A 57,671-nucleotide genomic window follows, 5' to 3' on the forward strand; every position below is an offset into this window, starting at 1 on the left:
CGCGCGTCTCGATGCGCCCGCGCTGCAAGGCCTGGATCTGCTGGTGATCTGCGGGGGCTTTCGCACCGAACTCAAGGCTGACGATCCCTTTATCCAGCTGCTGCGCACGGCCGCCGAGCAGGGTGTGAGCCTCGCGGGGTTGTGGAACGGTGCATGGTTCCTCGGCCGTGCCGGCCTGTTGCAGGGCTACCGCTGCGCCATTCACCCCGAACACCGCCCGGCCCTGGCGGAAGTGTCCAAGGCCACCCACGTTACCAGCGAGCCCTACGTGATCGACCGCGACCGCCTCACCGCGTCGAGCCCCTCCGGCGCTTTCCACATGGCCTTGGACTGGATCAAAAGCTTGCACGACAAAGCCCTGGTCGAAGGTATCGAGGACATCCTGGCCTTCGAAGAATCGCGTTACCGGCGGATCAAACCCACCGAAAACGTCAGCGTCAGTGCGCCCCTGCGCGAAGTGGTCAAGCTGATGGACGCCAACCTCGAAGAACCGCTGGAACTCGACCAACTTGCCGTCTACGCCGGCCGCTCGCGCCGCCAACTGGAGCGCCTGTTCAAGGAACAACTGGGCACCACGCCGCAGCGCTACTACATGGAACTGCGTGTCACCGAAGCACGCCGGCTGTTGCAGCACACCGAACTGTCACAGGTGGAGGTGCTGGTGGCGTGCGGGTTTGTCTCGCCGAGCCATTTCAGCAAATGCTACAGCTCGTATTTCGGATATCGCCCCTCCAAGGAGAAGCGGTTGGTCAAGTAAGGTGACTGTCGCTCTATGCGCGCCGGCATGATTTTTCAAGGAGGACCCATGTCTCTTACACGTTTGGATCGTTATCGCGGCAGTTTGCTGGGCTTGGCCTGTGGCGATGCAGTCGGGACCACGGTGGAGTTCATGCCCCGTGGCACATTTACTCCGCTCACCGATATGGTGGGAGGAGGGCCGTTCAACCTCAAGCCCGGCCAGTGGACCGACGATACTTCAATGGCGCTGTGCCTGGCCGAAAGTCTGTTGCGCAAAGAGGGGTTTGACGCGGCGGATCAGATGGGTCGCTATCTGAATTGGTGGAAATGGGGCTATTTGAGCTCCACCGGCGACTGTTTCGATATTGGCCTGACCGTGAGTAAGGCGCTAACGGCGTATCAAGACAGCGCAAACCCCTTTTCAGGCTCTACGGATCCGTATTCCGCCGGAAATGGTTCGATGATGCGCCTTGCACCGGTGGTGTTGTTTTACTTTCCGGACCTTCAACGTATCCGCTATTACGCCGCCGAAAGCTCGCGCACCACCCACGCTGCTCAGGAAGCAATCGAGTGCTGCCTGGTGCTGGCCCAGGCAATCAGCAATGCGCTTGAGGGTGTTTCAAAGGATCAGGTATTGCAGTTGGCGCATATGGACCTCGCGGCGGCCAACGTCGCCGCACTTGCGCAGGGCAATTACCTGGAGAAGTCCCGTGATGACATCGTCGGCACCGGCTACGCCGTGGCGTCCCTTGAGGCCGCACTCTGGTGCTTCCACCATACCGACAGCTTTGCGGCGGCAGTGCTGATGGCGGCCAATCTGGGCGATGACGCAGACACTACCGCAGCCATCGTTGGCCAACTGGCCGGTGCATATTATGGCGCCCAAGCGATTCCTGGCGACTGGTTGGAAAAGCTGTGGATGCGCGAAGAAATCCAAGGCATGGCGGATGCCCTGTTGGCAGCTTCGACCGGTAATCTCGTGCAGTGAAGCGAGCACCGTCTGCAAAACCATGAAGATCAAATGTGGGAGTTGTCGAGCTCAATTGTGGTGAGCGGGCTTGTCGAATCGTCGCACCGCCCGCGCTGGGCTGCGCAGCAGCCCCAAAACCAGGCGCAGAGGAGTGCCTGAGACTCGGCATTCGTCTTGATCAGGGGCGCTTCGCCCCCCACGCGGGGCAAGCCCGCTCACCACATGAAATAGCGTGTGCAAGTTGCTGTGCTTGGAGGTGGCGGTTCTTCTCAAAACCGCCCCAGTCGATACGGCCCTAGCGCCGGCAACCCCGAAAACGCAGGCGCCCCCGACGCCAATTGCCCCACCATCTCCGCCGTCACCGCCGCCTGGGTCAGCCCCAAATGCTGATGCCCGAACGCAAGCAGCACCTTCCCGTCACACACCCGATCAATAATCGGCAGCGAATCCGGCAGCGACGGTCTGAAGCCCATCCACGGCGTCGCGTCCTCTGCACTCAGATCCTCACGAAACAACCCCTGGCTCAACCGATGCAACTGCCACGCCCGCGCCATGTTCGGCGGGCGGTCGAGGCCGGCGAATTCCACGGTGCCGGCCAGGCGCAGGCCGCCTGTCATGGGCGTCATGATGAACTTGCGCTCCAGGGACGTGACGGCAAACGGCAGGCGCTGCTGTTCATGGGGCAGCATCAGGTGATAGCCCCGTTCGGTGTCCAGCGGGACTTTTTTGCCGGTCAGAGCGGCGGTGAGTCTGGCCGAGTGGGCGCCACAGGCGATCAGCACCTGGCGGGCGGCAAAGGTGCCTTGATCGGTGCTCACGGTGATGCCATCGCCTTCAATCCGCGCATCCAGCACCTGGCGTTGGAGGAACTGCACGCCACTGGCCTTGGCCGCCTCCACCAATTCGCAGACCAATCGGTAAGGGTCGAGGAAGTGCCCTGTTCGCGGGAAAAACAGGCCGCCCTGGATCTGCGCGGCCAATTGCGGGGCAATCTCATGTATGGCATCCCCCGACCAGAACTCCACCGGCACGTTTTGCGCCTGCATGCGCCGTTGCAAGCCATCGATGGCCGCGCGGGAGTCTGAACGTTCGAACACCAGCAGCGAGCCATCTTCGCGCAACAGCTCCGGGCGCTGAATACTGGCCAGCAACCGTTGCCAGGCGCCGAGGCTCGCTTCATTGAGCGCGCGCAGACCCTTCACCGTGCCCTGGTAACTCGCCGGGCGCAGGTTCAGCAGCAGGCGGATGAACCAGGGCAGGGCGCGTGGCAGGTATTTCCAGTCCAGGCGCAGCGGGCCCATGGGGTCCATGAGCATGGCGGGCAAGCGCTTGAGGATCGACAGGTCGGCGATCGGGAACACTTGCTCGGTCGCCAGGTGCCCGGCGTTGCCGTAGGAGGCGCCCATGCCGGGCGCCAGCTGGTCGATCACCCGCACTTTCCGCCCCTGGCGCGCCAGCTGCAGGGCGCAGGCAACGCCAATGATGCCGGCTCCGATTACGGCGATATCCGCAGGGTCAGGGTCGTGCATCCGCTACGCCTCTCTCGACCAGTTGGCATACCACTGGCGAAACAGCGCGTACTGGGTTTCGGCGTAACGCCGCTGGGCATCGCTGAGCACGTCGGTCTCGTTGAAGTGCAGGGCGTAGCCCGTGTCGCCGTTAAGCACCATCAGATGCTTGTAATACAGCACCAGGTCGCAGCCTTCATCGAAGGACGACAACACCGCCAATGCCGCTTCCAGCTCCCGCGCCAGGCGCCGGGCCTTGGCATCACCCTTGGCGGCTTGCTTGCTCAGGGCCACCAGGTGCAGCACTTCGCGGGGCAAGGCATTGCCGACGCCGGTGATCGCGCCCGTGGCGTTGCAGTTGACGAAACCGTGCACCACCTGGGTATCGACGCCCACCATCAGGGTCACGCTGTCGTCCTGGGAGGTGATGTGCTCGGCGGCATAGCGCAGGTCGGCAGCGCCACCGAACTCCTTGAAGCCGATCAGGTTCGGGTGTTCGCGGCGCAGCTCGAAGAACAACTCCGCGCGGGTGGCAAAGCCGTAGTAAGGGCTGTTGTAGATCACCGCCGGCAGGTTGGGCGCGGCCTTGAGGATTGCCGAAAAGTGCGCCTTTTGCGCGGTGGCGGACGCACCTCGGGACAGCACGCGCGGAATCACCATCAAGCCCTGGGCGCCGACCTTGGCTGCGTGGGCGGCGTGGGCCACCGCCTCGCGGCTGTTCACCGCACCGGTACCGACAATGGTCGGCACGCCGGCCGCCACCAGGCGCGCCACGCCTTCCTGGCGCTCGGCTTCGGTGAGCAACGGCCAGTCGCCCATGGACCCGCAATACACCACGGCGCTCATGCCGATATCGATCAACTCGCGGCCCTTGGCGACCAGCGCGTCGAAGTCCGGCTTGCGCGCGGCGGTGCATGGGGTCATCAGCGCGGGGACGCAACCGGTGAAGATGTTGTCGCTCATTGTCCTGGCTCCTTGCAGCGTTCAATCAAAGGGGGTGGGCTCAGATGCCCCAGGCAAACGGGTCTTGCTCGTCGATCAGCAAGGTGCTGTCGGCGGTCATGTAGGCGCGGCCGGTGATGAAGGGGATGACACGTGTGCCGTCCCATTCATATCGGCCTTCGAAGCGGCTGCCGGTGATGCTGGCTTGTACCCAGGTTTCACCGGGGTTGAGTTTCCCATCGGCGGCCAGGCACGCCAGCTTGGCGCTGGTGCCGGTGCCGCAGGGGGAGCGGTCGTAGGCTTTGCCAGGGCACATGACGAAGTTGCGGCTGTCGGCGTGGGCGTCGTCGGCGAACAGTTCGATATGGTCGATCAGGGCGCCGTCTGCGCCGTGGATGCCCTGGGCCTCGAGGGCCTTGAGCATCGCCCAGGTGTAGTCGGTGAGGGCGTCGACGTTGCTCATCTCCAACGCCATGCCATGCTCGCAGACCAGGAAGAACCAGTTGCCGCCCCAGGCAATATCGCCCTGGACTGCGCCATGGCCCGGTACATCCACCGTCACCTGCTGGCGATAGCGATAGGCAGGCACGTTGCGCAGGGTCACGGCGCCGTCGTCGTGCAAGGTCGCGGCCACCGGCCCCACCGGGGTGTCGAGGGTGTGCACGCCCGGCTGGATACGCCCCAAGTGGTGCAGGGACGCCACCAGGCCGATGGTGCCGTGGCCGCACATGCCCAGGTAACCGGCGTTGTTGAAGAAGATCACCCCGCAGGTGGCGCCCGGGGTGACGGGCGCGCAGTACAGCGCGCCCACCAGTACGTCATTGCCACGGGGTTCCAGCAGGCAGGCGCGGCGCCATGGGTCGTGCTCCGTGCGCAGGTTCTCCAACTGGTCGGCGATGCTCGCGCCCTTGAGCGCGGGGAAGCCGGTCATTACCAGGCGCGTGGGTTCGCCGCCGGTGTGGGAGTCGATCACATGCAGTCGCTTCATAACGCGCTCCATCAATAAGAGCTGTGGGCTGCCTTCTTGTGAGTGTAGGGATAGGCATGCAGTGGCCCTATCGTGAACGCGCAGGCTGGGCGGCGATTGATGTTTTTTGCCGACATCGATGACGAAATCAGCACAGTTCGCCCTGCTCGACAGCACCCCGGGCATGGGGCAATCTGCTTGCCATCAAGGTGACAGCCGGGGAGAGACACTCATGCTTCAACGCGCGTTTGCGAGCCTTTGCCAAGGAGCAAGTCCTCCCCACAGCATCGAGCAACTATTGGCCGGCGTAGCGCAATTGCTGCCGATGCTGGACGTGATCCCCAATGCCGCCATCTTCATCAAGGACCTGGAGGCCCGTTACGTCCTCGCCAACCGCACCCTGGTGCAGCGCTGCGGCCTCAAGCAGCTGCAACCGTTGCTGGGCAAGACCAGCGCCGACGTCTTTCCCGCACCATTGGGGCCGGGCTATACCGAGCAGGACCGGCGCGTGCTGCAGCAGGGTTTTGTGCTGGAAGACCAACTCGAACTGCACCTCTACGGCAGCCGCGAACCCGGTTGGTGCCTGACCCACAAATGGCCGCTGTACAACCACGAAGGCCGCATCATCGGCCTGGCCGGGATATCGGTCGACCTGCAATCGGCCAGCCAGACCCACCCGGCCTACCAACGCCTGGCCGCTGTGGACGAGCACATCCGCACGCACTTCAACCGCCGCGTCACCCTCGGCGAACTAACGCGCATCGCCGGGATTTCCGTGGCGCAACTGGAGCGCTACTGCAAGCGCGTGTTCCACCTGACACCCCGGCAGATGATCCAGAAAGTACGCTTGGAACACGCCCATCGGTTGCTGCACAGCGACATGCAGATCACCGAAGTCGCGCTGCAGTGCGGCTATACCGACCACAGCGCGTTCACCCGGCAGTTCAAGGCATCGACGGGGTTTACGCCGAGGCAGTATCGGGAAACCTGCTGAGCGCCCGAGCCCCCGTTCAGGCACGCCACATTGCAATGCAACGAATGGCCCACCGAGCCCTCATATGTTCACGAGTAATGTTTAACCACGACAGGTACCAAGCTTATGACCGCGGCTGAAAACAACCATGTGAACTGGCTGGTGGAACAATCGATGCTGCACGCGGCACGCCAGCGCGCCAAGCTCTATTCGGGCCAGGGCCGGTTGTGGCAGCAGCCGTACGCGCAGACCCGGCCCCGTGATGCCTCGGCCTTGTCGTCGGTGTGGTTTACCGCCTACCCGGCGTCGATTGTGACGCGTGAGGGCGGTACGGTGCTGGAGGCGCTGGGGGATGAGACGCTGTGGCATGCGCTGTCGAAGATCGGCATCCAGGGCATCCATAACGGCCCGCTGAAGAAATCCGGTGGCCTGACCGGCACCCGGCACACGCCGACCATCGACGGCAATTTCGACCGCATCAGCTTCGAGATCGACCCGCAGTTGGGCACCGAGGCGCAGTTGCAGGCGTTGACGCGCATGGCGGCGGCGCACAATGCGGTGATCATCGACGACGTGATTCCGTCCCACACCGGCAAGGGCGCGGACTTTCGCCTGGCGGAGATGGCCTACGAGGATTACCCCGGCCTTTACCATATGGTGGAAATCCGCGAGGAAGACTGGCCGTTGCTGCCCGAGGTAGCCGAGGGCCGCGACGCGCAGAACCTCAGCCCGGCCCAGGTGGACGCCCTGCGCGACAAGCACTATATCGTCGGCCAGTTACAGCGGGTGATCTTCTTCGAGCCCGGCGTCAAGGAAACCGACTGGAGCACCACGCCGGTGGTCATTGGCGTGGATGGCAAGCCGCGTCGCTGGGTGTACCTGCATTACTTCAAGGAAGGCCAGCCGTCGCTGAACTGGCTCGACCCGACCTTCGCCGCGCAGCAGATGATCATCGGCGACGCCTTGCACGCCATCGACGTGATGGGCGCGAAAATCCTGCGCCTGGACGCCAATGGTTTCCTCGGCGTGGAACGCACCCTCGATGGCACGGCCTGGTCCGAGAGCCATCCGCTGTCGATCACCGGCAACCAGTTGCTGGGCGGGGCGATTCGCAAGGCCGGCGGTTTCAGCTTCCAGGAGTTGAACCTCACGGTGGATGACATTGCGTCGATGTCCCATGGCGGCGCCGACCTGTCCTATGACTTCATCACCCGCCCGGCGTACCAGCACGCGCTGTTGATGGGCGATGCCGAATTCCTGCGCCTGATGCTGCGTGAAATGCACCGCCAGGGCATCGACCCCGGCTCGCTGATCCACGCGTTGCAGAACCACGATGAGCTGACCCTGGAGCTGGTGCACTTCTGGACCCTGCATGCCCACGACACCTTCCTTTACCAGGGGCAGACATTCCCCGGCAATATCCTGCGCGAGCACATCCGCGAGCAGATGTACGAACGCCTGGCCGGCGAGCATGCGCCGTATAACCTCAAGTTCGTGACCAATGGCGTGTCCTGCACCACCGCCAGCATCATCACGGCGGCGCTGGGCATTCGCGACCTGGAGGCAATCAGTGCTGCCGACATTCAACAGATTCGCCAGATCCATTTACTGCTGGTGATGTACAACGCCATGCAGCCCGGGGTGTTCGCCTTGTCCGGCTGGGACCTGGTAGGCGCGCTGCCGTTGGCCGCCGAGGAAGTCGCGCACTTGATGCAGGATGGCGATACCCGCTGGATTCATCGCGGCGCGTACGACCTGGTGGATCTGAACCCTGACGCAGCATTGTCGGCCGGCCAGATGCCACGCTCGAAAAGCCTCTACGGCAGCCTCAACAGCCAGTTGCAGGACCCGGACTCGTTCGCCTCGCAACTGCAAAAGATCCTCGCCGTGCGCCGCGCCTACGACATCGCCGCCAGCCGCCAGATACTGGTGCCCGACGTGCAGAACCCCGGCCTGTTGATCATGGTCCACGAATTGCCGGCCGGCAGAGGCACGCAAATCACCGCGCTGAACTTCGGCGCCACGCCGATCACCGAAACCCTGAACCTGCCGGATATCGCGGCGGGGATGGTGGTGGACATCATCAACGAACGGGTGGAGGGCGACCTGACGGCGGAGGGCGAGTTCACCATTACCCTGGATGCGTACGAGGGGTTGGCGCTGCGGGTTATCAGCAGCACGCCGATGTAACCTCAATCTTCCAAGCACCGAAGAACCCAATGTGGGAAGGGGTGTTGTCAGGCCTGTGGCTGCTTTTCAGCCAACTGAAACCGATACCCCACCCCATACAACGACTCAATCGGGGTTTCCCCCGGGCATACCTGTTCCAGCTTGCGCCGCAGGTTGCGGATATGGCTGTCCACCGTGCGGTCGGTGACCACCCGGTGGTCGGAGTAGAGGTGATCCAGCAACTGGTCGCGGGAAAACACGCGGCCGGCGGCGCGGGCGAAGGTGTTGAGCAGGCGCAGTTCCAGGGGCGTGAGGTCCAGCGCGATGCCGTCCAGCGAGGCCTGGTAGCGGGCTTCGTCGATCAGCAGGCGCGGCGCGCCGGTGCCGAGCAGCTGCGGGCTGCGGCGCAGGATGGCCTTGACCCGGGCCACCACTTCACGGGGGCTGAAGGGTTTGCAGATGTAGTCGTCGGCGCCCAGTTCCAGGCCGAGCAGGCGGTCCACTTCTTCGACGCGGGCGGTGATCATGATGATCGGCACCGCGCTGAAACCGCGCAGGTCCTGGCACAGCTGCATGCCGTCACGGCCGGGCAGCATCAGGTCGAGCAGGATCAACCTGGGCTCGTGGGCACGCACGGCGGGCACCACGTGCAGGCCATTGTCCAGGCACCGGGTGGTATAGCCGGCGGCCTCCAGGTAGTCGCGCATCAGGGCGGCGAGCTTGGGTTCGTCTTCGACGATCAGGATCGGCGGTTCATCGTGCATGGTTCACAGGCTCCGGGGCAGGCGCAGGGTCAGCCACAGGCCGCCGTAGGGCGAGTGGTCGGCAACCAGGCTGCCATCGTGGGCGTTGGCGATGCTGCGGCAGATTGCCAGGCCCAGGCCGGCGCCGCCATGCTCGCGGTTGCGCGATGACTCGCCGCGGTAGAACCGCTCGAACAAGCGTGGCAACTGGCTTGCGGACACGCCCGGCCCGGAGTCGAGAAAGTCGATACGCACCGTGTCGCGGTCGACCCCCACACTGAGGCGCAACCTGCCGTTGACGTCGGTGTAGCGCAGCGAATTTTCCAGCAGGTTGGAAAACAATTGCTGCAGGCGACTGGCATCCGCCAGCAGCTCCACGGGCTCGCGCGGCAGCTCCAGGTCGAGCTGCAACTGGCGGGCAGCGAAGCGTTCCCGGTACATCGCCAGGCTGTTTTCGAGCACGTCGTTGAGCATGCATGGGGCCTTGCGGTAGGTCAGCGCACCGATATCCGCCAGGGACAACTCATACAGGTCATCCACCAGCTTGCTGAGCATGCCGACTTCGCCGAGCAGGGATTTCATCGTATTCGGGTCCAGGCTGCGCACACCGTCCTCGATCGCCTCCAGCTCGCCGCGCAGCACCGACAGCGGCGTGCGCAGTTCGTGGGAGACATCAGCCATGAACTCCCGGCGCATTTTTTCGTTGCGCTCCAGGGTATAGGCCAACTGGTTGAAGTCGCGGGCCAGTTGGCCGACTTCGTCGTTGGAGGCCACGGCCACGCGGCTGCTGTAGTCGCCGCTGGCCAGGCGGTGGGTGGCGGCGGCCACGCGCTTGACCGGCTCCAGTAGCGTGCGTGCGATCCACCAGGCAATCAGCATCGCCAGCAGCAGCGAGAACACGCCCATCACCAGGCTGGTGCGCAGCTGGTATTGCTGGAAGCGTTCGCCACCGGCTTCGGTCACGCTCTGGAACGGGGTCACGGCCAGCCAGCCCACGGTTTCGCCCGCGACCACAATGGGGCTCACCAGCGCATCCTCACCAATCGCGGTGTAGCCGGTGACGCGCTTGCGGTCCTTGTCGAGCAGGGCGATGCGAAACAGCGCACCGGTCAAGTCCGAGGCCAGCGGTGTACGTAGGTCATGGGTGACCCGTTCTTCGTCGGGGTCTGGGCGCATGATGTCGAACCAGCGATCCGGGCGGTTGCGCATGAACGCCCAATTGCCTTCGCGCGCATAAGCACTGGCCAGGCGCGGCACCACCGTGGCCATGCGCTCCAGCGCCTGTTCATTGATATAGCCAAGGAACCCGCGGCCAAAACTCCAACTGGTGGCCAGGCCCATGCTGAGGATGACCAGCAGCACGCCGGCCGATACGGCGACAAACAGTTTGGTGGAGATACTCAACTTCATGAACAAGGGCCGTAAAAGAGTGGACCCGCCCATTTAGGGCCCCAGGGAGGAAAGATTCAACCCGGGCGGGCAATCTTCAATTTTCCTGCACATTTGCCCAGCAGCATGACGGTAAGGCTTGCACCACCCCGTCTTGCAGAGGCAACTATGTCGACCAAACTTTTCGCCAAATACCTGGTAACCGCCGCGGTACTCCTGTCGTTCATCATTCTGGTGCTGCTCGGCGGCTGCTCGTCTGGCGACCCCGCGCCCGCAGTCGCCACCCCCAAGGTCTCGGTGATCACTGTGCAGCCCAAGCGCCAGGTCATGACCACTGAACTGGCCGGGCGCACCCAGGCGTTTATGGTCGCCGAGATTCGCCCGCAGGTCGGCGGTATCGTGCAGCAGCGCCTGTTTGTCGAAGGCGCCGAGGTCAAGGCCGGGCAGGCGCTGTACCAACTGGATGCGGCACCCTACAAGGCGGCATTGGCTGAGGCCCAGGCGAGCCTGGCCAAGGCGCGCGCCACCTTGAAGTCGGCACAGACCACCGCCGCGCGTAACGCCCGGTTGGTGAAGATCGACGCCATCAGCCAGCAAACCAACGAAGATTCCCAGGCCACCCTGCTGACCGCCGCCGCTGACGTCCAGGTGGCCCAGGCCGACCTCGACACTGCCCGCATCAACCTGGCCTACACCCGCATCAGCTCGCCGGTGGCCGGGCGTATCGAGACGTCCACGGTCACCCCCGGCGCACTGGTGGTGGCCAACCAGGACACCGCACTCACTACCGTGCAGCAACTCGACCCGATCTATGTGGATGTGACCCAGTCCACCACTGAATTGCTGGCCCTCAAGCGCGACCTGGCCCGTGGCGTGTTGCAGGCCAACGGCGACGGCGAGGCGCGCATCAGCCTCAAACTGGATGACGGCAGCACCTACAACCACGACGGCCGCCTCAAGTTCAGCGGGGTCAGCGTCAACCAGGGCACCGGCACCGTGACCTTGCGTGCGGTGTTCGACAACCCCGAGCATGTGCTGCTGCCCGGCATGTACGTGCGTGGGGTGTTGGAGCAGGCCCGGGATGACCAGGCGATCCTGATCCCGCAAAAAGCCGTAAGCCGCAGCGCCAGCGGCGTGACCTCGGTGTTGCTGGTGGTTGACGGCAAGGTCGAGCAACGCGTGCTCAGCGTTGACCGCGCCGTGGGCAACCAGTGGTGGGTGACGGCGGGTTTGCAGGCCGGTGACCAGGTGATCGTCGAAGGTGGCCAGAAAGTCCGCATCGGCGCCATGGTCCAGACCCAGGCCGCCGATGCCGGCGCCCTGGCGCAGGAGGGTTGAACATGGCGCGTTTCTTTATCGATCGACCGATTTTCGCCTGGGTCATCGCCATCGTGATCATGCTCGGCGGCGCGTTATCCATCAGCCAGTTGCCGCTGGAGCAGTACCCGGACATCGCGCCGCCCACCGTGCGTATTTCCGCCACCTACACCGGCGCTTCGGCCAAGACCGTCGAAGACTCGGTGACCCAGGTCATCGAGCAACAGATGAAAGGCCTGGACAACCTGACCTATATGTCGGCCTCCAGCAGTTCGGCGGGCAGCGCCAGTATCAGCCTGACCTTTGGCGCCGGCACCGACCCCGATGTAGCGCAGATGCAGGTGCAGAACAAGCTGCAACAGGCCGAGTCGCGCTTGCCGCAGTCGGTGCAGAGCGAAGGCCTGACCGTGACCAAGGGCGGCTCGGACTTCCTGATGATTGCCGCCCTGGCCTCGGACAACCCCAGCGTCACCGGCACCCAGATCGGTGACTACATCTCCAGCACCTTGCTCGACTCCATCAGCCGTATCGACGGCGTGGGCGACGTACAGACCCTCGGTTCGGGCTACGCCATGCGCATCTGGCTGGACCCGGCGCTGCTGGAAAAATACGCGCTGATGCCGTCGGATGTGAGCACCGCGCTGGAGGCGCAGAACACCGAAGTGTCAGCCGGCCAACTCGGCGCATTGCCGGCGGTGAAGGGCCAGCAACTCAATGCCACCATCAGCGCGCGCAGCAAACTGCAGACGGCCGAGGAGTTCCGCAACGTGGTGGTCAAGTCGAGCAGCGACGGCGCGGTCGTGCTACTCGGTGATGTGGCAAGCGTGGAGTTGGGCAGCGAGAGCTATGACATCAACTCGGCCCTCAACGGCAAGCCGGCCGCCGCCATGGGCGTGCAACTGGCGGCGGGCGCCAATGCGCTGGAGGTGGGCGAGGCGGTCAAGGCCAAGCTCAAGGAACTGGCGCCGTTTTACCCCACCGAAATGCAATTGAAGAACGTGATCGCCTACGACACCACGCCCTTTGTCAGCCTGTCCATCGAGGAAGTGGTCAAGTCCCTGGGCGAGGCCATCGTGCTGGTGGTGCTGATCATGTTCCTGTTCCTGCAAAACCTGCGGGCCACGCTGATCCCGGCGATCACTGTGCCGGTGGTGTTGCTGGGCACGTTTGGTGTGCTGGCGTTGTTCGGTTACTCGATCAATACCCTGACCATGTTTGCCATGGTCCTGGCCATTGGCTTGCTGGTCGACGATGCGATTGTGGTGGTGGAAAACGTCGAACGGGTGATGAGCGAGCAGGGCTTGTCGGCCCTGGCGGCCACGCGTCAATCGATGGATGAAATCACCAGTGCACTGGTCGGCATCGCCCTGGTGCTGAGCGCGGTGTTTATTCCCATGGCGTTTTTTGGCGGTTCCACCGGGATCATCTATCGGCAGTTCTCGGTGACCATCGTCTCGGCCATGGTGCTGTCGGTGGTGGTGGCGATGACCCTCACGCCGGCACTGTGCGCCACGCTGCTCAAGCCGGGGCATGCGGTTCAACGGGGCTTCTTCGGTTGGTTCAACCGTTCCTTCGAACGCTGTTCCAGCGCCTATGAAGCGTTGGTCGGCGCTGTCCTGCAACGCTCATGGCGCAGCCTGGTGGTGTATGTGCTGATCGCCGCAGCCATGGCGGCGGGTTATGCCAGCTTGCCTACTTCGTTTCTGCCGGATGAGGACCAGGGCATTCTCATGGCGCAAATCCAGCTGCCGGTGGGCGCTACCGACAGCCGCACCCAGGCGGTGTTGCAGCAGTTCGAGGCGTACATGCTCAAGCAGCCGGAAGTCGAGGCGATGATCAGCATCAGCGGCCTGGGCATGGGCGGCAACAGCCAGAACACCGCACGGGCGTTTATTCGCTTGAAGGACTGGAGTGAGCGCTCGGACGATGCCGCCACGATTGCCCAACGTGCCACGTTGGCCCTGGCAAGCATCGGCGATGCCGATGTATTCGTGATGCAACCGCCCGCCGTGCGTGGCCTGGGCCAGAGCTCGGGGTTTGATTTGCAGCTCAAGGACCTCGCCGGTCTTGGCCACGACGCATTGGTGGCGGCGCGCGAGCAGTTCATCGCGCTGGCCAGGCAAGACCCGCGCCTGCTGGGCGTGCGCAGCAATGGCCTGGACGATGCACCGCAACTCAAAATCAGCATCGATGACCGCAAGGCCGGGGCCCTGAGCCTGAGCACCAGCGACATCAACAGCACCTTGTCCACGGCGTTGGGCGGTACCTATGTGAACGACTTCCTCAACCAGGGCCGCGTGAAGAAGGTCTACGTGCAGGGCGAAGCCAGCACGCGGATGCAAGCGGCCGATCTGGACCACTGGTTCGTGCGCAACAGCAACGATGAAATGGTGCCGTTTTCGTCATTTGCCAGCAGTGCCTGGAGCTATGGCTCGCCGTTGCTGGAGCGCTACAACGGCACATCCTCCCTGGAAGTGGTCGGCGACCCGGCACCCGGTGTGAGCTCCGGCGCGGCGATGGACGCGGTGGAGGCGATTGCCCGGCAACTGCCCGATGGCATCGGCTACGAGTGGACCGGCCAGTCGTACCAGTTGCGTCTTTCCGGGTCCCAGGCGCCGTTGCTGTATGCGGTGTCCATCCTGTTTGTGTTCCTGTGCCTGGCCGCGCTGTACGAGAGCTGGTCGGTGCCGTTCTCGGTGATCCTGGTAGTGCCCCTGGGTATCGTCGGCGCGGTGTGGGCCACTCGCTTTACGGGGTTGAGCAATGACGTGTACTTCCAGGTCGGCCTGCTGACCACCGTAGGGCTGGCAGCGAAGAACGCGATCCTGATCGTCGAGTTTGCCAAGCACCTGCAGGAGCAGGGCAACAGCCTGCGCGAGGCGACGCTGATCGCCGTGCGCCAGCGCCTGCGGCCGATCCTGATGACGTCCCTGGCCTTCATGTTCGGCGTGCTGCCCCTGGCCGTGAGCAGTGGCGCAGGTTCCGCCGGGCGCCGGGCCATCGGCACCGGTGTGCTGGGCGGCATGTTCAGCGCCACGGTGCTGGGGATCTTCTTTGTACCGCTGTTTTTTGTGTTGATCCGTCGCCGCTTTGGCCGTGTCAGCACGACGCCCATTGTCGAAAAAGGTGACGCATGACCCGCTTTCTCTTCCCGTTAGTGGCCGCAGTGGTCTTGAGTGGCTGCATCAACCTGGCGCCACACTACCAGCAACCCGAGGCACCGGTGCCTGGCGAATGGCAAGCGGGTGTGCAGGGTGAGGTGCCGGCCGACATCCAGTGGCAGCAGTTCTTTACCGACCGCCGCCTGGCACACCTGCAAACCCTGGCCCTGGCCAATAACCGCGACCTGCGCCTGGCCAGCCTGAATATCGAGAAGGCCCAGGCGCAATACCGCATCCAGCGCGCAGCGGCGTTCCCGACCCTCGACGCCAGCGTCAGCGGTACCCACAGCCGCACGCCGGGCTCGCTGTCCAGCGGCGGCACGGCCGTCACCAGCCACGACTACAGCGCGCAATTGGGCCTGAGCAGCTATGAGGTCGACGTGTTCGGCCGCGTGCAGAACCTGCAGGACGAAGCGCTGGAAGACTACCTGGCGCTGACCGAAACCCGGCGCAGCACGCAAATCAGCCTGGTGGCAGAAGTGGCCACCGCCTGGCTGACCCTGGCCGCCGACAACGAGCACCTGCAACTGGCCGAAGAGACCCTGGCCAGTCAGCAGTCCACCTACGAACTGACCCAGCGCAGCCACGCCCTGGGTGGCTCCACGGCGTTGGCCGTGGCCCAGGCGCAAACCACCGTCGAATCGGCGCGGGTCGATGTGGCCGAGTATCAGAGCCAGATCCTCCAGGACCGTAACGCCCTGCGCCTGCTGGTCGGCAGCGACATCCCCGACGCCTTGCTGCCCGACGCCCACCTGCGATCGGCAGCGGCGTTGGTGCAGGTGCCGGCCGAGCTGCCGTCGAGCCTGTTGCAGCGGCGCCCCGACGTACTGGCGGCGGAGCACAGCCTCAAGTCCGCGAACATCGACATTGGCGCGGCCCGCGCGGCGTTTTTCCCCAGCATTAGCCTCACCGCGAATGCGGGCTCCGCCAGTGCGTCACTGTCCAGCCTGTTCAAGGCCGGCAGCGGCGCGTGGACCTTCGCCCCGAGCATCAGCCTGCCGATCTTCGATGCCGGCAGTAACCGCGCGACCCTGGATGCGGCCAAGGTCGAGAAAGAGATCCAGGTGCAGACCTACCAGCAAACCCTGCAAACCGCATTCAAGGAAGTCGCCGACGCCCTGGCCGTGCGCAGCACCCTGGACCAGCGTCTCACCGCCCAGCAAGCGTTGACCGAGGCGAGCCAGAAGAGCTACGACCTGTCCGACGCGCTCTACCGCGCCGGCTCGCAGAGCTACCTCGAAGCCCTGGATTCCCAACGCTCGCTGTACAGCGCCCAGCAGGACCTGATCACCCTGCGCCTGGCGGAGCAGAGTAATCGGGTGAGTTTGTATAAGGTGATGGGGGGAGGGTGGCAGTAAATATGGCGAAGTCTGTACAGCAGTTCAGCGTCGAACGGTTTTGGAAGCGCGTTATGGATTTGCTAGCGAGATGAACTTCATTGTCTTGTCACTCAGCACTGACAGATCATCAGCCGTGATGCGTATACGAAGGTTGCTGTCTACACCGCTGGAGATTTCACAACACCCAAACAACGCAATTGATGCGGGTTTGCCCTTGGATATCCAGTAATCAAACAACGCAGCGTACAGACACTCGGACAGCTCGTCGAACTCAAGCCGTTTTTTGACGAATAGGAACAATTGCTCAAGATTTCGGAGATCGTCTTTCTTGTTGTTGAAGTCTTTACAGGCGAGGGTCAAGGTGTTCGCAAAAAAGAGGTTCGTGCAACGTCCTGTTTGGCTGCCAAAGGCCGATAAATGCCGGGTAAATTTTGCAAGGCAAATTTGCTCGATAGACAGTACAGCTATACCTTCACGAATTAGCTGCAGGTTTTGGGCAAGCATCCACACCACGCCGTCATCGTCACTGAGTAGCGGGCAGAGAGTGAAAAGTTTTTCGCAGTTGCCGAGAAAACCCTCGCAGTCGCGTGCTGCCAGCGTGAGGCTGAGGCTTCGTCCCCATAGTGACAAGTGCGCCTGGCCTGCTTCATTCGAATAAGACACGTTGAATACCACTTGGATTTGACTCGCCAGGGCTAAAGCGCTTCGTAGGTCATTTTCAAGCAGTCGCGCAGTCTGCGCGTTGAATACCGCTTTGGCCTCCATGGCGATTGCGACTGCCGGGTCGCTGACCCGTGCGACGTAGCGTTCTATTTCAGGATGCAGTTCGAGTACCTTTGCTGGCGTTTTTAGTTTCGCGTATGCGTACATGATATTGACCAATGCCCAAGTTGAACTGACGTGGAAAGGTTGGTCCAGGTTTCCTTGTTCAATGCCCTGTCCCACCTGTGGTGCCAGCAAAGGAAGGCAGCGTTTGGCCAGCGGGATCAGTTGGCTACTTAGCGAGTAAGTATCGCCCAAGGGCTCACTAAGGTACTTGGCGACTTCTTTGTAAAGACGCGCCAGGAGTGTGTTCAGCTCAGAGGAAGCGCCAAAATTCGTTTGGAGGATTTGGGCAGAAACCAGCGCCTCAGCCAGCATCTCTTCATGGTGGTTTTGTATAGCTGCCATGGCAACGTTCACAATAGCGTCCCCCCAGAAGAGCTCAAACTTGTCGTCTGGATGTTCTATGACTTCGGTGACGAACTGCCTGGCTTCCAGATTGACTGCGCGCGCACGCGCTACGTCGACTTGTTTCTTGACTGGGTCAACGATCAGGTGCATAAGCGCTTTGAGCTGCCGGTACGCCACTTCTCGATCGGCGGGGAAGTGTTGTGCCAGCCTGGATAATAGCTCGCAAGTACGATTGATTTGCGCCGCAGACGGTTTTTGCGTGCCGAGTTTGATCATCGCGTTATAAAGCAGCCGTGCGAGTAGGCTCAGCGCAAACTTATGAGTTGTCGGCACCTTACAGGCGACCGCCGTCAGCATGTCGAGTAGACGCAGATATCCTGGGAGGCAGATCGTGGTTTTTTTCAACGCATCCAGGGTTTCGAGCAGGTTGTAAGGGTGGAGAGTCCATGCCGAACTCAAGATAGCCTCAAGCGAGGCGTCGGTTAGAGTCGGCAGTGCGGTAGCGGGCGCGAACTGCATTTGAGGGCGCCACAATTCATCGATAAAGAACTCGCCGATCAGGTCGGGCTGCAGGATGCCTCTCGGAGGGCAGACCTCTAAGGCTGCTTTGGTAGTCGGCGCTAACTGTGTTGCAGGAATCAGCTGCGCAAGGTCATCCCAGAGTTGTTGCTGTTGTGTGCTCAACAGTTCGAAGATGTGCTCATGCTGTCTCAAGTCTTCGACGGTGGGGATCCGATATGTCTGGGTCTTGGGGTCTTTGACCAGCAGGTAGTCCGACTCATCATCGCCGGTTCGAACAAGTACCCGGTGATCCTCCTGGAGGATATCCAGGCCGCGAATAAGAGTGGCCACTGCGAGCAACTGCACGAGCCTTGGAAACAGACCTGTGTCATTGCATCTGGTTTTCCAGCGCTGCGCCTCACGTTGCAGCACCGGCAGCAGCAACTCGCGCAAGGCGGGCACGTGAGTATCATTTGGCGCTCGGCTAAACGCCCCTGCAATCAGCGCAATCAACAAAGGACGGCCTTCGCTGACGTGCATGACCTGCGTCCAGAACGGTGAGGACGGCGGTGGCAGTTGCTCCACGACCGCTGGTGCTCCGGCTTCTAGCCAGGCCCGTAATATCTCGCCAGCCTGTGCACTCAGCGCGGTCAGTTCGCGCGGCGCCTGGTACTGATTGTTTCTAATCAATGTCGCGGTGGTGCTTTCAGTGAGGACCAGCTCTTTCCACCAGTCTGCGTTTTCATTTGCTTCTCGCTCAAGCAGTAACACACGCAACTTCGAACTCAGGCTATCGCCCAGTGCGCAGCACATTCTTAACAATGCCTTGAGCGCTTCAGAGTCCCGTGCCGCATAATCGAACACCAGCAGAGTGGGGCGTTGCAATTGTTGAAGTTGCTCGACGGTCGGTAGGTTTTTCGCGTCGGTGAAGCCGCAATACCAGTTATCTTTGTACTTGAGCTCAAGTTCATGGGCCAAGCGCGTCTTGCCAATTCCCGCGGGACCACACAGCGTCCACCAACTGAATGGCGACGGGCTTTCCATGAAGTCCGCCAGTACGTCCAAGTCACCGCCACGCCCCAGCAGCGGAATCTTACGTTCGGCGAAAAACAACCAGCGGGGAGTGAACGGCGGGATTTCCTCTTGGGAGACTTCAGTCCTGAGCAACCAAACGGGACGGTGCGCGGGGTCTTCAGCATGGCGATAACTTTTAAGTATCTTCCATACCACCAGAAGCGGTTCTGGCGTTAGCTTGGCAGCCTTTTTCAGCAGGTCGGTGTAGTCGAGAATATCCGTCTTGGCATTGAATGCCAGCCGGCTTCCCACCACTTCATCAATAGCCTTTTGAAAATAGCTTTGCTGTTTATTGGTCAGCACATAGACGATGACCCGTGTGTAGGTTTTGTCCAGGTCGTGGTTCAAGAACTTTGCCAGTGTGTTCTTTACTTTTGTCAGGGTGGTGGTGCCAGATATTTGGATGCCGATCTGTTTGACCTCATCCCCCAGGTCGATGGCTGGGTAGTCCTCTTTCTCTTCGTTGAGGTTACGCAGGTCCGGCCAGCCCATGATGGTTTGGAATAGGGGCAGAACGACTTTTTCTGAGATCCTGTGGACGTCGAACAGACCCATTGCCGTGCTGGCTTCGACATTCTTCACCAACCAGATGAATTCGTCTTTGACTTCAAGCAGCAACTTCTGGTGATCCATAGAACGCCTTCATCCTTGAAAAATAGGGTGTGTTTCGACTCTGTAAGCGAGGCGAATCTACCGTTATCACACGTTGCTCTCAAGTCGTAGGACGAAGGGGGCTGGAAAAAGCCGCCCAAGGCGGCTTTTTCCAAGAGGTTGGATACCCGCGCGTTGAACTATGGTCGCTGCTGATCCTGCGCCGCCTGTAACACCCGCAGCAAATTTCCGCTCCAGATATTGGCCACCTGCTGTTCGCTATACCCGGCATCCAGCAACCGCTGGGTAATCACCGGCAACTGGCTCACATCGTCCAGCCCGCTTACGCCACCGCCGCCGTCCCAGTCGGCGCCGATACCGACGTGGTCCGGGCCGGCCACTTCCAGCAGGTGCAACAGGTGCTTCATGAACACATCGAGGCTGGCCTTGGGTTGGGCGAAGCGCTGGTTGAGGCTGTCGCGTTCCTGATAGAGCGCCTTGACCTGTTCCGGGCTGAGGGCGGCAAGGTTGTGGAAGCGTGCGCCGAGCGCGGCCATGGCTTTGTTGCGATCCGGGTTGGGCGTGAGGGGGATCAGGTAGTCGCTGTAGGCGTTGACCTGGATTACCCCGCCCTTGGCCGCCAGTTGGCGCACGCGGTTGTCGTCGAGGTTGCGTGGGTGCGGGTTGACCGCGCGGCTGCTGGAGTGGGAGGCGATGAGCGGGGCGCTGGACAGCGCCAGCATCTGGTCGAACACCGCGTCGCTGGCGTGGGACACGTCGAGCAGGATGCCCAGGCGGTTGGCTCGTTGCACCAGGTCGCGGCCCTTGGGGCTCAGGCCTTTCCATTCCGGCAGCGCGGTGGCCGAGTCGGCCAGGTCGTTGTTCATGAAATGCACCAGGCCGAGCATGCGCAGGCCTTGGCGGTAGTAGGTGTCGAGCAACTCGGGATCGGAGCTGAGTGGATCGGCGTTTTCCATGCTGATAAACACCACGCGCTTGCCTTGGGCCGCGATACGCCGGGCGTCGGCGGCGGTCAGGGCCAGGGCGAAGCTGTCGGGGTTGCGGTCGATCACATCGCGGATGCGGGTGAGGGTGGCCAGGCCATAGGCGCTGGCGTAGGCGCGGCCTTCCTCGGTGCGTGGGCCCTGGGGGGTGTAGACGGCGAAGAACCCCCCATCCAGGCCGCCTTCGCGCATGCGCGGCAGGTCGACTTGGCTGCCGTCCTGGCGATAGTCGTGGCGCTCGAGGATGTTCCAGCCGGGGCGCGTCAGGGTCAGCGGTGTATCCAGGTGGCTGTCCAGCACCAGCAAGCGCTGGTGCAAGGCCAGGGTGGTGGGACTGACGGCGGTGTCGGCGTGGGCCAGCAGTGGCAGCAGGGCGAGCAGCAGCAGGCGCTTGTTCATGCTCAGAACTCCATGCTCAAGGTGCTTTGGAAGGTGCGCGGCGAACCCGGGCGGAACACGGCGGGGCCACTGGTGCTGGTGAGGATGTAGCCCAGGTAATCCTTGTCGAACAGGTTGTCGACATTGAACCGTAACTTCACATTCTTCAGCGGGCCGTAGTGCAGGCGCTCGCCCCCCAGATCCAGGTAGGCGTTGTACAGGGTGTAGCCGGGCACCGATTCACTGTTGGTGAAGTTGCTGTAGCGCTCGCCGATATAGCGTGCCGAAAAGTTCAGCAGTGCCCATGGCGCCAGTTCATAGGTAACCCCGGCCTGGGCAAGCCAGCGCGGGCTGTCGGGCACCTCGTTGCCTTTGATCGAAAGGCCGCCGGCGTCGTTCCGGAACGTGGAGGTGTTGTAGGTCAGGTTGCCGTTGAGCACCACCTTGTCGGCCAGGATCGGGGGTTTCCATTGCCCGCTCAGCTCGCTGCCGTAGGCCTGCACTTTGCCGACGTTCTGGTAGTAGGTTTCCACCTGGCTGCTGCCGGGCACGGCTGAGGCGAAGGCTTGCAGGCGGTTATCGAAGTCGGTGCGGTACAGCGCCCAGGCCGCGTTGAAGGTCGGCCGGTTGATGCGATAGCCCACCTCGTAGTTCTTCGCCCGCTCCGCCTCCGGTGGCGGCGCGCTGGGGCTGGCCGCGCGGAAGATGTCGTCGGCGCCACGGGGCAGGGCCATGTTTTCCGAATAGGAAGCAAATACCTGGGTGTCATCGGTGAGGTTGTAGACCAGCCCGGCCTGGGGCAGGAAGGCGTCGTTCCACTGGGTGGCCAGGCGCGGCTGGCGGTCGTTGATGTAGTCGCCGGCGTTGCGATAGCCCTCGATGCGGTACTTGAGGTGCAGGCTCTTGAAACCGAACTGCAGGCGCAGGCGGTCGTCGAGCAGGGTCCAGGTGTCCTTGAGGTGGTACTGCAACGAATTGCGCGTGGAGCTGAAATCCCCTTGCAGGTGCACCGGCTCATTGAGCAGCGGCTCGCCGGCCGGGCTGCCGTCGGTGAGGTTGTAGCGCGCCTGCTGGCGGTTGAACACATCGGTCTCGGCCCACACACCGGTGTCGATCTGGTGCTGGCCGATGTCCCATTGCAGCCCGGTGCGCCCGCCGAAGCGGTGGCCGCTGAGGGACGACAAACCGTATTGCACGCCCCGTGGGGCAAACAGGCCATCCACCGTGTTTTCGGCAGTGTGCAGCGCCAGGGAAGTTGCGTAGGCCTCGGGGGACACGCCAAAGCCCTTCTTGGCCTCGTAGTAGAGGGTGGTGTAGTTGAGCAGGTCCGGGCGGATCTCGAACTGGCCGCCCAGGCTGTACAAGGTGTCGCGGCGCTGGTTCACCGCCTGTTTGTAGAACTGGTTGTAGTTGGTGTTGCTGTAGCGCACGCCGGGCACGCTCTCGGGTAAGTCGGGCAGGCTGCCGAGGTAGGCGAAGTAACGGCCCGAGCGACCGAACGGGTCATTGGCGCTGCCGTCGTACTGGGCGCTGCTCACGTAGGGCGAGTCGTAGTCGTAGAACGCGTTGTGCACGGCGCGCAGCCACACCTCGTCACGTTCACCGAAGCGATAGCGCACCTTGGCTTCCAGGTGTTCACGGTCGATGGTGCCGGGGCCGCGCCACAGGTCGCCGTCGATTTTCGAGCGGCTGAAATACGCCGACAGGCCCTGGTATTCGCCGCTTTGCAGCTTGACGAAACTGCGCCGCAGGCTGTCGCTGCCGAGGGTGTAGGACAGGCTGGCGCCCGGCTCGAGCGTGGGGTTGCTGGTCTGGTAATCCACATACGGGCCCAGGGACGCATAGCCCGATTGCGACACGTCGCCCGCGCCGGTGGAGGCGGTGACCCGCTCGGTGTTTTCATTGTCGACGTAGCGATAGATCGGGCTGCCGCCGAACTGATCGGTACGGCCCAGGGGCACACCGTCGATGGAAAAGCCGATCTGCTGCAGGTTGAAGGCGCGCACGAACACCGAGTTGCCGAACTCATACAGGCCCAGCGCATCGTTGACCTGCACGTTGAAACCGGGCAGCGCCTCGAGCATTTTCAGCCCCGAAGTGCCGGCCGGCGCCGACAGCAACGCCTGGTGCGAGATGCTCAGGGTATTGCTGATTCTGTCTTCGCCGATGGCGGCGCTGGCTTCGGTCACGCGGGCACCGACCACCTCGACTTTGCTCAGTTGCGGTTCGGTGGAATCGGCGGCCTGCGCCGCCCAGCTTGAATCGGCGACCAGCAGGCTGGCCAGCAGGGTCTTGCGGTACTGAGCAATCATTGTCTGTCCTTGGCAAAGGTGTGGCGTTAAAGCCCGGCGTGGGCTTGGGCGAGAAACCCGGGTTGGGCCCACTCGTGCACGCTGAAGTCGTTCTGCAGGAAGCCGCGTTGCACCAGGAAGTCCTTCTTCAGCTCCAGGGCCGCCAGGTTCTGCGGCGCCAGGTTCGGTACAAAATCCAGCTCGGCGATGGCACGGCGGATAAACCCGGCGTCCGGCAGGAAGGTCACGCGGGTGAACAGCTCGGCGGCGGCATCGCGGTGCTGGTTGATCCAGCGCCCGGCGCGGATCGCGGCGCGCAGGAACGCCACGACCACCTGGGGATGCTCTTCGGCAAAGGCACGGTTGACGGTGGTCGCGTAGGGGCCGTTGTGGTTTTTCAGGGTCCAGTCCGGGTAGCGTTCCAGGTCTTCGATTACCGTGAATTCACCGCTGGCGAGCAGCGCCGGCACATGCCCGGCCGCGACATGCAGCGCATCCACACGGCCTTCGGCCAGGGCCTGCACCTCATGCCCGGGTTTGCCATGCAGCCCATGCAGTTGCGACCAGAACGCCGAAGGCCGCACGGCCGGCAGCAAGGTCTGCGGATCACCTTCATCCTCCAGCTCGATCAGGCGCACTTGCGACGGCTCCAGCCCGGCCAGTTGCAGGGCATTGAACAGGCCATGCTCGGCCAGCGCCTTGAGCACATCGACCCGCGCCGTGTTGCGGCTCACCGGCACGCCGATGCGCTTGCCGAACAGGTCGGCGACCTGGCGGATACGCCCCTCGGCACGCACCAGGATCTGCCCGGCGCGTTGGGTGGCGGTGCTGGCCACCAGCAACGTATCGGCCTGGTCGGCGCGCGCCCACAAGGCCGGCACCGCGCCGCCATCGCGAATCAAGCGGGCTTCGCCATGGGTGAAGTGCGGCAGCCAACCGAGGTTATCGGGCAGTGAGCGCAGGTAGATCGCGTCGGCGCCGACGCGTTGGTATTCCTCGTCCAGCCAACCGAGTTCAACGGCAATATTGGACGCAACCAGCAGCGGGCAAATGCTGTAGTGGGTGGGCAGTGTTTGGCTCATGGCAGACTCCTTGGTGAATGGGGGGTGGCGCTTAGGCGTTCGAGGCCTTGTTGCAGGTCGGCGAGCAGGTCCTCGACCGCTTCCAGGCCCACGTGCAGGCGCAGCAGCACGCCCGCTTCAATCTGTGCCGAAGGGTGGCGTTGCTGTTGGCGAATCAGGCTCTCGAAACCGCCCCAGCTGGCGCCCATGGCGAACAACCGCAGGCTTTCCAGGAAGGCCTTGGTGTGGGGCTCGAAGCGCGGCTTGAGGACCACGCCGAACAGCCCGGTGGAGCCGAGGAAGTCACGCTTGAACAGGTCGTGCCCGATGGCCCCCGGCAGCGCCGGGTGCAGCACCTGGGCCACTTCGGGACGCTGTTGCAGCCACTGCGCGACGGTGAGCGCCGAGCGCTGGTGCTGGCGCAGGCGTACACCCAGGGTGCGCAGGCCACGCAGGCCCAGGTAGGCGTCGTCGGCGCTGGCGATATAGCCCAGTTGGCGGACGGTCTCGCGCACCGTCGAATACAGGGTCTGGGTGGTGACGATCACGCCGAGCATGGCGTCGCTATGGCCCACCAGGTACTTGGTGGCGGCATGAATCGAGATGTCCACGCCATGGGCGAACGCCTTGAAGAACAGCGGCGTGGCCCAGGTGTTGTCGAGCATCAGCAGTGCGCCGTGGGCATGGGCGACGCGGGCCAGGGCGGGAATGTCCTGGACCTCGAAGGTGCTCGAACCGGGTGCTTCGGCGTACACCAGGCGCGTATTCGGGCGCAGCAACCCGGCGATGTCGGCACCGAGCATCGGCGCGAAGTACGTGGCCTCAATGCCATAGCGCGGCAGGATCTGGTCAAACACCTGGCGCGCATGCCAATAGCAATTGTCGGTCACCAGGATATGGTCGCCGGCCCGCGCCACCGCCAGCACCGCGCCGACAATCGCCGCCAGCCCGCTGGGCATGATCAGCCCGCGAAAGCCGCCTTCCAGCTGCGCCACGGCGTCTTCGAAGGCGGCGGTGGTGGGGTTGCCGTTACGGCCGTAGATATGCCCGCGATAGTGCGGGTCGGCGGCCTGTTGCAGGTGGTTTTCGAGGGTGCCGGTGTCGGGCCAGATAAAGGTCGAGCTGCGATACACCGGGGTGTTGACGCTGCCTTCGTGGCTGGCGGGGTCGCGTCCCAACTGGGTCAGCAGGGTATCGTCATGCATGGGGTCAGTGCTCATGTGCGCTCCAGCCGTTTGGCCAGGCGGGAGAGGGGGTAGATGTAGACAAAGAAGGCGATGAACACCAAGCCGTAGGCGGGCAGCAGCAGGTCGTTGCGCAGTTGCGTGGACAGGTGCGATTGCACGGTGGTCATCAGCTCTTCCACCCCCAGCAGGTTGGCCAGGGAGGTGGACATGGTCACCGCGCAATACAGGTTCATCCACGGCGCCACCAGGCTGGGCAGGGTCTGCGGGATGATCACGTGGCGCAGCGCCTGGCCGTGATGCATGCCCAGGGCCTGGGCGGCTTCCCACTGCCCCAGCGGCACCGCGCGTACGGCACCGCGCACGATCTCCGAGACATAGCCGACAGCGGGCAGCGCCAGGCCCAGTGCGACCTTGAGCCAATCCGGCAATTGCCACCAGCGCCCGGCCCAGTGCACTTCATAGGGCAACAGGTAGGCCACATAGAACATCACCACCAGCCACGGCAGGTTGCGCAGCAGGCGGCTCAGGTGCCCGGCACCACGACGCAGGCGCGGCCGGGCGCTGACCTGCAGGCTGCCGAGCACGACACCGGCCAGCGTGGCCACCAGCATCGCGGTGACGCCCATGAGGATATTCAGGCCGAAGCCTTGCAGCAGCGCCGGCGCCCACTGCCACAACAGTGCGGGCCAGGACGGTTCAGGCAGCATCGGGCAACTCCTGGCCTGGCAGGCGAAGGTGGTTTTCCAGGCGGCGCAGCAGCCAACTGCTGGTGCCGATCAGCAGCAACCAGACCAGCAACAGCACCTGCATCATCTCGGCGACGTTGAAGTTGTCCGACCAGATCCGATTGCTCGCATAGAGCAATTCCGGCACCGCAATCGCGTAGGCAATCGAGGTCGACTTGATGGTTTGCACCACCGTATTGCCCATGGCCGGCAGGCTGTTGCGCAGCGCCAGCGGCAGTACGATATGGCGCAGTACCGTGGTGCCCTGCATGCCGAGGGCGGCGGCCGCGTCGAGGGTGGCGCGGGGCACGGCATCGATCCCGGCGCGCAGGTTCTCGGCCTGGAACGCGCCGCTGTGCAGGGCGATCACGATGATCGCCCATTGCGTGCCGTTGAGCAGCCGCACACTGGTGTCGTCCGCCAGCGGCAGCCAGGCGCCGACGCCGAAGTAGAAAAAGAACAGCTGCACCAACAGCGGCGTGTTGCGAAACAACGCGACGTACCCCGCGCTCAACCGGCGCCACAGCGAGCGGCGCGAACCCAGGCCGGCGGCCCCCCACACACCGATCACCAGGGACAGGGCAATACTTGCCACCGACAGCAACAGTGTCAGGCCCAGGCCGAGCAGGAAGCGCTGGCGGTCCATCGGGTCCCACAGGATGCTCAGCGACAGGCCATGCTGTTCCAGCCACAGGCGCAGGTTGGCCTCACTCATGGCTGGCCCGCGCATGCTGCTGCGCTACCCAGGCATTCGGCGCCAGGCCGTAGCGCTGTTCCAGGCCGATGATCACGCCCTGGGCATGCCAGCCTTCGACGATGCTCGACACCGCCGCCAACAACGCCGGCTGGCCCTTGCGCAAAGCAATGCCCCACGGCGCCGGATCCTGGCCCGGCAGCTTGACCTCGTAGTCGGCCCATTCCGGCTGGCGCGCCAGGGCGCTGTACAACGCATCGTCACCCATCGCCCCCAGGCAACGGCTGTCGGCCACCGCCTTGCGCACTTCGGCCGTGCCGTTGAACGAGGCGAACTGCACGCCGTAGCGCGTTTCAAACGGGCGCACCCAGACACTGGTGGCGGGCGCACACAGGGTCTTGCCGCGCAGGCTTTGCCAGTCCGGCACGGCGGTGCTTTTCGGCGCAAACACGGTGGCGGCCGAGCTGTAGAAACCCGGGCTGGCAAAATCCACTTCGCGCCGCCGTGCGGGAGTGTCGAGCAGGGACGTGACCAGCACCTCGCAACGGCCCTGTTCGAGGAACAGCAAGCGGTTGAGCGGATTGACTGGCACAAGTTGCAGCTTGAGCGGCTGGCCGACCTTGGCAGACAGCTGCTGTTGCAGGTCGACGATCAGGTCCAGGATCAACCCGCCGGGCTTGCCTTGGGCATCGAAGGTCTTGAAGGGGGGGAATTCGTCGCTGGTGCAGACGTTGAGGGTGCCACGGGATTGGGCGCGTTCCAGCAGGGGTTCGGCGTGGGCGTGGAGTGCGCCGAATGCAAAAATAACCAACAGCGCCCGCTGCCAAAGTGACCTGTCGTAAGGGCCGGAGGCAAGTCGAATCGTCGCACCGCCCCTTCCACTTTTATCAGGGCGACGAGTGAGCACACTCATGTCGCACTCCAGCCCAAGCGCGACCGCTGTGCCGCGCCGCTGGGAAAGGGCTGCGGCGTACCGAGCTGCTGCGCCAGGAAGGTCAGGTAGGCCGCTTCTTCCAGGTTCACCAACAACCGTGTCGCGGCCAGCACGTCCCGTTCCGACCAGGCAAACGGCCCGTGATTGGCCAGCAACGCCGCCGGCGCACGCGGATGTTCACGTAACGCCGCCACCACCGGCTCCGGCGCATACCGCGGCCCCCATGCGGTCAGCGGCACCTCCTGATCTTCATCCAGAATCCCCAGCAACTGCGTGGCATGGGGGCGCAACGCCCGCCCGGCAATCGCGAAGGCGGTGAGATACGGCGAGTGCGTGTGAATCACCGCATTCACCAAGGGCCGCTCGCGGTAGATCGCCACGTGCAGCGCCGCCACTTCCTTGAGGTTGTCGGTGAGGCTGCCCTGGCTGTGTTGCAGGTCGAAATCGACAATCGCCGCCACGCCACTGTCGGCGCCGCTGAGCGAGGCGATCACCAGCCGTGCTTCGCCGGGAATACGCAGGCTGATATTGCCCGCCTCATTGCTCGACAACACCTGGTGCTTGATCAGCAGTTGCTTGGCCAGGGCAAAGTCGTGTTCGAACACTTGGGTAAAACGCACAGGATCAAAGCTCATGGGAACTCCTTGGTTGAGTCAGAAGCGGTAGTCGGCTTTCACGTAGTAGAAGGCGCCTTCGGCACCGGCCGGGGAGATGCTCTGGTAGGCCACGCGCCCCCCGACAAAGCGGTTGGCCACGTCGATCTTGTCCGGGTAGCTGTCGAAAATATTGTTGCCGCCCAGGGTCAGGGTGAGCGCCTGGCTGATGTCGTAGGACAGGCTGGCGTTGCTCACCCATTGCGCCGAAAAGGTCTGGTCGCGGGCTTCGCCAAGGTTGGAGTCGAGGGTGTAGGTGCCGTAGCGAATCGTGTTGACGCTCGCCTGCCAGGCGCCCTTGCGCCAGTCGGCACCGAGGATCAGCTTGCTGTTGGGCGAGGCGCTTTCCACATAGCTCAGGGCTTCGCGATTGATCAGGGTGATGCCGGTGCCGGCCAGTGGGCCGGGGTTGTCCTTGATGTCGGTGACCTGGGTCTTGCTGTAGTTGAAGGCGCCGTTGAGGGTCAGCTGGCTGGCGTCGGCCAGGTCCAGGCGATAGTGGGCGGCGAGGTCCACGCCGCTGGTCTTGGTGTCGAGTGCGTTGGTGAAAAAACTCACCCCGGAGTAGTTGCCATAGCCTTGGTTGGCGAGGATCTGGCTGACCTGGGGGCCGCTGAGGGTTTCCGACAGGGCAATGCGGTCCTTGATGCGGATGTGGTACGCATCGAGGCTGACACTTGCACGCTCGAGCGGCTGCCAGACCACGCCGAGGGACAGGCTGGTGGATTTTTCCGGCTTCAGGTCACTGGCGCCCAAGGCGCGGGCGACCGGGGTGTTCACGCTGACGGTGCCGACCTGGTAGGCGGTGGGGTCGCCGGCCTTGAACTCGGTCTGGGTCGCCGAGGTGCCGATCTGCCCCAGGGTGGGCGCGCGGTAGCCGCTGCTGAGGGTCGAGCGCAGGCCCCACTGCGGGGTGAAGTCGTAGCGCGCGGAGAACTTGCCGGTGCTGGTGGTGCCGAAATCGTCGTAGTGCTCGCTGCGCCCGGCCAGGCCCAGTTGCAGTTTGTCGGTGACTTGCTGCTCCAGGCCCAGGTAGCCGCCGAACACGTGGCGGGCATAACGGCCTTCGTCGCTGTCCTGGGTGCCGGGGAAGCCCTGGGCGCCGCCGGCACGGGCGGGCAGGGCGCTGCCGTGGGTCCAGGAGGCGAGGTCACCGGCGATCACTTCATAGGCTTCATTGCGCCACGCCAGGCCGCTGGAGAACACCAGCGGGCCCGCGCCCCAGCCGACCTTGAATTCCTTGATATGGTCGAGGCCGACGTTGGTTTGCTCATTGACCAGCGCCCCGGCATTGAAGCTCGTCGGGCTGGCGGCGCCGAGGCTGGCGTTGAGCGAATCGCTGAGGTGATAGTCGATGCGGTTGCGCCCGTAGTTGGCACTGAGGTCGAAGCTGCCGAGTTGCTCATCGCGAATCTTTACGCCGCCGGTGACCGAGGCATCCCGCGAGCGCACGTCGAGCAGCGGCAGGAAGCCGTTGGGGTACACGGCCACCAGGTTGTTGGGGTCGATGGGGCGGCGAAAGGTTGCCTGGGATTCGCCGGTGCGGTCCTGGTAGGTGGCGAAGCCGTACAGGTCGACCGTGTCGCTCAGGGACAGGCCGCTGTTCAGCGCCAGGTTCCAGTCCTCGAGGCCCGGCGAGCCGTAGCGCCAATGGCGGTCGGCATCCGCTTCACGGGCGTCGCCGCTGGGGTAGAACTGCCGGCCATCGGTGCCGCCGGTGGAGGTGCGTTCGCTGCGCAGGCCTTCACCGCTGAGGGTGAGAAAGCCATCGCCGGGCAAGGTGAAACCGCTCCACCCCCCCACCGACCGGCGAAAGCCATCGCCCTTGGTGTACTGGCCGAAGGTGCTTTGCACGGCGCCGCCGTGGTCCTGCTCCTTGAGCACGATATTGACCACCCCGGCAATCGCATCCGAACCGTATTGGGCCGAGGCGCCATCGCGCAGCACTTCGATATGGTCGACGGCGCTGACGGGAATCGTCGACAAGTCCACCGCCTGTGAGCCACGCCCCAGGGTGGCCTTGGTGTTGACGAACGCCGAGGCATGCCGACGCTTGCCATTGACCAGCACCAGCACCTGGTCGGCCGCCAACCCGCGTAACGACACCGGCCGCTGCGACGACACGCCATCGGTGCCGTTGACCTGCGGGTAGTTCACTGACGGCACCAGGGTTTCCAGGGCCTTGGCCAGGTTATCGGTGCCGGCGCGCTGCAACTGCTCGCTGCTGATCACATCCACGGGGGCCGCGCTTTGCAGCGCGGTGACGTCGCTGCGCCGGGTGCCGATCACCTCCACGGATTTCAGGCGTGGCGCCAGCGGTTCGCTGTTGGCCGCCGCTGCCGGGCTGGCCAGTCGATGGATCAACACTGCACCGCTGGCCGTCTGGCTGAAGCCCAACGAGGAGCCGCCCAAGGCAATGCCCAGCGCCTGTTCCTGGCTCAGTCGGCCCTGGATCGCGCGGCTCCCACGGCCTTCCACCAGCGGCGGGTCGAAGGCGATAGTGTGGCCGCTTTGCTGGGAGATGCTCAGCAGCACCTCATCCAGGGGGCCTGCGGGGATATTGAAGTCAATCACCCGTTGTACCGACGCCGCGTCGTTTTGCGCCAACGCCAGGCTCGGCAGCGTCAGCCCGCCCATGGCCAATGCACACGCCAGGGGCGCCAGGGTGAATCCTGTTTTCAACATGCCAATCTGCTCCAGGTCGTGATGTTCTTTACGACCTTGAGCAACTTCGCGTGTGGATTTTCACTACCAAGTTAGAACGATTAGTTGGGTGTCTAGATGATTTAGTTGCGCTTATAAGCTTCGATCAAATGGGTCTAAGTGCGCAGTGAAAATATAAGGGACTATCTGCACAAGGGTACTGACAGCCAGAACGGGTTGTCCGCGCAAAGCATACAACGTTCACCGCGATGAACGTGTACGGCGGTCTGCACGCTTACGGAGAAGCTCATCAGGAGACAGATGCCCATGTCTGAAGTGCAAGTTCTACAGGTTCATGTCCAACGACCTAGCCGTTCGGTCAGTTGTGGCGAAAAAACGTTTCAGCTTAGCCTTCTCGCGGTAATCAAAGGAGGAGATTGCTATGTCTGAAGCCCTGGCTATTCGTTGCGAGAACACCGTGCCGCGCAGCATGGTGCACCGTGCCGCCGTCAGCGAAGTGTTCCTGACCGGCGCGGAACTGGTAAAGGAAGGACACTTTCGCTGCAGCGCCCAACTACCGCGCACCCACAGTTACTTCAGCGAACATACCCACCGCGCCGCACACTACGACATGCTGTTATTGCTGGAAGTATTCCGCCAGGCGTCAATTTATATCTCCCATGCGTTCCTCGACGTCAGTGCCCAGGACAAGTTTATCTACCTGGACAGTGTGACCCGCGTGACCGACCGGAGTTTATTGGTGGTGGGGGATCGTCCGGCATCCGCCGAGATCGATGTCTACGTGGTGGATGAATACCTGCGTCACGGCGAGCGCAGTGGCGTGACCCTGAACATGTCCCTGAGCATCAATGGCGAAGTGGCTGCACGCCACGAACGCATGAGCATTCGCTGGATGAGCGGCGCGGCCTGGAACAAGATGCGTGCCCGTGGCCTGGCGGCGATTCCCGCCAACGCCGACCCATTGGCACAGTTGCCGCCACCCTTGAGCCCATCCGCCGTAGGGCGTCACTGGCTGAACAATGTGGTGCTCGGCCGTGAACTGGAGCAGGGCGCCGTGACGCTGGTGGCGCCGCTGATCGTCGACCTGAACAACCCGGCGATCTTCGACCACCCCCTCGACCATATCCCCGGCATGCTGTTGCTCGAAGGCTTCCGCCAAGTGGCGCTGGTGGCGGCGGACCGGCAGTTGCAGGTGGGCCCGGAGCAGTTGCTGTTATCCCGCTGCCATGTGGTGTTCACTCGCTTCGGTGAGTTTGGTTTGCCAACCCAGGTGCGTGCGGACCTGACCTCCCTGGCCCGTGACGAACATGGTCGCATCACCCTGGCGCTGGAGGTCGAGCAGGGCGGCGCGGTGATTGCCACCGCGGAGCTCGAGTTGCTGCCGCTGGTCGCCAGCCAACCCTTGGCCCTGGTGGCGGGAGGTGTGCGATGAGCGACCTGCAATTTATCTGGTTCGATTTCGGTGGCGTGCTGTCGCCGCCGATTCCGGCGCTGTTCGAGCAATACCAGGTCAAGACCGGCCTGGCCCCGCACGTGCTGCAACAGGCCATGGGCGATGTGGCCGATGAGTTGGGCGTGCCCATGCTCGCGCCGGTGGAGAGTGCCTTGCTCACCGAGCGCGAGTGGGGCGAGCGCCTGGCGCAGGCCCTGCGCCGCCGTGACCCGCAGGTCGATTTATCCCGCGCTCACCTGCACACCTTCGGCGCGCAATGGTTCGCCGGGGTGCCGGCCAATGCGCCGCTGGTGGCCGCCGTGCGCGCACTCAAGCGTGCTGGTTTTCGCGTCGGCATCCTCACCAACAACGTGGTGGAGTGGGAGCGGCATTGGCGGGCGATGGTGGGCCTGGATGAGGTGGTGGACCTGATTGTCGATTCCAGCCGGGAGCGCAGCCGCAAGCCGGAGCCGGCGTTCTTCCAGGTGGCGACCGCGCGCTCGGGCGTCGCACCGCAGCACAGCCTGCTGATCGACGACGTCGCGGAAAACATCGAAGCCGCCGCCGCGCTCGGCTGGCAAGTGCTGCACTTCATCGACAACCACCAGGCGCTCGCCCAGCTGCAGCGCTTCACCGGTGTCAGCCTGTTGCAACCTGCCGTGGAGCCTGCCTGATGAATATCGCCGTGATCGCCAGACCCGAGGTCACCGTGGCGCGCATCCCGCAGTTGGATGCACCGCCGGCCTATCAACCCGCCAGCCCCGCCAATGGCCTGCCGAGGATTCTGCTGCCCAGCGGCCACCTGGCCTTTCACCTGACCCGTTACGAACACGTGCAGGCGTTGCTGCTGGATAACCGCGCGATACGCGCGCCGTGCAACGAAGAAGACGGCGCGAGCTTTTTGCCGACCATCACGCCGCCTGAACTGCTGCTCAACAACGACATCCCCGACCATGGTCGCCTGCGCAAGGTGGTGGCCCGGGACTTCAGCCCCAGTGGCGTGGCGTTGCTGCGCGACAAGGTGGAACACGCCACCCATGAACGCCTCGATGTACTGCAACGCCAGGCGCCCGGTGCCGATCTGTTTGCCCAGGTGCTGGACCACATCCCCTCCACGGTGGATTGCCAGTTGCTCGGTATCCCCTTGAGTGACCGTGAGTATTACCGGCCCCTCAGCCATACCGTGCAGGTGGCGTCGGACGCCGATGTGCCGAAACTGCTGAACCAGTTCTGGGGCGTGTACAACTACCTGACGGACCTGGTCACCGGTGCGCGGCCCACCGCTCCCGATGGGCTGATCCAGCGCTTCGTCGCGACCCGTGCCGACAGCGAGCCGCCGCTCAACGACAAGGAGCTGGTGGGCATCCTCCTGGGGGTATTGATCGGCGGCGACCAGAACATCCTCACCGTGCTGACCAAATCGGTGTACACCCTGTTGGCGGCCCCCGAGCTGTGGCAGCAATTGGTCGACGATCCGGGGCTGATCCCGGAGGCGGTCGAGGAGCTGCTGCGCCTGATTCCCCTGGGCACCATCTCGACCTTTCCGCGCCTGGCCAGCGTCGACCTGGAAGGGCCGTGGGGGCTGATTCCCGCAGGCAGCATCATTTACGCCGATGCGTTTGCCGCCAACCGTGATCCGGCGGCGTTCCCCGAGCCCCTGGCGATTCGCCTGGACCGCAAGGGCGCGCGGCATTTGCAGTTCGGCTACGGCATGCACAACTGCATGGGCGCCGCCCTGGCGCGCCTGGAAATCACCACGGTGCTGCAGATCCTCGTGCAGCGCTTCCCGAACCTGCGCCTGGCGGTGCCGGCGGACCAGGTGCCCTGGGTCGACGGCATCATCCTGCGCCGTCCTGCCCGCTTGCCGGTGCACGGCTTCACTTCAACCTGACCTTGGAAGGACCCATGAAAACGACCTTTGCCGATACGGCTCTACTGACCATCATCCTGCTGGCGATCTTCGTCGTGCCCAGTTCCATCTCGGGTACGGCGCTCGCGTTGCCGGCCATCGGCGCCGACATCCAGGCGCCGTTGACCAGCCTGCAATGGGTGGTCAATGCGTTCAACCTGGCGTTTGCCTGCTTCACCCTGGCGTGGGGCGCGCTGGCGGATCGGCTCGGGCGCAAACGCTGTTTTGTCGCCGGCGCTTCGCTGTACGTGGTGGCCTCGGTGCTGTCCGCCGTGGCCGAGAGCGCCTGGCTGCTGGACGCGGCGCGGGGGCTGGCGGGCATCGGGGCGGCGGCGATCTTTTCCTGCGGCATCGCGATTTTGTCCACCCACTTCAGCGGCCCGGCGCGGCTGCGCGCGTTTGCCCTGTTCGGCACCGTTGCCGGCCTGGGCGTGAGCCTGGGCCCGACCTTGTCCGGCCTGCTGCTGGACAGCGTCGGCTGGCGCGCGATTTTCTGGGCCCATGGGGTGACCCTGGTGATCGTGCTGCTGGGCAGCCCGTTGATTACCCGCGATGGCGTGTTGGCTGAGCGCACCGCGCGCTTCGATGTGCCGGGGGCGACGCTGTTTGTGCTGGCATTGCTGGCGCTGATGGTGGCGATTGTGCAGGGCTCGCAATGGGGCTGGAGCAGCCGCGGTGTACTCGGCCTGGTGGCGGTCGCCGTGGTGCTGTTGGCGGTGTTCACCTGGCAGGAGCGTCGCCACCTGCAGCCGATGCTCGACCTGTCGCTGTTGGCGCGCGGGCCCTTTGTCGGCCTGGCGCTGGTCACCGTGGCGGCGTCGTTCGGCTTTGTGACCTTGCTCACGTACCTGCCGAGCTACCTGTTCGGCGTGCTGCAATTGAGCGCGACCCATGCGGGCCTGGCGATGTTGCTGCTGACGGTGCCGATGCTGTTTTGCCCGATCCTGGCGGGCAAGTGGGCGGCACGCGGGGTGTCGGCGATCGGCATTCTCAAGGCCAGCCTGATTGCGTTGCTGGTCGGTGTGGTGGCGTTGGCGCTGGTCAGCCAAGTCGGTGTGGCGCTGTTGCAACTGGCAGTGCCGCTGTTGCTGGTGGGCATCGGCATGGGCCTGTCGGCCGGGCTGGTGGATGGCCTGGCGCTCAAGACCGTGCCGGAGCAGAAGGCCGGGATGGCGGCGGGCCTGCTCAACACCTTCCGCCTGGGCAGTGAAGCGATTGCGGTGGCCTTGTATGGCTCGCTGCTGGCGACCTTGCTCGACAGCCAGTTGCGCGGCACGCTGAGCCGCCTGGCGCCCGACCCGGCGACCCTGCAACGCTGGATCGATGACGTCGCCGCCGGCAACCTCACCGGGTCCCTGCAAACCCTGGGCGCGGAGCAAGCGGCGACGGTGCACAGCCTGTTTATCGGCGGCTATGACAGCGCCTTCCACGGCGTGCTCTGGGCGCTGGCGGTGATTCTGCTGGTGCTGACCGTGGTGGTCACCTGGCTGGTGCGCCCCCTGCGCGAACAGGAACGCAGCGAGGCGCAACTGGCCACGCACTGAGCCACGCGCCGTACCGCCTGCGACAGCCGCAGGCGGTACTTTGGCGTGCCCGTAAAAGCGCCGAAGGTTATGCAAAAAATGCAGCTTGATGGCTTTTTTTATTCTTTTATCTGGTGAAGCCCCCTGGGGCAAACTGGACTCACCTGCCCGGACGCAGGTCTACCTCAAACCGACAGGCCCACCACCACTTGTCCGCTGGCGTGTGCAGTCCATGAAGATTATGGACCTATGGACCCGAATGCTTTGCTCAAGACCCGCCTTATCGGCCAGATTTTCCAGCAGCACTACAGCTGGTTGTGCGCGCGTTTGTCGTACCGCACCGGTTGCAGCCACAGCGCCGAGGACATCGCCGCCGAGACCTTCCTCAAGGTGTGGATGCTGCCCGACCCCACGGCCATTCGCGAACCGCGCGCGCTGCTGACCACCATCGCCCAGCGCCTGATGTACGAGAGCTGGCGCCGGCGCGACCTGGAAAAAGCTTACTTGCAGATCCTGGCCGACGTGCCCGAACACGTGCACCCATCGCCCCAGGAACAACTGATTCTGATCGAGAGCCTGCTGGCCATCGACCGACTGCTGGACGGCCTGTCGGGGCAAGCCAAGGCGGTGTTCGTGCACAGCCAGTTGGACGGCATGACCTACACGCAGATCAGTGAACGCCTGGGCCTGTCCCTGGGGCGCATCCACCAATTGATGACCCAGGCCCTGCGCGCCTGTTACCTGGGGTTGAGCGAGTGAGCAAACAGCCTTTGAACGACCCGGTGGCCGAGGAAGCCATCGGCTGGCTGGTGCAGATCCAGTCCGGCGACTTCAGCCCCGCCCAGCAGCAGGCGCTGGATGAATGGCGGGGCACCTCGGCCCATCATCGCCAGGTATACGCGCAACTGCTCGCCGGTCTCGATCAGCTCAAGGCCTCACCCTGGCGCGGGCGCTCCAGCGCGCAGTTGCTGCGCAGCCTGGAGCAACCCAACAGCCGTCGCGCATTCCTGCGTACCAGCCTGTGCGCGCTGGGACTGGCGGCCGGCGCGGGGTGGGGCTGGCGTTTTGAAGACGCAGGGCAGACCTACGCCACCGGTACCGCCGAGCGTCGCAGCTGGCAACTGGCCGATGGCAGCACCCTCAAGCTCAATGCCCGCAGCGAGGTGGTCTCGACGCAGGCCGGGGACGCGCACAGCCTTGAACTGCGCACCGGCGAAATGCTGGTGAACCTGCTGCGTCCGCTGCAGGTCAAGACCCGCGCCGCCCATATCAGTGCCACCACGGGCCGCCTGATGCTGAGTGAACAGGACGGCGCGATGCGGCTGGTCACCCTGGATGCCGATGCGGTGCTGCACTTCGACGGCGGTGCCCAGCAACGGGTGGCCATGCACCAGAGCACGCTGTTCGACCACCAGCGCATCCTCACCCAAGTGCCCATGGCCGCCACCGAAACCGCCTGGCTCGACGGCTGGCTGGTGGTGCGCAACCAGACGCTGGCCAGCGTGGTGGAGGCGATCCGGCCCTACCGCAAGGGCATCGTGCGCCTGGATGCCGCGGTGGCGCAGCTGCGCGTGAGTGGCCGGTTCCCGCTGGATGATGCGCGCCAGACCCTGGAGGCCTTGGAGCAAAGCTTGCCGATCAGGGTGACGCAGTGGGGTGGGGTGCTGGTGTTGATCGGGGCGCGGGCCTAGGGGCCGGCCAGGCGCATGGATTGCTGAAGACGACCCCGCCACGCTGCCTGCCGGGGTTATTTCATGTCCCTTGCCTGCACCATTCATTCAGAGCATGCGGCGCAGCACGTCGTTGCGCGGATCGCGGTCGTAGAAGCGGTGCTTGAGGGCGCCTGCGACATGCAGCACGATCAGCACCAGCAGCGTGTAGGCGAGGACTTTGTGCAGCCACTGGAACACCGCGAACCAATCGTCATTCTTCGGCAACAGCTCCGGCAGGTTGACCCCGAAAAAGAACACCCCGTCGCTCATCGTAAAGGTGCTCGACATGGAGTAACCCATCAGCGGCACGATCACCAGCAGGACATACATGACGCGCTGCGTCAGGCGTGACAGGAAGCGTTCATATCCGGCCAGGGTTTCCAGTGGCTGCGGCAGCCTGGGGGTACGAAAGCGCACGGCAAGCTGAGTCAGCACCACCAGGAACGTCAACACCCCGAAGGACTTGTGCCACGGGTAATAGAGCTCGAATTTGCTCGCCACCTCATCATTCATGCCGGTCATATGCCAGCCTGCCCAGAGCAGGCCCAGCACCAGTACGGCCCGCAGCCAGTGCAACAGGCGCAGGGACGTCGGGTAGCGATCGATTGTCGGTTGATCCATTGGGTTCATATCAAGCTCTCCAGGGAGCGATGCACGGTGGAATGGCCACCCTCGACGTTGGAGGGTGGCTCGGTCAGGACAGCGCGTGTGCTCAGGCCGGCAGCAGCACGGTGATGACTTTCTCCTCGGTGTAGGCCAGCGCGCCGCTGAACCCGCCTTCACGCCCGATACCGCTGGTCTTGACGCCGCCCCAAGGCAGGTTGGCGTCCAGCGGGCTCCAGCAGTTGATACCGACGGCGCCGGCCTTTACCGCCGCCGCCACACGGTGCGCCCTGGCCAGGTCGCCGGTCCAGACCGTGGCCGCCAGGCCGTAGTTGCTGTCGTTGGCGAGGGCGATCGCTTCGTCTTCGCTGTCGAACGTGATCAGCGTGCCGACCGGCCCGAAAATCTCGTCCCGGGCGATGTCCATGTCGTTGCGGGCGTTGGCGAAGATCGTCGGGCGCACGAACCAGCCCTGCTCGGGCGTCGAGACGCCGCCGGCCAGCAGGGTTGCCCCCTGGTCGATGCCCCGCTGGATGTAGCGGTTGACGCGATCGAACTGGGCTTTCTTGGCCACCGGACCCATCTGTACCCCGGGCTCGCGCGGGTCGCCGACGTTCACTGCGTGTGCGGCCTCGGCCAGCGCGGCGCCGAAACGCTCGGCGAGGCTGCGCTGCACCAGGATCCGCGAGCCGGCGGCACACACCTGGCCCTGGTTGGCGAACAGGCCGAGTGCACAGCCGCGCAGGGCATCGTCGAAGGACGCATCGTCGAACACAATCTGCGGGCTCTTGCCGCCCAGTTCCAGGGCCACGCGCTTGAACAGCACGCCGGCCGTGCGCTGGATTTCACGCCCGGCCTCGGGGCTGCCGGTGAAGCTGATCTTGGCCACATCCGGGTGCTCGCACAGGGCGCGACCGACTTCGTTGCCGTAGCCGGTGACCACGTTGATCACGCCGTCCGGGAAGCCGGCTTCCTGCGCCAGCAGCGCCAGGTGCAGGGCCGACTGCGGGGTTTCCTCCGAAGGCTTGACCACCACGGTACAGCCCGCCGCCAGCAACGCGGCGAGCTTCCACACGGTGATCATCAGCGGCGAGTTCCAGGGCACGATGGCACCGACTACGCCGACGGGCTCGCGCACCGTGTACGACAGGGTTTTGGTGCCGAAGTAACCGCCGGTGGGAATGGTGCGACCTTCGAGCTGATTGGCCCAGCCGGCGGCGGCGCGGAGGTTGGCGATCGCGTTGGGCAGGTCCATCCGGCGCGGTTCGATGGGCGAGCGGCCGATGGCATTGGCGTCCAGATCGGCCAGCCGTTCGCTGTCGCGCTCGACCAGGTCGGCCAGTTTCGCCAACAGTCGGCCACGCTGGGCGCCGCCGAGTTGGCTCCAGTCGCCCCTTTCCAGTTGGTGGCGTGCCGCCGCCACGGCACGTTCCACGTCTTCGCGGGTGCCACGGGCGGAGCTGCCATACACCTGCTCGGTCACGGGGTTGACCAGGTCGAAACGGCGCCGGTCGAAGGCTTCGCAGGGCGTACCTTCGATGAAATGATTCAAGTGCTCAGTCATGTTGCGGTCCTCGAGTAGTGGGCAGGCTCACGCCTTGAGGGACGCCAGGGCGTCGCCGAAGATGTCCAGGGCCTTGAAGAACAGTTCGCGGGAGATCGTCAGCGAGGGCATCACGCGCATCACGTTGCTGTAGCGTCCGCAGGGGATCATCAGCACGCCCTGGTTGAGCAGGTAGCCCATCAACTGGCCGATCTTTTCGCCCGCCAGGGGCGCCTTGGTGAGCGGATCCTCGACCAGTTCGATACCGATCATCAGGCCGCGCCCGCGCACTTCGCCGACCAGCGGGCTGTTGAAGCCGCGAATATGCGCCTGGGCTTCCAGCCCCAACGTGTGGGCGCGGTTGAGCAGGTCGAGTTGTGGATCCTGCAGGATGCTGATGTTGGTCAACGCCACGGCCGCCGACAACGAGTTGGCGGCAAAGGTGTTGGGCATCGAGCCGTCGGGAATCTTGGCCGCCAGGTCCGAACGCATGATCAGCCCGGCCATGGGCAGGTCGCTGCCGATGCCCTTGCCGAAGGTGAGCATGTCGGGCTTCACGCCGGAATGTTCGACCGCCCACATCTTGCCGGTGCGTCCTGCACCGGATTGCACTTCATCGACAATCAGCAATGTGCCGCTGCGGTCGCAGGCCTGGCGCAGCAATTGCAGGAATTCCGGCGAGGGTGGCACGTAGCCGCCTTCGCCCTGGACCGGCTCCACGATCACGGCCGCCACGTCATCGGCGGCGGTATAGGGGGTGTTCAACAGGTAGTCGATGTACTCGCCGGCGATCTGCTCGGCGCTTTTGTGGGTGGTGTCGAAGGGGAAACGGTAGGCGTACGGGTAGGGTGCGTGGATCACGCCCCCCATCTGGGCACCGAAGCCCTTGCGGTAGGCGGTGCCGGTGGTCAGCGCGCCCGAGGCATGCCACACGCCGTGGTAGCCGCCATGGAAGGCGATGATCTGGTGGCGTCCGGTAATGCGCCGGGCAAACTTGATCGCGGCCTCCAGCGCATCGCTGCCGCTCTGGGTGAAGAAGGTCACGCAGTCGCCACGCAAGCCATCGGGGGCGATCTCGGAGAGCTTGGCCGCCAATTCGGTGCGTCGCGTGCTGTTGATTTCCAGGGCGTGCATCAGCACTTCGGACTGTTCGCGAATCGCCTGCACCACTTTGGGGTGGCAGCGGCCGACGCTGCTGACACCGACGCCGGCGGACAGGTCGATGTAGGTGTTGCCGTCGGGGTCTTTGAAGGTCGCACCGAAGGCGCGGTCCATGGCCACCGGCATGCGGCCGCCGCCGCGTGCCATCGACTCGGTGCGCGCCGACAGCGCCAGGGCCTCGCGGGTCTTGGGGCCGGGCAGTGTGCCGGAGACAATGTGCGGGGCATCCGCGAAGTGCAGGGCTTGAAAGTTGGCTTCACTCATGACGGTCTCTCTGGAATGTCGATTTAAGTGTGCCGATCATCTCCGCCGCGGGTTCCCGGCCGGTAGCCCGAATCGGCACATGAGACGCGGGCATTCCAGCGCATAAACAATTTGCAGGATGTGACCGATGTGCGAGTATCAAAGGCATCGGCGATCTAAAAACAAGAATGTTGGTAGAGGCACACCCCCCAATGAAAAACCAGACGATCAGCCATTTCCGCGATATCCACGTCCACGCAGCCACCATCCAACAGTGGAGCCAGGACTACAGCCAGCTCACCGCCGGTTCGGCCGAGAGTTCGCTGATGCAACTGACGACGACCGGTTGCCACCTGTTCCTCGAGCAGATCAACCAGCGTGTGGTGCAGAACGGCGTGGCGCCTCGCGACAAGATGTGCTTTGCGGTGCCGATCAATGTGCCCGGCTCGGTTCGCATGCAGGGCCGCGAGGTGGATGACAGCAGCCTGTTCTTCCTCCACGGTGGAGAGGAGTTCATGTTCCATATGCCGATGGGCATGGAGCTTTTGTCCATTACCTTTGAGCGTGAATTGTTCGAAGAGGCGCTGGAACAGACGGCGTCGGCGAAAGAACTCAATCGGTTGCTGCGCCAACCGGTGATAAAGGTGTCTCCCCAGCGTTTCGTCCAGGCCCGGCGTCGATTGCTGGCATTGTTCTCCGAGGCCCTGGTAAACGATGACCTCGACTACACGCGCGAGCGTGAGTCGGCGCTGGAACAAGCCATGCTCGGCGAGCTGCTGCAACTGATGACCGACCCGGCCTGTGACAAGCAGCAGCGCAGCCCCAGTTCCACGCGCAGCTTTATCGTCGAGAAATGTCATCGCCTGGCCACGACCGAAATGATCGACGTGCCCAGCGTGATCGATTTGTGCCAGCGTCTCCAGGTGAGTCGGCGCACGGTGCAGAACAGCTTCCGCTCGGTCGCCGAGACCACACCGCTGAATTACCTGCGCTCAGTGAGGCTCAACGGCGTACGCCGAACCTTGATGTCTACCCGGGCATCCGAGCTGTCGATTGGGGATGCCGCCGCCCAGTGGGGCTTCTATCACCTGAGCCATTTTGCCGCGGAGTACCAGGAGCTGTTCGCGCAGTTGCCGTCCCACACGACCCGCGCCGCCATTACCGGCAACGTGCGCGCCTGAACCCAAGCCTTTAGCAAGATCTGAATCAGCCTGCGTCGTCCGCTCGGGATGTGCAGGTGTTTCGCCGTGGGCGCTTGCGTTACCGATTTGGGATACCGGCACGCTGTCGGGCAGGCATAGGATCGATGCCAGCGTGCAACAAGAACGACAAGCTATTCGGTACCGGTCGACAGCCGGCTGCACCGATCCTACAGCGACTGCCTCATACAATAAGGTCAACAGCATGAGTGTATCCAACTCGATCAACAGCTCCACGGAGCTCAAGCGTGGCGCCCTGGGTGTGGGCTTTATCATCTTCTTCGTGGTATCGGCGGCAAGCCCGCTGAGTGTGATCGCCGGCGGCTTCCCCATCGGCATCATGCTGGGTAACGGCGCGGGCACCCCGGCGTTGCTGATCCTGGCCTTGCTGGTACTGCTGGCGTTCTCGGTGGGTTACACCACCATGGCGCGCCACCTGACCAATGCCGGCGGTTTCTACGCGTTCACCGCCCGTGGGCTGGGCGGCCTGGCCGGTGGCGCGGCCGGGGTGCTGGCGATGTTTGCCTATAACATCCTGCAGGTCGGCTTGTACGGCATGTTCGGCGGGGTGGTCAGCGGCACCATGGAAGCCGCCTTCGGCCTGGTGCTGCCGTGGTGGTCCTATTCGCTGATGGCGATGGCAAGCATCGCGATCCTGGGGTATCGCAAGATCGACCTGTCCGCGCGGGTATTGTCGGTGATGGTGATCGCCGAGTACCTGGCGATCCTGGTCCTGGATTTCGCCATTCTCAAGTCCGGTGGCGACAGCGGCATCAACCTGGATTCGTTCAGCAGCCGCCATGTGTTCAGCGGCACGCCGTCAATCGGCCTGCTGTTCTGCTTCGCCGCCTTTATCGGCTTCGAGGCCACCACCATCTACGGTGAAGAAGCCCGGGACCCGCAGCGCACCATTCCGATTGCGACCTACTGCTCGGTGTTGCTGATCGGCGGTTTCTACGCGTTGTCGGTGTGGTCGATGGTGGTGGGCGTGGGTGCGGACAAGATCGTGCCGATGCTGCAGTCCTTGCAGGACCCGACCACGTTTATCTATGGCATGTCCGACCACTTTGTCGGCCCGCAACTGACCCAGGTTATCCGCGTGCTGTTCATGGTCAGCATCTATGCCGGCCTGCTGGCCTTTCACAACGCCGCCGCCCGTTACTTCTACGCCATCGGCCGTGACGGCCTGTTGCACAGCCAGTTGGGCACCACCCATCGGGTGCACCAGAGCCCGCATATGGGCTCGGTCTTGCAGAGCCTGATCTCGGCCGTGGTGGTGTTGATTTTCGCAGCGCTGGATGCCGATCCGATCCTGCAGCTGTTTGCCTGGCTGTCCAACCTGGCCACGCTGTGCGTGATCCTGCTGATGGCGCTGACCTCGGCCGCGGTGCTGATGTTCTTCCGGCGCCATCCGCAGCTCAAGGTCGGGCTCTGGCGTGGGCAGATCCTCCCCGGTTTCTCGTGCCTGGCGCTCGTGGCCGTGCTGGTGCTGGCGGTGGTGCATTTCGATGTGCTGACCGGTGCCAGCCAACTGCTGTCCTACGGCCTCTGCGCGATCATTCCCCTGGCGTTGCTGGGCGGTGTATTCCTCGCGGCGCGGCTGCGCAAGGCGTCGCCGCAGCGGTTCCTGGCCTTGGGCAGCCACAAGCTTTAAGGCGTGGGCGGCGGTGTCTGCCTGCTCAGCCTGACCAGCAGCGCGTGGTCAAGGCTGTCGAAGGGTCAACCAGGCTGGAATGACCACGCCTGCCGAGTAGGCCCCGCTGGAAATACTCCCGAGGATCAGCCAGCGGCGTGGATAAATCATGGGGGAATTCAATGTTGGAGAGTTGAAAGGCGGCCACCGCAGCTCAGTCAGGCGGCACGCCATTACACGCGGAAATGCCCGACCAGCTGTTGTTGGTGATTGGCCATCTGATGCAATGCTTCACTGGCCTGCGACGCCTCGTGCATGCGCCCGGCGAGTGTTTCGCTGATACCGCGGATGTCGCTGACGCGATGGCTGATATCGTCCACCACGCTGCTCTGCTCCAGGGCCGCACTGGCGATCTGCTGATTCATTTGTTCGATCACATCCACGGCCTGGGAAATATGCCCCAGCGCCACCCGGGTCTGTTGCACCTGGAGCACGCTGCCGCCCGCTTGCTCGCGGCTCAGTTGGGTACTGTGCACCACCGCCTGGCTCAGCTGTTGCAACGTTTCGATCACCATGCGTACCTGTTCGACCGAACTCTGGGTGTTGCTGGCCAGGTGCCTGACTTCATCGGCCACCACCGCAAAACCGCGACCCTGTTCGCCGGCCCGGGCCGCTTCGATGGCCGCATTCAACGCCAGCAGGTTGGTCTGTTGCGCGATGGCGCTGATCACGTCCAGTACCTGACCGATCTGGTTGCTGCTGTCGGCCAGGGCGTTGACTTGCTGGAGGGTGGTTTCCAGGCGTTGGTCGAGGGCCTCGATGCTGCGTTCGGTGGTGGAGAACACCGCCTGGCCTGAGCGGCTCGCGTTTTCGGCGGCGGTGGCGGCGTCGGCGGCGCTGTGGGAGTGACGGGCCACTTCCTGGGCACTGGCGCTCATTTCGTGCAACGCGGTGGCGGCCAGCTCCACTTCGCGGTATTGGCGCTGCATGCCGGCGCTGACTTCGCGGGCAATACCGGAGGAGGTGTCGGCGCTGTCGCGGGTGTCCAGGGACGCGGTCTGGATGGCGCGAATAATCGGCTGCAAGGTGTCGAGGAAACGGTTGAAACCATTGGCCAGGCGGCCCAGCTCGTCGCGTCGCCCGAGGGGCAGGCGCTGGGTCAGGTCCCCGTCGCCTTCGACAATGGCATCGAGCAGCTCGGCCATCTTCAGCAATGGGCGAGTCACGCCGTAGGCCGCCAGCCAGATCAGCAGCATCCCAAGGCTGCTGGCCAGGATGCCCAGGCCAAGGTTGAGCCAATTGGACTCACGGCTTTTGTCGTCCAGTTCGCTCTGCATCTGCCGGGCGGAGGCCTGCACCCGTGCCTGCGGGACCTTGATCTGCAGTTGCCAGGCTGGAGTGCCCGCTGCCGTTTGCACGGATTGGCGGATGTCCAGGGTTTCCCCCGCGACATCGCCGCTGCGTCCCGCCACTTGACCCGAAGCCGACACCAGGGTGACCTGGCTGTCGCCCTGGTAGAGGTCCTGGCTGAGGTTGGCGGCCAGTTTCTGCAAGGTGTCGAGGCTGATGTCCATGCCCACCACGCCGAGCACGTTGCCGTCGACGATCAGGGGGATGGAAATGCTGCTCATCAGGGCTTTGTGGCCTTCCACTTCGATGGTGTACGGCTCGACCACACACACCTGTCGTTGCGCCTGAGGGCAAGCGTACCAGGCGTTTGCCGGTGCGCTGCCGGGGGGCGCAGTGTTGGCGGCGATTTGTGCCTCGCTCAACACCTCCTGCACCAGTTGACCCGGCTGGCTCTGGGACCAGTACAGCGCAAAGCGCCCGGTTTCATTCCCGGCCAGGGCGCGTTGGTCGCGCCAGTCGGCGTCGCTGCCGGCCAGTGCATCGGGCAGCATGATCACGTACAGGCCGAGGACTTTTTCGCGCTGCCTGAGGGCTTCTCGGGCGATGCCGACCAGGGCTTGACGCAATTGCACGACCGTCAGGCGTCCATTGAGGGTTTGCTCGCGCAGTTGCAGAACCTGCTGGGCGAACCCTTCGCCATACAGCGCGGTTTCATTGAAAAACCGCTCCACCTGTTGGCCATGAGCCACGGCCTGGGCCTGCAAGCGTTCCAGCGCGGCCTGTGTCAGCAACGCGCTGCTTTGCTCCTTGAGCAGCTTTGCACTGGTTTGATTCTGGTAGGCGCTGGCGCCAATCAGCGCGCCCACGACTGCCAGCAGGCAAAGTCCGCTCAGCAGGGTAATACGCCATTGGAGGGTGAGATGGGCTGGACGCATGGCTGGGGCTTCCTACGGGGGCGTTGGCGGTGATGGGCACGTTCTTATTCTTGTTGCCGGCATCCGCGCATAGCACGGGTGAGGCTAGGGTGCGGGCATGACAGGCCGGGCGGCTATCCCAAATCGGCAACAGCGCGAGGAGGGATCGGGCGGCCCCGACCTGTTTTGGGGCGGGGCTTTGGATGCTACCGATTTGGGATAGCGAGCCGTTCCAGGGCGGGCATAGGATCAAATTCAGCGCGCAACTAAAACAAAACGCTAACCGGTGCCGATGCGGTGTGGTCGGGCCAACCCAAAAGCGACTGCCTCATACAATAAGGTCAACAACATGAGTGTATCTATCCCGGTCAACAGCTCTACGGAGCTCAAGCGTGGTGCCCTGGGTGTGGGCTTCATCATCTTCTTCGTGATATCGGCGGCAAGCCCGCTCAGTGTGATCGCCGGCGGCTTCCCCATCGGCATCATGCTGGGCAACGGTGCGGGCACCCCGGCGTTGCTGATCCTGGCATTGCTGGTGCTGCTGGCGTTCTCTGTGGGCTACACCACCATGTCACGCCACGTGACCAATGCCGGCGGTTTCTACGCGTTCACCGCCCGTGGGCTGGGCGGCCTGGCCGGTGGCGCGGCCGGGGTGCTGGCGATGTTCGCCTATAACATCCTGCAGGTCGGGTTGTACGGGATGTTCGGTGGTGTGGTCAGTGGCACCATGGAAGCCGCCTTTGGCCTGGTGCTGCCCTGGTGGGCCTACTCGCTGATGGCGATGGTGAGCATCGCGATCCTGGGCTATCGCAAGATTGACCTGTCGGCACGGGTGCTGTCGGTGGTGGTGATCGCCGAGTACCTGGCGATCCTGATCCTGGACTTCGCCATCCTCAAGTCCGGCGGCGACAGCGGCATCAACCTGGACTCGTTCAGCAGCCGTCATGTGTTCAGTGGTACGCCGTCAATCGGCTTGCTGTTCTGCTTTGCCGCCTTTATCGGCTTCGAGGCCACCACTATCTACGGCGAAGAGGCCAGGAACCCCAAGCGCAGTATCCCGATTGCCACCTACTGTTCGGTGTTGCTGATCGGCGGTTTCTACGCGCTGTCGGTGTGGTCGATGGTGGTGGGCGTGGGGGCGGATAAGATCGTGCCGCTGCTGCAGTCCCTGCAGGACCCGACGACTTTTATCTATGGCATGTCCGACCACTTTGTCGGACCGCAGCTGACCCAGATCATCCGCGTGCTGTTCATGGTCAGTATTTATGCCGGGCTGTTGGCCTTTCACAACGCCGCCGCGCGTTACTTCTACGCCATCGGGCGCGACGGTCTGTTGCACAGCCTGCTGGGCACCACCCATCGCGTGCACCAGAGCCCGCATATGGGCTCGGCGTTGCAGAGTTTGATCGCTGCGGTCGTGGTGCTGATATTTGCCGCGATGGATGCCGATCCGATCCTGCAACTGTTTGCCTGGCTGTCCAACCTGGCCACGTTGTGCGTGATCCTGTTGATGGCGCTGACCTCGGTGTCGGTGTGCGTCTACTTTCATCGCCATCCCGAGCTTAAGGTCGGGCTGCTGCGTGGACGGATCCTGCCCGGTATTTCGTGCCTGGCGCTGGTGATGGTGCTGGTGTTGGCGGTGGTGCATTTCGATGTGCTGACCGGTGCCAGCCAACTGCTGTCCTACAGCCTCTGCGCGATTATTCCGGCGGCCTTGATCATCGGCATCGTGCTCGCCGCGCGACTGCGCAACAGCTCGCCGCAACGCTTCCTGGCCTTGGGCAGCCACAAGCTTTAAGGCCCCCGCGTTTTTATCGCTCGACTAACCAGACAATCGCAGCCTGCCGTTGCTCGGCATGGCGCGCCAGCGTGTGAAAGGAAGGTTTCAAATGCACAACTATAAAATGCTCATCGATGGGATCCAGGTGGCCGGTGAAGAAGGCCGGTTCGATGTGATCAACCCGGCCACCGGGGCCGTGTTCGCCCAATGCCCGGCCGGTTCCCTGGGGCAACTCGACCAGGCGGTGAACGCCGCGCAGTTGGCCTTCAAGAGCTGGCGCCACAGCAGCCACCCTGATCGCTGTGAACGTTTGTTGGCGATTGCCGCGGATATCGAGCAGGAGGCCCCATCACTGGCCCGGCTGATTGTGCTGGAACAGGGCAAGCCGCTGGAGTTGGCCTTTTCCGAGGTCATGGGCGCCGCCGCCTGGACCCGCTACGCGGCCGGGCAGGAAATTGCGGTGGAACGGGTGGAAGAAACGCCCACCCAGCGCATTGAGCTGCACCGCAAACCCTTGGGCGTGGTGGCGTCGATCACCCCCTGGAACTGGCCGTTCATGATCGCCGTCTGGCACATCATGCCGGCGCTGCGTGCCGGCAACTGCGTGATCAGCAAACCGTCGAGCCTGACGCCGCTGAGCACCCTGGGCCTGGCCGAGATCATTGCCCGGCATGTGCCCCGTGGCGTGATCAACTGCGTGACCGGCGAGCAGGGCTTCGGCAGTGCGATCACCTCGCACCCGGGGATCCAGAAGATCGTGTTCACCGGTTCCACGGCCACCGGGCAAAGCGTGATGCGCGGTGCCGCCAGCAACCTCAAGCGCCTGACCCTGGAACTGGGCGGTAACGACGCCGCCATCGTGTTGCCCGGCACGCCGGTGGAGGCGGTGGCCGAGGCGATCTTCCAGGCGGCCTTTCTCAACATGGGCCAGACCTGTGCTGCGCTCAAACGCCTGTATATCCATGAGTCGCAGTACGAGGCTTTTGCCGACGCGCTGATGCACATTGCGGCGCGCCAGGTCGTGGGCGACGGCCTGGACGCCGGTGTCACCTTCGGGCCGGTGCAGAACCTTGAGCAACTGGAACTGGTGGAAGCCCTGGTCGATGACGCACGTGCCAACGGTGCGCGGGTGTTGTGCGGCGGTGCGCGTCTGGACCACCCCGGGTTTTTCTATCCACCCACCCTGGTGGCGGACGTGACCGACGGCCATCGCCTGGTGGACGAAGAACAGTTCGGCCCGGTGTTGCCGTTGATTGCCTACCGGGATGTCGAGGATGTCCTGAAGCGCGCCAATGCCGGTGACATGGGCCTCGGCGGCTCGGTCTGGGGGCCGGATGTCGAGCAGGCCCAGGCCTTGGCCAGTCGCCTGGAGAGTGGTGTGGCGTGGGTCAACTGCCACGCCCAGATCCAGCCGAACACGCCGTTTGGCGGCAGCAAGATGTCGGGGTTCGGTGTCGAGTTCGGTCTGGAGGGGCTGCTGGAGTTCACGGGGCAGCAACTGTTGTTTGTGCGCAAGCAGGCTGTCGAAGAAGGAGTTTGAGCCATGCGTTATCTATCCCGTCATCCCGTATTCGGTTGCACGCTTGTGTGCACCCTGGCGCTCGGCGCTATCAGTCAGGTGCACGCTTATGAGCTGTACAGCGATGAGAGCCGTCACCTCAACGCCGACATGACCGCGGTGTTCGGTCAGTTCAACAGTCGCAAGAACTACGATGGCACGCCGGGCGGCTCCAGTTGGCGTGAAGGCTTTATCAAGTATGGCTTGAGTGGCGACCAGGCACTCGGCGGCATTGGCCGCGCCTACGGGGCATTTGCCCTGGTCAGCTCCGCCACGTGGGGCGATGGCGATCCGGGTGGCAACAGCCTCGGCACCGAGCGCACCACGAAGATTGAAGACGCCTACCTGGGCTGGCGCTCCGGCGATCTGTTCCCGGCGCTCGGTCAAGACGGCGTGGATATTTCCGGCGGGCGCCAGGTGGTCAAGGTCGGCCGAGGGTTCCTGATCAACGACGATGGACTGAACCCGGGCAAGGGCCCGGCGGATGGCACCTTGAACCGTGGGGGCGCCTACTACCTGGCGGCCCGGCACGCGTTCGACCAAACCGCGGTGGTGCGCCTGGGGGGGCAGGATGGCCTGCACGGCAGTGTGCTGTGGCTCAAGTCCGATAACCGTATCCAGGCCGAAACCGAACTGGCCGCCGCGACCCTGGACTACACCGCCCGGCCGGGGACGCTCGGCTTGACCTGGGTGCACGGCCTGGACGTGAACGATCAATGGGCCAGCGACTTTCAACGCCAGCGCAAGGGCATGAATGTCTACAGCGTGCGCGGTGAGGGCGATGCGGGCATCCCCAACGTCAGCCTGGCCTTCGAGTACGCCTGGCAGGACAAGGACGCGGGGCCAGAAAAAGCCTGGTACGGCGAAGCGGGCTACACCTTCGCCGATATCGCCTGGGCGCCCAAGGTGACGTATCGCTACACCCGCTATTCGCAGAACTGGGATGCACTGTTCACCGGCCAGAGCACGGGCTACGGCACCTGGTTCCAGGGCGAAGTGGCCGGCAACTACGCCGGGCCGTTCAACACCAATACCCGCATCCACCATGTCGGGCTGAAGGCAACCCCACTGGAAAACCTGAGCCTGGGCGCGCTGTATTTCGACTACGCCACCGTGCGCAAAAGCAACGCGTTGAACCTCGATGGCCGTGAGTTGGATGTGTACGCCGAGTGGGCGGTCAACCCGCACTTGATCATCACCCCGCTGGTGGGGTTGTACACACCCAGGCAGGACGCGACCACCGGGGGCAACCAGGTCGGCGGCAACGGCACCAACCTGTACAGCCAGTTGACGCTGGCCGTGCCGTTCTGAGCATGACGCCTAGGGGGCGGTGTGGCTCGGCGGGTTGCGCATGTTTTCGGCAATCCGCCGGGTGGTGTCCATGACCATTTCGATCACGGTTTCCTGGCGCAGCAGCTTGAAGTTCTGGGTGGTGCCGACGGCCGACAGGCTGCCGACCACCTCGTCGAGGTCCGCCTGGATGATCGGCGCAGCGATACCGGTCAGGCCCAGGTTGAGTTCGTCGTGGGTCAGGCAGTAGCCGTCCTTGCGGATTTTTTTCGCGGCCCTGGAGAAGCCCGCCCAGTCATACGGGCTGTCCGGGTCGTTGGCCATGTGCTCGTCGAACAGGCGTTGCAGGCGGCGTCCTTTCTGGAAGGCGATCAAGACCTTCGATTGTGCCCCGCGGAAAAACGGCAGCGGTTGCCCGCGCCCGAACGCGAAGTGATAGGTGTCGGTGGGTTCGGCGATGTAGGTGTTGATGATGCGCCCGTCGTAAAACACGCTGGCGAACACCGCCAGGCCCGTTTGCGCCGACAGCTCGTGCATCAGCTCGCGCCCGGCGAGAAGGATCGGGTCGTACTGGCGCATCATCCAGTCCAGCTCGATGACCCGCGGGCCCAGGCCGTAGCTGCCGGCGTCCACGCGGGTCAGCAGGCCGGCGTCACACAAATCCTTGACGTAGCGGTACACGGTCGCCCGTGACAGGCCCATGCGCTCGGCAATGGTGTCGGGGTCGATCTTCAGCATTTGCGGACCGAACAGGTCGAGGATGCTCAGCAATTTGCTCAGGCTGCTCATTGTGTTCCTAAAAGAAAGGGAAGGGCGCTTGTGGCGTCCCCACGGGGAGCCGGTTGCCCAAGCGCTGGCGCAACACTACCGCAGTGAGAGAAAAACGCAATCGCGGGTTAGCTTTTGAGGGTGTTTAAGTTGTACAAATCTCATTAAATGAGAAAAACAAACATAAAATGCTTGTTGGTTGCGGATTTGTATGTGATAAATCTCATCACTGCAAATGCTCAAGCAAGAGGGCTGAAAATGAATGGTGCGCAACTGATAGTGAATGCGGCAGCGGCAAGCGGTATCGAGTACTGCTTCGCCAACCCCGGGACCACCGAGATTCCCCTGGTGGCCGCCATGGCCAGCGCACCTGCTCTCAAGCCGGTGTTGTCGCTGTTCGAAGGGGTCTGCACGGGGGCTGCGGACGGCTATGGCCGGATCGCCGGCAAGCCGGCCATGACCCTGACCCACCTGGGGCCGGGCTTCGCCAATGGCATCGCCAACCTGCACAACGCGCGTCGGGCCAATACGCCGATCGTCAACGTCATCGGCGATCACGCCTCCTGGCATGTCAACTACGATCCGCCCTTGGCCAGCGACATCCAGGCCCTGGCCGGTGCCGTTTCCGGTTGGGTGCGCACCTCGCGCACCGCTGCCGGTATCGGTGAGGATCTGCAGGAAGCCGTGCGTGCGGCCTGGCAGGCCAAAGGCCAGATCGCCAGCCTGATTCTGCCCATGGACCTGCAGGCCCACGCAGTGACCCATAACGGTGTATTCGCCCCTCTGCGCGCACCGGTTCGTCGGTTTGCCGGTGACCGGGTCGAAACCGTGGCGCAGGCATTGCGTGACGGCCAGCGGCTGGTGTTTATCGTCGGCGATGAGGGCTTGTCGGTCGCGGGCCTGGAAGCGGCAGGACGCCTGGCGCAACTGCCCGGCGTGCGCCTGTTTGCCGAGACCTTTCCGCGCCTGAGCTACCGTGGCGGTGGCTTGCCCGACCTGGATCGCCTGCCGTATTTCCCGGAAGTGGCGATTGAAATCCTTGAGCAGTACGACCTGGTCATCTGTGCGGGCGTGCCGGAGCCCATCAGTTACTTTGGCTACGAAGGCATCCCGTCGCGCCTCGCCGAGCGTGAGCGCCTGCTGAACCTGGCCGAGGTCGGTGACGATGTCGCCGGCGCGTTGACGGCGCTGGCCGATGCCCTGGCTGCACCGGCCTACGTGCCGACGCCGGAGGGCATCGAACTGCCGCCCGGCCATGCCGAACTGACACCGCAGTCGATCGGCCAAGTGCTCGCTGCGTCACTGCCCCACGACAGCATTGTCTCGGTCGAGGGCGGCACCTGCGGCTACCCGTTCTTTACCGCCTCCGCCCGCGCCGCGCGGCATCGGGTATTGACCAATACCGGTGGCGCGATCGGCCAGGGGATTCCGGTGGGCTTCGGCGCCGCTTTGGCGGAACGCGGCAATAGCGTGTTCTGCCTGCAATCCGACGGCAGTGCCCAGTACACCATCCAGACCCTGTGGAGCATCGCACGCGAGCAGTTGCCGGTGGTGATCCTGATTGCCGCCAACCATCGCTACGCGATTTTGCAGAACGAGCTGCGCCGTTTCGGCATGACCGAAATGGACCCCCAGGCCCTGCGCCTGACCGTGCTCGACAACCCGCGTATCGACTGGAAGGCCCTGGCCAAAGGCTACGGAGTACCGGCCTGCACGGTCCAGACCAATGCCGAACTGCAACGGGCCCTGGCCAATGCCAAGGCCGACCGTGGCCCTTGCCTGATCGAAATGGCGCTGTGAAGGAGTCGACTATGCATCCGCTCGAATTATTACCTGCCGTCCAGGCATTCCTGGCGCAGCCCGGTCGCCTGTTTATCGGCGGCACCTGGCAGGACGCCGTCGGCGGTCGTCGCTTTGCCGTGGAAAACCCGGCCACCGAACAGACCCTGGCCGAAGTCGCCCAAGGCGATGAACGCGATGTGAATGCGGCCGTTGCGGCCGCCCGCGCAGCCTTCACCGGCACGTGGGCCTTGCAGTCACCGGTGCAGCGCGGCCTGTTGCTGTTTCGCCTGGCCGATCTGTTGGATCAGCACCGCGAGGAACTGGCGCAACTGATCACCCTGGAGAACGGCAAACCTATCGCCAACGCGCGCGGTGAGGCGGCCAGCGCGGCAAACATCATTCGCTACTTCGCCGGCTGGCCCACCAAGATCGAAGGCAGCACGCTGCCCGTATCCCCGGCCAGCGGCGCGCCGATGCTCAACTACACGTTGCGCGAACCGGTGGGGGTCTGCGCGCTGATCGTGCCGTGGAACTTCCCGTTGACCATGTGCGTGTGGAAGCTCGGCCCGGCGTTGGCCACCGGTTGCGTGGCGGTGCTCAAGCCCGCCGAGCAGACCCCGCTGGTCGCGATCCGCCTGGTGCAACTGATCGAGGCCGCAGGTTTCCCCGCCGGCGTCGTCAACCTGATCACCGGCCTGGGTGCCGACACGGGTGCACCGCTGGCACAGCACCCCGACGTGGACAAGATCGCCTTTACCGGCTCGACCCAGGTCGGGCGGCTGATCGCCCAGGCGGCTACCCGCAACATGAAAAAGGTCTCACTGGAACTGGGCGGCAAGTCGCCGAACATCATCCTGCCCGACGCCGACATTGTGCGCGCCGCCAAGGGGGCCGCCGATGGGATTTTCTACAACCAGGGCCAGGTGTGCACGGCTGGCTCGCGCCTGTATGTGCACGCCAGTGTGCTCGACCAGGTGCTCGAAGAATTGCAGCGCCATGCCGCCGCCTATGTGCTGGGCAATGGCCTGGACCCGGCCAACAGCATGGGGCCGTTGGTGTCTGCGCGGCAGTTGAACACGGTCAAGGGGTACCTGCAGCGGGGCCGGGAGGAGGGTGCCGAACTGATCTGTGGCGGCGAGCGCCCCGCGCACCTGGAGCGTGGGCACTTCATTCAACCGAGCGTGTTCCTCGACCGTGCCGAGCGCGCCTGCGTGGCCCGCGAAGAAATCTTCGGCCCGGTACTGACCGTCATGAGCTGGACCGACATCGACGACCTGGTGCTGCGCGCCAACGATTCGCCGTATGGCCTCGCCGCCGGCCTGTGGACCCGCGACCTGCGCTCGGCGCACCGCGTGGCGGCACAGCTCAAGGCCGGCTCGGTATGGATCAACTGTTGGAACGTGGTCGATCCCTCTTCACCGTTCGGTGGCTACAAACAATCCGGCTGGGGCCGGGAAATGGGCAAGAACGTGATCGATGCCTACACCGAGACCAAAAGCGTGTTTGTCGATCTGGCCTGAACTGAATAATCACACGAGGTAATTGCTATGGATCTGGAATTGAAAGGCCGCGTGGCCATTGTCACCGGTGGCGGTATGGGCATCGGCAAGGAAGTCGCACGTTTTCTCTCCGAGGAAGGCTGCAAGGTGGTGATCTGCGCGCGGCGCATGGCGTTCCTGCAGCTGGCGGCCGAAGAGATCAGTGCACAGACCGGCAATGAAGTGCTGCCGCTGTTCTGCGACACCAATGACATGAAGGCCGTGTCGGAGATGGTCGAGGCGGCTCACAAGCATTTCGGCCGCATCGACATCCTGGTCAACGGGGCCGCGGCGCCATCGGGTGTGGTGCGCAATGACATCGAACACGCCGGCGACGATGAACTGCTGTCGGACCTCAACACCAAGGTGATCGGCTATTTCCGCTGCGCCAAGGCCGTGACCCCGCACATGAAGGCGGCCGGCTTCGGACGCATCATCAACATCGGCGGCCTCACCGGGCGCAGCAGCAAGGTGCTTTCGGGCATGCGCAACCTGGCGATCGCGCACATGACCAAGACCCTGTCCGACCAGCTCGGCCCGTCGGGGATCACGGTCAACCTGATCCACCCGGGCGTGGTGGATACCCCGCATATCCAGGAGCTGTACGACCGCGAAGCCGTCAAGCAAGGCAAGACCGCGCAGCAGGTCGAGCAGGCCTACATCGACGCGACACCGATTCGCCGCACCCTCGCACCGATTGAAATGGGCTGGCTGATCGGCTTCCTGGCATCGCCAAAAGCCGGCGCAGTGACGGGCGAATCCATCGGCATCGACGGTGGCTTGACCCGTGGCATCTATATCTGAGGAGTATCTGTGATGAGTAACGGAACCCTTTTGGTCGCCACCGTCGGGCAAGCGGTGATCCGCAGTGCCGACGATGGCCGTACCTGGCATCGCCTGGGCCTGGGGCAGGACCTGGAGTTCGATGCGATCACCCGATCCTTGAGCCTGCACCCCGACACGCCCGAGCGGATCTATGCCGGTACCGATGTGGGCTTGTGTGTGAGCCACGATACCGGTGGGCATTGGCGGCGCATCGATTCGCCTTTCAACGGGCAAACCGTGTGGAAAGTTGCGGTTGACCCGCAGGATGCACAACGCATTTTCGTCGGCACCGGCGCGCCTTCGCGTGCCGTGTTGTGGCGCACCCTGGACGGCGGCCTGAGCTGGGATCGCGCCCCGGTGGAAATCCCCGAGTTCTGCGACGGCGTCAGCCGCCCACGCCTGCTGGCCTTCGCCTATGACCCCACTGACCGCAACCAGCTGTGGTTCGGCCTGGAGGAGGGCGGGCTGTTCCATTCCCGTGACGGCGGCGACAGTTGGACCCGCGTCGACGACCGGCTGCTGTGGGACTACAACTCCGACGTCCACAACATCCTGGTGCTGCCCAACCACGGCGAGAAAGTGATTGTGGTGGTCTGCGTCAATGCGGTGTACCGCAGCCTGGACGAGGGGCTGACCTGGACCGGCATCATCGGTCGCGAAGCCTTCGGCCTGTACTACATCCGCGCCATGAACGCGCCGTTGGGCACGCAGAACGAGCTGTACCTGAGTATTTCCGATGGCACCCCCGGCACCACCAGCAAGATCCTGGTGTCCCGTGATGCCGCACTCACTTGGAACGTGCTGCCGCTGCCACAGCAGCCCAACTCCTGTGTCTGGGCGATTGCCTTCAACCCGGCCAACCCGCGACAGATCGTGGCGGGCACCAAGTACGGGCATTTGTTCACCTCCGACAATGGCGGTGACGGCTGGCAGAAGCATTGGCGGGAATTCAGCGAGATCGCTGATGTGCTCTGGACGCCTGCGGTTGCGCAGATCAAGTCCGGGCATCAATCCATCGTCAAAAAGCACTGAGGGATACCGCCATGAAGATCGAGATCCTGCGGACTCACTTATCGCTGTGGGTCAGTGACCCTGACGTGTCGGCACGCTGGTACGCCGACATCCTGGGCATGCACGAAAGTGCCCGGGGCGAGAGCTGGGTCATGATGGCATTTGGAGGCAAGCACCACGACATCGCCCTGATTCGCGCCGACCCCGGCGCCCATCAAGGCGGGTTGGGCCTGCAGCACTACGGCCTGGAAATCGCCGGGGACATGACCACCCTGCGCCAGCTCTACGGCATGTTGCTGGGCAAGGGCGTCGAGGTGGTGAAGATCACCGATCACGAGATCGGCCATGGCGTGTATTTCAACGACCCCGACGGCAATCGCATGGAGTTCTTCCTCGAGACCGAACACGACGATGCGCGCGGCAAGGCCCGGTTCAAGGCCGCCGGCGCGCCGAGCCGACATTTCAACCTGGATCCACTCGACCCACTTTGAGGCAACCCTGATGAAAACCGCGAATTTTGCTACGTATCACATCCGCAAATGGTACAGCTTTGTCGAAGAAACCCTGGCCAACGAAACCGGCCAGCTGGCCGATGGCGAGCCCCTGTTCAAGTACGCGATCGCCGCCGTGATCGCCAACCCCTATGCCGGTCGCTACAGCGAGTCGCTCGCCGAACTGGTCGACCCATCGCCGTTGCTGGGCGAAGAGTTTGGCCGGCGCATACAGGCACTGGCCGGTGCCCATGAGATT

At 63.8% G+C, this 57,671-nt stretch carries 44 protein-coding genes and 1 pseudogene (2 of these 45 running past the window's edge); 24 read left to right on the forward strand and 21 right to left on the reverse strand.

What is annotated here, in order from left to right; genetic code table 11:
- Together BLQ09_RS12705 and BLQ09_RS12710 are read left to right on the forward strand one after the other, a co-directional pair.
- Positions 1 to 757, forward strand: the 3' portion of a protein-coding gene (locus BLQ09_RS12705; RefSeq protein WP_092357095.1) for a GlxA family transcriptional regulator. Its footprint begins 251 nt before the window's first position; 757 of the gene's 1,008 nt are visible here — the last part of the coding sequence; the start codon falls outside the window, past its left edge; its stop codon occupies positions 755 to 757.
- Positions 758 to 805: 48 nt separating this feature from the next.
- Positions 806 to 1,726: an ADP-ribosylglycohydrolase family protein gene (locus BLQ09_RS12710; protein ID WP_027606716.1), complete on the forward strand. Its 921-nt coding sequence runs from the start codon at positions 806 to 808 to the stop codon at positions 1,724 to 1,726.
- A gap of 251 nt (positions 1,727 to 1,977) precedes the next feature.
- Here the strand turns inward: BLQ09_RS12710 and BLQ09_RS12715 are convergent, their stop codons facing one another.
- The 3 genes from BLQ09_RS12715 to BLQ09_RS12725 are packed head-to-tail and all read right to left on the reverse strand — an operon-like array spanning position 1,978 to position 5,146.
- Complete coding sequence (locus BLQ09_RS12715) at positions 1,978 to 3,237, reverse strand: NAD(P)/FAD-dependent oxidoreductase (protein WP_092357098.1); 1,260 nt, start codon at positions 3,235 to 3,237, stop codon at positions 1,978 to 1,980.
- Between the two features lie 3 nt (positions 3,238 to 3,240).
- The gene (locus BLQ09_RS12720; protein WP_074846861.1) at positions 3,241 to 4,179 is read right to left on the reverse strand and encodes a dihydrodipicolinate synthase family protein; all 939 of its coding nucleotides are present in this window, start codon (positions 4,177 to 4,179) and stop codon (positions 3,241 to 3,243) included.
- A 40-nt stretch (positions 4,180 to 4,219) separates the two neighbouring features.
- Positions 4,220 to 5,146 carry a 4-hydroxyproline epimerase gene (locus BLQ09_RS12725; protein WP_092357101.1) on the reverse strand — a complete coding sequence of 309 codons (927 nt, stop codon included), beginning with the start codon at positions 5,144 to 5,146 and terminating at the stop codon, positions 4,220 to 4,222.
- 211 nt (positions 5,147 to 5,357) lie between these two features.
- Between BLQ09_RS12725 and BLQ09_RS12730 the strand changes: the two genes are divergently transcribed.
- Complete coding sequence (locus BLQ09_RS12730) at positions 5,358 to 6,119, forward strand: AraC family transcriptional regulator (protein ID WP_092357104.1); 762 nt, start codon at positions 5,358 to 5,360, stop codon at positions 6,117 to 6,119.
- Between the two features lie 105 nt (positions 6,120 to 6,224).
- Positions 6,225 to 8,288, forward strand: a complete 2,064-nt coding sequence (gene treS, locus BLQ09_RS12735; protein ID WP_027606711.1) for a maltose alpha-D-glucosyltransferase — start codon at positions 6,225 to 6,227, stop codon at positions 8,286 to 8,288.
- Positions 8,289 to 8,335: 47 nt separating this feature from the next.
- On the opposite strand, the gene BLQ09_RS12740 is transcribed toward treS, so the two are convergent.
- Complete coding sequence (locus tag BLQ09_RS12740) at positions 8,336 to 9,031, reverse strand: response regulator (RefSeq protein WP_027606710.1); 696 nt, start codon at positions 9,029 to 9,031, stop codon at positions 8,336 to 8,338.
- 3 nt (positions 9,032 to 9,034) lie between these two features.
- Positions 9,035 to 10,420, reverse strand: a complete 1,386-nt coding sequence (locus BLQ09_RS12745) for an ATP-binding protein (protein WP_092357107.1) — start codon at positions 10,418 to 10,420, stop codon at positions 9,035 to 9,037.
- Positions 10,421 to 10,567: 147 nt separating this feature from the next.
- Between BLQ09_RS12745 and BLQ09_RS12750 the strand changes: the two genes are divergently transcribed.
- From BLQ09_RS12750 to BLQ09_RS12760, 3 genes are read left to right on the forward strand one after another with little or no spacing between them, the layout of a single operon-like run.
- Positions 10,568 to 11,737 (forward strand): efflux RND transporter periplasmic adaptor subunit, encoded by a 1,170-nt coding sequence (locus BLQ09_RS12750; RefSeq protein ID WP_092357110.1) that lies wholly within the window; start codon positions 10,568 to 10,570, stop codon positions 11,735 to 11,737.
- A gap of 2 nt (positions 11,738 to 11,739) precedes the next feature.
- On the forward strand, positions 11,740 to 14,853 hold the full coding sequence (locus BLQ09_RS12755) for an efflux RND transporter permease subunit (protein WP_092357113.1): 3,114 nt from the start codon (positions 11,740 to 11,742) through the stop codon (positions 14,851 to 14,853).
- Positions 14,850 to 16,235 carry an efflux transporter outer membrane subunit gene (locus tag BLQ09_RS12760; RefSeq protein WP_027606706.1) on the forward strand — a complete coding sequence of 462 codons (1,386 nt, stop codon included), beginning with the start codon at positions 14,850 to 14,852 and terminating at the stop codon, positions 16,233 to 16,235. The genes BLQ09_RS12755 and BLQ09_RS12760 overlap by 4 nt, the downstream gene beginning before the upstream one ends.
- A gap of 51 nt (positions 16,236 to 16,286) precedes the next feature.
- On the opposite strand, the gene BLQ09_RS12765 is transcribed toward BLQ09_RS12760, so the two are convergent.
- The 10 genes from BLQ09_RS12765 to BLQ09_RS12810 all read right to left on the reverse strand — a co-directional run bounded on the left by BLQ09_RS12765 (position 16,287) and on the right by BLQ09_RS12810 (position 31,168).
- Positions 16,287 to 19,598 carry an SMEK domain-containing protein gene (locus tag BLQ09_RS12765; protein WP_027606705.1) on the reverse strand — a complete coding sequence of 1,104 codons (3,312 nt, stop codon included), beginning with the start codon at positions 19,596 to 19,598 and terminating at the stop codon, positions 16,287 to 16,289.
- A gap of 158 nt (positions 19,599 to 19,756) precedes the next feature.
- Complete coding sequence (locus tag BLQ09_RS12770; protein ID WP_092357116.1) at positions 19,757 to 20,959, reverse strand: dipeptidase; 1,203 nt, start codon at positions 20,957 to 20,959, stop codon at positions 19,757 to 19,759.
- Between the two features lie 2 nt (positions 20,960 to 20,961).
- Positions 20,962 to 23,250, reverse strand: coding sequence for a TonB-dependent receptor (locus BLQ09_RS12775; RefSeq protein WP_092357119.1), 2,289 nt, complete (start codon positions 23,248 to 23,250; stop codon positions 20,962 to 20,964).
- A gap of 26 nt (positions 23,251 to 23,276) precedes the next feature.
- Positions 23,277 to 24,311, reverse strand: a complete 1,035-nt coding sequence (locus tag BLQ09_RS12780; protein ID WP_092357122.1) for an ABC transporter substrate-binding protein — start codon at positions 24,309 to 24,311, stop codon at positions 23,277 to 23,279.
- The gene (metC, locus tag BLQ09_RS12785; protein WP_092357125.1) at positions 24,308 to 25,510 is read right to left on the reverse strand and encodes a cystathionine beta-lyase; all 1,203 of its coding nucleotides are present in this window, start codon (positions 25,508 to 25,510) and stop codon (positions 24,308 to 24,310) included. Before metC ends, BLQ09_RS12780 begins: the two co-directional genes overlap by 4 nt.
- Positions 25,507 to 26,184: an amino acid ABC transporter permease gene (locus BLQ09_RS12790; RefSeq protein ID WP_092357127.1), complete on the reverse strand. Its 678-nt coding sequence runs from the start codon at positions 26,182 to 26,184 to the stop codon at positions 25,507 to 25,509. The genes metC and BLQ09_RS12790 overlap by 4 nt, the downstream gene beginning before the upstream one ends.
- Positions 26,174 to 26,917: an amino acid ABC transporter permease gene (locus tag BLQ09_RS12795; RefSeq protein WP_051429379.1), complete on the reverse strand. Its 744-nt coding sequence runs from the start codon at positions 26,915 to 26,917 to the stop codon at positions 26,174 to 26,176. Before BLQ09_RS12795 ends, BLQ09_RS12790 begins: the two co-directional genes overlap by 11 nt.
- The gene (locus tag BLQ09_RS12800) at positions 26,910 to 27,809 is read right to left on the reverse strand and encodes a transporter substrate-binding domain-containing protein (protein ID WP_092357130.1); all 900 of its coding nucleotides are present in this window, start codon (positions 27,807 to 27,809) and stop codon (positions 26,910 to 26,912) included. The genes BLQ09_RS12795 and BLQ09_RS12800 overlap by 8 nt, the downstream gene beginning before the upstream one ends.
- Positions 27,806 to 28,465, reverse strand: coding sequence for a class II aldolase/adducin family protein (locus BLQ09_RS12805; protein ID WP_027606698.1), 660 nt, complete (start codon positions 28,463 to 28,465; stop codon positions 27,806 to 27,808). Before BLQ09_RS12805 ends, BLQ09_RS12800 begins: the two co-directional genes overlap by 4 nt.
- Positions 28,466 to 28,483: 18 nt before the next feature.
- On the reverse strand, positions 28,484 to 31,168 hold the full coding sequence (locus BLQ09_RS12810; RefSeq protein WP_092357133.1) for a TonB-dependent receptor: 2,685 nt from the start codon (positions 31,166 to 31,168) through the stop codon (positions 28,484 to 28,486).
- A gap of 400 nt (positions 31,169 to 31,568) precedes the next feature.
- On the opposite strand from BLQ09_RS12810, the gene BLQ09_RS12815 reads away from it, so the two are divergent.
- From BLQ09_RS12815 to BLQ09_RS12840, 6 genes are all read left to right on the forward strand, one after another.
- Entirely contained in the window at positions 31,569 to 32,579 is a 1,011-nt protein-coding gene (locus BLQ09_RS12815; protein WP_092357136.1) for a ScbA/BarX family gamma-butyrolactone biosynthesis protein, read from the forward strand.
- The gene (locus tag BLQ09_RS12820; RefSeq protein WP_092357139.1) at positions 32,576 to 33,253 is read left to right on the forward strand and encodes an HAD family hydrolase; all 678 of its coding nucleotides are present in this window, start codon (positions 32,576 to 32,578) and stop codon (positions 33,251 to 33,253) included. The genes BLQ09_RS12815 and BLQ09_RS12820 overlap by 4 nt, the downstream gene beginning before the upstream one ends.
- Complete coding sequence (locus BLQ09_RS12825) at positions 33,253 to 34,470, forward strand: cytochrome P450 (protein WP_092357142.1); 1,218 nt, start codon at positions 33,253 to 33,255, stop codon at positions 34,468 to 34,470. The genes BLQ09_RS12820 and BLQ09_RS12825 overlap by 1 nt, the downstream gene beginning before the upstream one ends.
- Before the next feature lie 14 nt (positions 34,471 to 34,484).
- Positions 34,485 to 36,032: an MFS transporter gene (locus tag BLQ09_RS12830; protein WP_092357145.1), complete on the forward strand. Its 1,548-nt coding sequence runs from the start codon at positions 34,485 to 34,487 to the stop codon at positions 36,030 to 36,032.
- A 228-nt stretch (positions 36,033 to 36,260) separates the two neighbouring features.
- Positions 36,261 to 36,770, forward strand: coding sequence for a sigma-70 family RNA polymerase sigma factor (locus BLQ09_RS12835; RefSeq protein WP_065927404.1), 510 nt, complete (start codon positions 36,261 to 36,263; stop codon positions 36,768 to 36,770).
- Positions 36,767 to 37,702 (forward strand): FecR family protein, encoded by a 936-nt coding sequence (locus BLQ09_RS12840; protein ID WP_051429377.1) that lies wholly within the window; start codon positions 36,767 to 36,769, stop codon positions 37,700 to 37,702. The genes BLQ09_RS12835 and BLQ09_RS12840 overlap by 4 nt, the downstream gene beginning before the upstream one ends.
- A gap of 87 nt (positions 37,703 to 37,789) precedes the next feature.
- Here BLQ09_RS12840 and BLQ09_RS12845 read toward each other — a convergent pair whose 3' ends face one another.
- The 3 genes from BLQ09_RS12845 to BLQ09_RS12855 all read right to left on the reverse strand — a co-directional run bounded on the left by BLQ09_RS12845 (position 37,790) and on the right by BLQ09_RS12855 (position 41,294).
- On the reverse strand, positions 37,790 to 38,353 hold the full coding sequence (locus tag BLQ09_RS12845) for a cytochrome b (RefSeq protein WP_027606691.1): 564 nt from the start codon (positions 38,351 to 38,353) through the stop codon (positions 37,790 to 37,792).
- A gap of 82 nt (positions 38,354 to 38,435) precedes the next feature.
- Positions 38,436 to 39,890 carry an aldehyde dehydrogenase family protein gene (locus BLQ09_RS12850; protein WP_092357148.1) on the reverse strand — a complete coding sequence of 485 codons (1,455 nt, stop codon included), beginning with the start codon at positions 39,888 to 39,890 and terminating at the stop codon, positions 38,436 to 38,438.
- A 27-nt stretch (positions 39,891 to 39,917) separates the two neighbouring features.
- Positions 39,918 to 41,294, reverse strand: a complete 1,377-nt coding sequence (locus BLQ09_RS12855) for an aspartate aminotransferase family protein (RefSeq protein ID WP_092357151.1) — start codon at positions 41,292 to 41,294, stop codon at positions 39,918 to 39,920.
- 191 nt (positions 41,295 to 41,485) lie between these two features.
- Here BLQ09_RS12855 and BLQ09_RS12860 point away from each other — a divergent pair, with 191 nt between their 5' ends.
- Both BLQ09_RS12860 and BLQ09_RS12865 read left to right on the forward strand, forming a co-directional pair.
- A complete protein-coding gene (locus tag BLQ09_RS12860; protein ID WP_027606688.1) occupies positions 41,486 to 42,454 on the forward strand; it encodes a helix-turn-helix domain-containing protein in 969 nt (322 codons plus the stop codon).
- A gap of 223 nt (positions 42,455 to 42,677) precedes the next feature.
- The gene (locus BLQ09_RS12865; RefSeq protein WP_092357154.1) at positions 42,678 to 44,126 is read left to right on the forward strand and encodes an APC family permease; all 1,449 of its coding nucleotides are present in this window, start codon (positions 42,678 to 42,680) and stop codon (positions 44,124 to 44,126) included.
- A 212-nt stretch (positions 44,127 to 44,338) separates the two neighbouring features.
- Here the strand turns inward: BLQ09_RS12865 and BLQ09_RS31850 are convergent, their stop codons facing one another.
- Both BLQ09_RS31850 and BLQ09_RS31855 read right to left on the reverse strand, forming a co-directional pair.
- Entirely contained in the window at positions 44,339 to 45,094 is a 756-nt protein-coding gene (locus BLQ09_RS31850; protein ID WP_371914508.1) for a methyl-accepting chemotaxis protein, read from the reverse strand.
- Positions 45,095 to 45,196: 102 nt separating this feature from the next.
- Positions 45,197 to 46,390 (reverse strand): annotated as a pseudogene (locus BLQ09_RS31855) (HAMP domain-containing protein); the annotation flags it as partial.
- Positions 46,391 to 46,718: 328 nt separating this feature from the next.
- On the opposite strand from BLQ09_RS31855, the gene BLQ09_RS12875 reads away from it, so the two are divergent.
- The 3 genes from BLQ09_RS12875 to BLQ09_RS12885 all read left to right on the forward strand — a co-directional run bounded on the left by BLQ09_RS12875 (position 46,719) and on the right by BLQ09_RS12885 (position 51,018).
- The gene (locus BLQ09_RS12875; protein WP_092357160.1) at positions 46,719 to 48,167 is read left to right on the forward strand and encodes an APC family permease; all 1,449 of its coding nucleotides are present in this window, start codon (positions 46,719 to 46,721) and stop codon (positions 48,165 to 48,167) included.
- A 91-nt stretch (positions 48,168 to 48,258) separates the two neighbouring features.
- Positions 48,259 to 49,689 (forward strand): aldehyde dehydrogenase family protein, encoded by a 1,431-nt coding sequence (locus tag BLQ09_RS12880; protein ID WP_027606684.1) that lies wholly within the window; start codon positions 48,259 to 48,261, stop codon positions 49,687 to 49,689.
- Between the two features lie 3 nt (positions 49,690 to 49,692).
- Positions 49,693 to 51,018, forward strand: coding sequence for a hypothetical protein (locus tag BLQ09_RS12885; protein ID WP_027606683.1), 1,326 nt, complete (start codon positions 49,693 to 49,695; stop codon positions 51,016 to 51,018).
- Between the two features lie 9 nt (positions 51,019 to 51,027).
- On the opposite strand, the gene BLQ09_RS12890 is transcribed toward BLQ09_RS12885, so the two are convergent.
- Complete coding sequence (locus tag BLQ09_RS12890) at positions 51,028 to 51,786, reverse strand: IclR family transcriptional regulator (protein WP_065941646.1); 759 nt, start codon at positions 51,784 to 51,786, stop codon at positions 51,028 to 51,030.
- Between the two features lie 237 nt (positions 51,787 to 52,023).
- On the opposite strand from BLQ09_RS12890, the gene BLQ09_RS12895 reads away from it, so the two are divergent.
- The 6 genes in view from BLQ09_RS12895 to BLQ09_RS12920 are tightly spaced (at most 27 nt apart) and all read left to right on the forward strand, a layout consistent with a single transcriptional unit that may run on beyond the window.
- Positions 52,024 to 53,565: an acetolactate synthase large subunit gene (locus BLQ09_RS12895; protein WP_092357163.1), complete on the forward strand. Its 1,542-nt coding sequence runs from the start codon at positions 52,024 to 52,026 to the stop codon at positions 53,563 to 53,565.
- 11 nt (positions 53,566 to 53,576) lie between these two features.
- Entirely contained in the window at positions 53,577 to 55,067 is a 1,491-nt protein-coding gene (locus BLQ09_RS12900) for an aldehyde dehydrogenase family protein (RefSeq protein WP_027606680.1), read from the forward strand.
- Between the two features lie 27 nt (positions 55,068 to 55,094).
- Entirely contained in the window at positions 55,095 to 55,889 is a 795-nt protein-coding gene (locus tag BLQ09_RS12905) for an SDR family NAD(P)-dependent oxidoreductase (protein ID WP_027606679.1), read from the forward strand.
- A 12-nt stretch (positions 55,890 to 55,901) separates the two neighbouring features.
- Positions 55,902 to 56,942, forward strand: coding sequence for a WD40/YVTN/BNR-like repeat-containing protein (locus BLQ09_RS12910; RefSeq protein WP_027606678.1), 1,041 nt, complete (start codon positions 55,902 to 55,904; stop codon positions 56,940 to 56,942).
- An 11-nt stretch (positions 56,943 to 56,953) separates the two neighbouring features.
- Positions 56,954 to 57,412, forward strand: a complete 459-nt coding sequence (locus BLQ09_RS12915; protein ID WP_012724261.1) for a VOC family protein — start codon at positions 56,954 to 56,956, stop codon at positions 57,410 to 57,412.
- Positions 57,413 to 57,422: 10 nt separating this feature from the next.
- A protein-coding gene (locus BLQ09_RS12920) for an amino acid synthesis family protein (protein WP_027606677.1) crosses the window boundary here: on the forward strand, positions 57,423 to 57,671 show its beginning. 354 nt of this gene lie beyond the right edge of the window; the window shows 249 of its 603 coding nt (coding positions 1–249); the start codon lies at positions 57,423 to 57,425; the stop codon falls past the right edge of the window.

Source organism: Pseudomonas sp. NFACC25 (genome assembly GCF_900100935.1).
GTDB classification, from domain to species: Bacteria; Pseudomonadota; Gammaproteobacteria; order Pseudomonadales; family Pseudomonadaceae; genus Aquipseudomonas; species Aquipseudomonas marginalis.

Bases quoted from the DNA above. Each gene is read 5' to 3' on its own strand.
- BLQ09_RS12710 (WP_027606716.1), top strand. From the start codon at position 806: ATGTCTCTTACACGTTTGGATCGTTATCGCGGCAGTTTGCTGGGCTTG.
- BLQ09_RS12715 (WP_092357098.1), bottom strand. From the start codon at position 3,237: ATGCACGACCCTGACCCTGCGGATATCGCCGTAATCGGAGCCGGCATC.
- BLQ09_RS12720 (WP_074846861.1), bottom strand. From the start codon at position 4,179: ATGAGCGACAACATCTTCACCGGTTGCGTCCCCGCGCTGATGACCCCA.
- BLQ09_RS12725 (WP_092357101.1), bottom strand. From the start codon at position 5,146: ATGAAGCGACTGCATGTGATCGACTCCCACACCGGCGGCGAACCCACG.
- BLQ09_RS12730 (WP_092357104.1), top strand. From the start codon at position 5,358: ATGCTTCAACGCGCGTTTGCGAGCCTTTGCCAAGGAGCAAGTCCTCCC.
- treS (WP_027606711.1), top strand. From the start codon at position 6,225: ATGACCGCGGCTGAAAACAACCATGTGAACTGGCTGGTGGAACAATCG.
- BLQ09_RS12740 (WP_027606710.1), bottom strand. From the start codon at position 9,031: ATGCACGATGAACCGCCGATCCTGATCGTCGAAGACGAACCCAAGCTC.
- BLQ09_RS12745 (WP_092357107.1), bottom strand. From the start codon at position 10,420: ATGAAGTTGAGTATCTCCACCAAACTGTTTGTCGCCGTATCGGCCGGC.
- BLQ09_RS12750 (WP_092357110.1), top strand. From the start codon at position 10,568: ATGTCGACCAAACTTTTCGCCAAATACCTGGTAACCGCCGCGGTACTC.
- BLQ09_RS12755 (WP_092357113.1), top strand. From the start codon at position 11,740: ATGGCGCGTTTCTTTATCGATCGACCGATTTTCGCCTGGGTCATCGCC.
- BLQ09_RS12760 (WP_027606706.1), top strand. From the start codon at position 14,850: ATGACCCGCTTTCTCTTCCCGTTAGTGGCCGCAGTGGTCTTGAGTGGC.
- BLQ09_RS12765 (WP_027606705.1), bottom strand. From the start codon at position 19,598: ATGGATCACCAGAAGTTGCTGCTTGAAGTCAAAGACGAATTCATCTGG.
- BLQ09_RS12770 (WP_092357116.1), bottom strand. From the start codon at position 20,959: ATGAACAAGCGCCTGCTGCTGCTCGCCCTGCTGCCACTGCTGGCCCAC.
- BLQ09_RS12775 (WP_092357119.1), bottom strand. From the start codon at position 23,250: ATGATTGCTCAGTACCGCAAGACCCTGCTGGCCAGCCTGCTGGTCGCC.
- BLQ09_RS12780 (WP_092357122.1), bottom strand. From the start codon at position 24,311: ATGAGCCAAACACTGCCCACCCACTACAGCATTTGCCCGCTGCTGGTT.
- metC (WP_092357125.1), bottom strand. From the start codon at position 25,510: ATGAGCACTGACCCCATGCATGACGATACCCTGCTGACCCAGTTGGGA.
- BLQ09_RS12790 (WP_092357127.1), bottom strand. From the start codon at position 26,184: ATGCTGCCTGAACCGTCCTGGCCCGCACTGTTGTGGCAGTGGGCGCCG.
- BLQ09_RS12795 (WP_051429379.1), bottom strand. From the start codon at position 26,917: ATGAGTGAGGCCAACCTGCGCCTGTGGCTGGAACAGCATGGCCTGTCG.
- BLQ09_RS12800 (WP_092357130.1), bottom strand. From the start codon at position 27,809: ATGAGTGTGCTCACTCGTCGCCCTGATAAAAGTGGAAGGGGCGGTGCG.
- BLQ09_RS12805 (WP_027606698.1), bottom strand. From the start codon at position 28,465: ATGAGCTTTGATCCTGTGCGTTTTACCCAAGTGTTCGAACACGACTTT.
- BLQ09_RS12810 (WP_092357133.1), bottom strand. From the start codon at position 31,168: ATGTTGAAAACAGGATTCACCCTGGCGCCCCTGGCGTGTGCATTGGCC.
- BLQ09_RS12815 (WP_092357136.1), top strand. From the start codon at position 31,569: ATGTCTGAAGCCCTGGCTATTCGTTGCGAGAACACCGTGCCGCGCAGC.
- BLQ09_RS12820 (WP_092357139.1), top strand. From the start codon at position 32,576: ATGAGCGACCTGCAATTTATCTGGTTCGATTTCGGTGGCGTGCTGTCG.
- BLQ09_RS12825 (WP_092357142.1), top strand. From the start codon at position 33,253: ATGAATATCGCCGTGATCGCCAGACCCGAGGTCACCGTGGCGCGCATC.
- BLQ09_RS12830 (WP_092357145.1), top strand. From the start codon at position 34,485: ATGAAAACGACCTTTGCCGATACGGCTCTACTGACCATCATCCTGCTG.
- BLQ09_RS12835 (WP_065927404.1), top strand. From the start codon at position 36,261: ATGGACCCGAATGCTTTGCTCAAGACCCGCCTTATCGGCCAGATTTTC.
- BLQ09_RS12845 (WP_027606691.1), bottom strand. From the start codon at position 38,353: ATGAACCCAATGGATCAACCGACAATCGATCGCTACCCGACGTCCCTG.
- BLQ09_RS12850 (WP_092357148.1), bottom strand. From the start codon at position 39,890: ATGACTGAGCACTTGAATCATTTCATCGAAGGTACGCCCTGCGAAGCC.
- BLQ09_RS12855 (WP_092357151.1), bottom strand. From the start codon at position 41,294: ATGAGTGAAGCCAACTTTCAAGCCCTGCACTTCGCGGATGCCCCGCAC.
- BLQ09_RS12860 (WP_027606688.1), top strand. From the start codon at position 41,486: ATGAAAAACCAGACGATCAGCCATTTCCGCGATATCCACGTCCACGCA.
- BLQ09_RS12865 (WP_092357154.1), top strand. From the start codon at position 42,678: ATGAGTGTATCCAACTCGATCAACAGCTCCACGGAGCTCAAGCGTGGC.
- BLQ09_RS31850 (WP_371914508.1), bottom strand. From the start codon at position 45,094: ATGCAGCGCCAATACCGCGAAGTGGAGCTGGCCGCCACCGCGTTGCAC.
- BLQ09_RS12875 (WP_092357160.1), top strand. From the start codon at position 46,719: ATGAGTGTATCTATCCCGGTCAACAGCTCTACGGAGCTCAAGCGTGGT.
- BLQ09_RS12880 (WP_027606684.1), top strand. From the start codon at position 48,259: ATGCACAACTATAAAATGCTCATCGATGGGATCCAGGTGGCCGGTGAA.
- BLQ09_RS12885 (WP_027606683.1), top strand. From the start codon at position 49,693: ATGCGTTATCTATCCCGTCATCCCGTATTCGGTTGCACGCTTGTGTGC.
- BLQ09_RS12890 (WP_065941646.1), bottom strand. From the start codon at position 51,786: ATGAGCAGCCTGAGCAAATTGCTGAGCATCCTCGACCTGTTCGGTCCG.
- BLQ09_RS12895 (WP_092357163.1), top strand. From the start codon at position 52,024: ATGAATGGTGCGCAACTGATAGTGAATGCGGCAGCGGCAAGCGGTATC.
- BLQ09_RS12900 (WP_027606680.1), top strand. From the start codon at position 53,577: ATGCATCCGCTCGAATTATTACCTGCCGTCCAGGCATTCCTGGCGCAG.
- BLQ09_RS12905 (WP_027606679.1), top strand. From the start codon at position 55,095: ATGGATCTGGAATTGAAAGGCCGCGTGGCCATTGTCACCGGTGGCGGT.
- BLQ09_RS12910 (WP_027606678.1), top strand. From the start codon at position 55,902: ATGAGTAACGGAACCCTTTTGGTCGCCACCGTCGGGCAAGCGGTGATC.
- BLQ09_RS12915 (WP_012724261.1), top strand. From the start codon at position 56,954: ATGAAGATCGAGATCCTGCGGACTCACTTATCGCTGTGGGTCAGTGAC.